The 56,790-nt window shown below is 59.5% G+C and carries 50 protein-coding genes and 2 pseudogenes; 27 read left to right on the top strand and 25 right to left on the bottom strand.

Going from position 1 to position 56,790, the window contains the following annotated elements; translation table 11 throughout:
- Positions 1 to 105 precede the first annotated feature (105 nt).
- On the top strand, positions 106 to 474 hold the full coding sequence (locus AACY52_RS22105) for a hypothetical protein (RefSeq protein ID WP_339418852.1): 369 nt from the start codon (positions 106 to 108) through the stop codon (positions 472 to 474).
- A gap of 130 nt (positions 475 to 604) precedes the next feature.
- Here the strand turns inward: AACY52_RS22105 and AACY52_RS22100 are convergent, their stop codons facing one another.
- From AACY52_RS22100 to AACY52_RS22090, 3 genes and pseudogenes are all read right to left on the bottom strand, one after another.
- On the bottom strand, positions 605 to 1,183 hold the full coding sequence (locus AACY52_RS22100; RefSeq protein WP_339438996.1) for a DUF4337 domain-containing protein: 579 nt from the start codon (positions 1,181 to 1,183) through the stop codon (positions 605 to 607).
- A 54-nt stretch (positions 1,184 to 1,237) separates the two neighbouring features.
- A pseudogene (locus AACY52_RS22095) lies at positions 1,238 to 1,468 on the bottom strand (DUF2784 domain-containing protein); the annotation flags it as partial.
- Between the two features lie 67 nt (positions 1,469 to 1,535).
- A complete protein-coding gene (locus AACY52_RS22090; RefSeq protein ID WP_339418849.1) occupies positions 1,536 to 1,862 on the bottom strand; it encodes a helix-turn-helix transcriptional regulator in 327 nt (108 codons plus the stop codon).
- Between the two features lie 242 nt (positions 1,863 to 2,104).
- On the opposite strand from AACY52_RS22090, the gene AACY52_RS22085 reads away from it, so the two are divergent.
- A complete protein-coding gene (locus tag AACY52_RS22085; RefSeq protein WP_339418847.1) occupies positions 2,105 to 2,794 on the top strand; it encodes an HAD-IA family hydrolase in 690 nt (229 codons plus the stop codon).
- Between the two features lie 76 nt (positions 2,795 to 2,870).
- On the opposite strand, the pseudogene AACY52_RS22080 reads toward AACY52_RS22085, so the two are convergent.
- The 4 genes and pseudogenes from AACY52_RS22080 to AACY52_RS22065 form a co-directional block, all read right to left on the bottom strand.
- Positions 2,871 to 3,023 (bottom strand): annotated as a pseudogene (locus AACY52_RS22080) (SDR family oxidoreductase); the annotation flags it as partial.
- Between the two features lie 14 nt (positions 3,024 to 3,037).
- A complete protein-coding gene (locus AACY52_RS22075) occupies positions 3,038 to 3,766 on the bottom strand; it encodes an aspartate/glutamate racemase family protein (protein ID WP_339560778.1) in 729 nt (242 codons plus the stop codon).
- Between the two features lie 13 nt (positions 3,767 to 3,779).
- Positions 3,780 to 5,306 carry an NCS1 family nucleobase:cation symporter-1 gene (locus tag AACY52_RS22070; RefSeq protein ID WP_339436459.1) on the bottom strand — a complete coding sequence of 509 codons (1,527 nt, stop codon included), beginning with the start codon at positions 5,304 to 5,306 and terminating at the stop codon, positions 3,780 to 3,782.
- A 376-nt stretch (positions 5,307 to 5,682) separates the two neighbouring features.
- Positions 5,683 to 6,417: a phosphoadenylyl-sulfate reductase gene (locus tag AACY52_RS22065; RefSeq protein WP_339418842.1), complete on the bottom strand. Its 735-nt coding sequence runs from the start codon at positions 6,415 to 6,417 to the stop codon at positions 5,683 to 5,685.
- Positions 6,418 to 6,570: 153 nt separating this feature from the next.
- Between AACY52_RS22065 and thrH the strand changes: the two genes are divergently transcribed.
- Entirely contained in the window at positions 6,571 to 7,188 is a 618-nt protein-coding gene (thrH, locus tag AACY52_RS22060) for a bifunctional phosphoserine phosphatase/homoserine phosphotransferase ThrH (RefSeq protein ID WP_339436457.1), read from the top strand.
- Between the two features lie 117 nt (positions 7,189 to 7,305).
- On the opposite strand, the gene pabB is transcribed toward thrH, so the two are convergent.
- The 4 genes from pabB to AACY52_RS22040 form a co-directional block, all read right to left on the bottom strand.
- On the bottom strand, positions 7,306 to 8,649 hold the full coding sequence (gene pabB, locus AACY52_RS22055; RefSeq protein ID WP_339560777.1) for an aminodeoxychorismate synthase component I: 1,344 nt from the start codon (positions 8,647 to 8,649) through the stop codon (positions 7,306 to 7,308).
- A 93-nt stretch (positions 8,650 to 8,742) separates the two neighbouring features.
- On the bottom strand, positions 8,743 to 9,729 hold the full coding sequence (locus AACY52_RS22050; protein WP_339418837.1) for an alpha-L-glutamate ligase-like protein: 987 nt from the start codon (positions 9,727 to 9,729) through the stop codon (positions 8,743 to 8,745).
- Positions 9,729 to 11,261: an inactive transglutaminase family protein gene (locus AACY52_RS22045; protein WP_339418836.1), complete on the bottom strand. Its 1,533-nt coding sequence runs from the start codon at positions 11,259 to 11,261 to the stop codon at positions 9,729 to 9,731. The genes AACY52_RS22050 and AACY52_RS22045 overlap by 1 nt, the downstream gene beginning before the upstream one ends.
- 5 nt (positions 11,262 to 11,266) lie before the next feature.
- On the bottom strand, positions 11,267 to 11,800 hold the full coding sequence (locus tag AACY52_RS22040) for an ATP-dependent zinc protease (RefSeq protein WP_339418834.1): 534 nt from the start codon (positions 11,798 to 11,800) through the stop codon (positions 11,267 to 11,269).
- Positions 11,801 to 12,072: 272 nt separating this feature from the next.
- On the opposite strand from AACY52_RS22040, the gene AACY52_RS22035 reads away from it, so the two are divergent.
- From AACY52_RS22035 to prpD, 6 genes are all read left to right on the top strand, one after another.
- Entirely contained in the window at positions 12,073 to 12,783 is a 711-nt protein-coding gene (locus tag AACY52_RS22035; RefSeq protein ID WP_370468044.1) for a GntR family transcriptional regulator, read from the top strand.
- Positions 12,780 to 13,673, top strand: coding sequence for a methylisocitrate lyase (gene prpB / locus AACY52_RS22030; protein ID WP_025854214.1), 894 nt, complete (start codon positions 12,780 to 12,782; stop codon positions 13,671 to 13,673). The genes AACY52_RS22035 and prpB overlap by 4 nt, the downstream gene beginning before the upstream one ends.
- Positions 13,674 to 13,713: 40 nt before the next feature.
- Positions 13,714 to 14,841, top strand: coding sequence for a 2-methylcitrate synthase (gene prpC / locus AACY52_RS22025; protein ID WP_339427930.1), 1,128 nt, complete (start codon positions 13,714 to 13,716; stop codon positions 14,839 to 14,841).
- Positions 14,842 to 14,977: 136 nt separating this feature from the next.
- Positions 14,978 to 17,572 carry a Fe/S-dependent 2-methylisocitrate dehydratase AcnD gene (gene acnD, locus AACY52_RS22020; protein WP_339418832.1) on the top strand — a complete coding sequence of 865 codons (2,595 nt, stop codon included), beginning with the start codon at positions 14,978 to 14,980 and terminating at the stop codon, positions 17,570 to 17,572.
- Positions 17,573 to 17,581: 9 nt separating this feature from the next.
- Positions 17,582 to 18,772 (top strand): 2-methylaconitate cis-trans isomerase PrpF, encoded by a 1,191-nt coding sequence (gene prpF / locus AACY52_RS22015; RefSeq protein ID WP_339418831.1) that lies wholly within the window; start codon positions 17,582 to 17,584, stop codon positions 18,770 to 18,772.
- Positions 18,773 to 18,896: 124 nt separating this feature from the next.
- Entirely contained in the window at positions 18,897 to 20,381 is a 1,485-nt protein-coding gene (gene prpD, locus AACY52_RS22010) for a 2-methylcitrate dehydratase (RefSeq protein ID WP_339436455.1), read from the top strand.
- 75 nt (positions 20,382 to 20,456) lie between these two features.
- Here the strand turns inward: prpD and AACY52_RS22005 are convergent, their stop codons facing one another.
- Genes AACY52_RS22005 through AACY52_RS21985 form a run of 5 tightly spaced genes read right to left on the bottom strand, consistent with a single transcriptional unit; the run spans position 20,457 to position 25,942 of the window.
- The gene (locus tag AACY52_RS22005; RefSeq protein ID WP_339418828.1) at positions 20,457 to 21,185 is read right to left on the bottom strand and encodes an alanyl-tRNA editing protein; all 729 of its coding nucleotides are present in this window, start codon (positions 21,183 to 21,185) and stop codon (positions 20,457 to 20,459) included.
- Between the two features lie 2 nt (positions 21,186 to 21,187).
- On the bottom strand, positions 21,188 to 22,180 hold the full coding sequence (locus AACY52_RS22000) for a serine O-acetyltransferase (RefSeq protein WP_339560776.1): 993 nt from the start codon (positions 22,178 to 22,180) through the stop codon (positions 21,188 to 21,190).
- Between the two features lie 37 nt (positions 22,181 to 22,217).
- Positions 22,218 to 23,132 carry a cysteine synthase family protein gene (locus AACY52_RS21995; protein WP_339418826.1) on the bottom strand — a complete coding sequence of 305 codons (915 nt, stop codon included), beginning with the start codon at positions 23,130 to 23,132 and terminating at the stop codon, positions 22,218 to 22,220.
- 15 nt (positions 23,133 to 23,147) lie between these two features.
- Complete coding sequence (gene moeB / locus AACY52_RS21990; protein ID WP_339493475.1) at positions 23,148 to 25,010, bottom strand: molybdopterin-synthase adenylyltransferase MoeB; 1,863 nt, start codon at positions 25,008 to 25,010, stop codon at positions 23,148 to 23,150.
- 38 nt (positions 25,011 to 25,048) lie between these two features.
- The gene (locus tag AACY52_RS21985; RefSeq protein ID WP_175403055.1) at positions 25,049 to 25,942 is read right to left on the bottom strand and encodes a DMT family transporter; all 894 of its coding nucleotides are present in this window, start codon (positions 25,940 to 25,942) and stop codon (positions 25,049 to 25,051) included.
- A 160-nt stretch (positions 25,943 to 26,102) separates the two neighbouring features.
- Between AACY52_RS21985 and AACY52_RS21980 the strand changes: the two genes are divergently transcribed.
- Positions 26,103 to 27,527 (top strand): PLP-dependent aminotransferase family protein, encoded by a 1,425-nt coding sequence (locus tag AACY52_RS21980; protein ID WP_339418822.1) that lies wholly within the window; start codon positions 26,103 to 26,105, stop codon positions 27,525 to 27,527.
- A gap of 107 nt (positions 27,528 to 27,634) precedes the next feature.
- Here the strand turns inward: AACY52_RS21980 and AACY52_RS21975 are convergent, their stop codons facing one another.
- The gene (locus tag AACY52_RS21975; protein ID WP_027603681.1) at positions 27,635 to 28,453 is read right to left on the bottom strand and encodes a pyruvate, water dikinase regulatory protein; all 819 of its coding nucleotides are present in this window, start codon (positions 28,451 to 28,453) and stop codon (positions 27,635 to 27,637) included.
- Between the two features lie 178 nt (positions 28,454 to 28,631).
- On the opposite strand from AACY52_RS21975, the gene ppsA reads away from it, so the two are divergent.
- From ppsA to AACY52_RS21935, 8 genes are all read left to right on the top strand, one after another.
- On the top strand, positions 28,632 to 31,007 hold the full coding sequence (gene ppsA / locus AACY52_RS21970) for a phosphoenolpyruvate synthase (RefSeq protein ID WP_339560775.1): 2,376 nt from the start codon (positions 28,632 to 28,634) through the stop codon (positions 31,005 to 31,007).
- A gap of 106 nt (positions 31,008 to 31,113) precedes the next feature.
- Positions 31,114 to 32,103, top strand: coding sequence for an alpha/beta fold hydrolase (locus tag AACY52_RS21965; RefSeq protein ID WP_339418817.1), 990 nt, complete (start codon positions 31,114 to 31,116; stop codon positions 32,101 to 32,103).
- Between the two features lie 188 nt (positions 32,104 to 32,291).
- Positions 32,292 to 32,783, top strand: a complete 492-nt coding sequence (gene rraA / locus AACY52_RS21960) for a ribonuclease E activity regulator RraA (RefSeq protein ID WP_339418815.1) — start codon at positions 32,292 to 32,294, stop codon at positions 32,781 to 32,783.
- A gap of 13 nt (positions 32,784 to 32,796) precedes the next feature.
- Complete coding sequence (locus tag AACY52_RS21955; protein WP_339418813.1) at positions 32,797 to 33,792, top strand: zinc transporter ZntB; 996 nt, start codon at positions 32,797 to 32,799, stop codon at positions 33,790 to 33,792.
- A gap of 86 nt (positions 33,793 to 33,878) precedes the next feature.
- Positions 33,879 to 34,124, top strand: a complete 246-nt coding sequence (locus AACY52_RS21950; protein ID WP_025854229.1) for a hypothetical protein — start codon at positions 33,879 to 33,881, stop codon at positions 34,122 to 34,124.
- Positions 34,125 to 34,126: 2 nt separating this feature from the next.
- On the top strand, positions 34,127 to 34,951 hold the full coding sequence (locus tag AACY52_RS21945) for a mechanosensitive ion channel domain-containing protein (RefSeq protein WP_131699687.1): 825 nt from the start codon (positions 34,127 to 34,129) through the stop codon (positions 34,949 to 34,951).
- An 87-nt stretch (positions 34,952 to 35,038) separates the two neighbouring features.
- Entirely contained in the window at positions 35,039 to 35,629 is a 591-nt protein-coding gene (sigX, locus tag AACY52_RS21940; RefSeq protein ID WP_259193740.1) for an RNA polymerase sigma factor SigX, read from the top strand.
- Between the two features lie 107 nt (positions 35,630 to 35,736).
- Positions 35,737 to 36,717: an OmpA family protein gene (locus AACY52_RS21935; RefSeq protein WP_339418808.1), complete on the top strand. Its 981-nt coding sequence runs from the start codon at positions 35,737 to 35,739 to the stop codon at positions 36,715 to 36,717.
- A gap of 60 nt (positions 36,718 to 36,777) precedes the next feature.
- Here the strand turns inward: AACY52_RS21935 and cobA are convergent, their stop codons facing one another.
- The 5 genes from cobA to AACY52_RS21910 form a co-directional block, all read right to left on the bottom strand.
- On the bottom strand, positions 36,778 to 37,521 hold the full coding sequence (gene cobA / locus AACY52_RS21930) for a uroporphyrinogen-III C-methyltransferase (protein ID WP_339418806.1): 744 nt from the start codon (positions 37,519 to 37,521) through the stop codon (positions 36,778 to 36,780).
- Between the two features lie 26 nt (positions 37,522 to 37,547).
- The gene (locus AACY52_RS21925; protein WP_339418804.1) at positions 37,548 to 39,218 is read right to left on the bottom strand and encodes a bifunctional protein-serine/threonine kinase/phosphatase; all 1,671 of its coding nucleotides are present in this window, start codon (positions 39,216 to 39,218) and stop codon (positions 37,548 to 37,550) included.
- Positions 39,218 to 40,429, bottom strand: coding sequence for a nitrate/nitrite transporter (locus AACY52_RS21920; RefSeq protein ID WP_339418802.1), 1,212 nt, complete (start codon positions 40,427 to 40,429; stop codon positions 39,218 to 39,220). The genes AACY52_RS21925 and AACY52_RS21920 overlap by 1 nt, the downstream gene beginning before the upstream one ends.
- 210 nt (positions 40,430 to 40,639) lie before the next feature.
- Positions 40,640 to 41,215 carry an ANTAR domain-containing protein gene (locus tag AACY52_RS21915; protein ID WP_339418800.1) on the bottom strand — a complete coding sequence of 192 codons (576 nt, stop codon included), beginning with the start codon at positions 41,213 to 41,215 and terminating at the stop codon, positions 40,640 to 40,642.
- A gap of 13 nt (positions 41,216 to 41,228) precedes the next feature.
- On the bottom strand, positions 41,229 to 42,455 hold the full coding sequence (locus AACY52_RS21910; protein WP_339427941.1) for a CmpA/NrtA family ABC transporter substrate-binding protein: 1,227 nt from the start codon (positions 42,453 to 42,455) through the stop codon (positions 41,229 to 41,231).
- A gap of 274 nt (positions 42,456 to 42,729) precedes the next feature.
- Between AACY52_RS21910 and sctC the strand changes: the two genes are divergently transcribed.
- The 5 genes from sctC to AACY52_RS21885 all read left to right on the top strand — a co-directional run bounded on the left by sctC (position 42,730) and on the right by AACY52_RS21885 (position 46,530).
- Complete coding sequence (gene sctC, locus AACY52_RS21905; RefSeq protein ID WP_339436498.1) at positions 42,730 to 44,169, top strand: type III secretion system outer membrane ring subunit SctC; 1,440 nt, start codon at positions 42,730 to 42,732, stop codon at positions 44,167 to 44,169.
- 15 nt (positions 44,170 to 44,184) lie between these two features.
- A complete protein-coding gene (locus AACY52_RS21900) occupies positions 44,185 to 44,409 on the top strand; it encodes a FliM/FliN family flagellar motor switch protein (RefSeq protein WP_339418798.1) in 225 nt (74 codons plus the stop codon).
- A 156-nt stretch (positions 44,410 to 44,565) separates the two neighbouring features.
- Positions 44,566 to 44,970: a winged helix-turn-helix domain-containing protein gene (locus tag AACY52_RS21895; RefSeq protein WP_339418889.1), complete on the top strand. Its 405-nt coding sequence runs from the start codon at positions 44,566 to 44,568 to the stop codon at positions 44,968 to 44,970.
- Positions 44,963 to 45,421, top strand: coding sequence for a transglycosylase SLT domain-containing protein (locus AACY52_RS21890; protein WP_339418796.1), 459 nt, complete (start codon positions 44,963 to 44,965; stop codon positions 45,419 to 45,421). The genes AACY52_RS21895 and AACY52_RS21890 overlap by 8 nt, the downstream gene beginning before the upstream one ends.
- A gap of 89 nt (positions 45,422 to 45,510) precedes the next feature.
- Positions 45,511 to 46,530 (top strand): quinone-dependent dihydroorotate dehydrogenase, encoded by a 1,020-nt coding sequence (locus AACY52_RS21885; protein ID WP_339418794.1) that lies wholly within the window; start codon positions 45,511 to 45,513, stop codon positions 46,528 to 46,530.
- 144 nt (positions 46,531 to 46,674) lie between these two features.
- Here AACY52_RS21885 and rmf read toward each other — a convergent pair whose 3' ends face one another.
- The gene (gene rmf / locus AACY52_RS21880) at positions 46,675 to 46,890 is read right to left on the bottom strand and encodes a ribosome modulation factor (protein ID WP_002553055.1); all 216 of its coding nucleotides are present in this window, start codon (positions 46,888 to 46,890) and stop codon (positions 46,675 to 46,677) included.
- A 543-nt stretch (positions 46,891 to 47,433) separates the two neighbouring features.
- Here rmf and rlmKL point away from each other — a divergent pair.
- Both rlmKL and AACY52_RS21870 read left to right on the top strand, forming a co-directional pair.
- Positions 47,434 to 49,698 (top strand): bifunctional 23S rRNA (guanine(2069)-N(7))-methyltransferase RlmK/23S rRNA (guanine(2445)-N(2))-methyltransferase RlmL, encoded by a 2,265-nt coding sequence (rlmKL, locus tag AACY52_RS21875; RefSeq protein ID WP_339418792.1) that lies wholly within the window; start codon positions 47,434 to 47,436, stop codon positions 49,696 to 49,698.
- 139 nt (positions 49,699 to 49,837) lie between these two features.
- Complete coding sequence (locus tag AACY52_RS21870) at positions 49,838 to 52,237, top strand: diguanylate cyclase (RefSeq protein WP_339418790.1); 2,400 nt, start codon at positions 49,838 to 49,840, stop codon at positions 52,235 to 52,237.
- 120 nt (positions 52,238 to 52,357) lie between these two features.
- Here AACY52_RS21870 and dacB read toward each other — a convergent pair whose 3' ends face one another.
- Positions 52,358 to 53,815, bottom strand: coding sequence for a D-alanyl-D-alanine carboxypeptidase/D-alanyl-D-alanine-endopeptidase (gene dacB / locus AACY52_RS21865; RefSeq protein WP_339418788.1), 1,458 nt, complete (start codon positions 53,813 to 53,815; stop codon positions 52,358 to 52,360).
- A gap of 238 nt (positions 53,816 to 54,053) precedes the next feature.
- On the opposite strand from dacB, the gene AACY52_RS21860 reads away from it, so the two are divergent.
- A complete protein-coding gene (locus tag AACY52_RS21860; RefSeq protein WP_339418787.1) occupies positions 54,054 to 54,398 on the top strand; it encodes a YggL family protein in 345 nt (114 codons plus the stop codon).
- A 60-nt stretch (positions 54,399 to 54,458) separates the two neighbouring features.
- Here AACY52_RS21860 and AACY52_RS21855 read toward each other — a convergent pair whose 3' ends face one another.
- Positions 54,459 to 55,649: a benzoate/H(+) symporter BenE family transporter gene (locus AACY52_RS21855; protein WP_339418786.1), complete on the bottom strand. Its 1,191-nt coding sequence runs from the start codon at positions 55,647 to 55,649 to the stop codon at positions 54,459 to 54,461.
- A 226-nt stretch (positions 55,650 to 55,875) separates the two neighbouring features.
- Here AACY52_RS21855 and AACY52_RS21850 point away from each other — a divergent pair, with 226 nt between their 5' ends.
- Positions 55,876 to 56,640 (top strand): GntR family transcriptional regulator, encoded by a 765-nt coding sequence (locus AACY52_RS21850; protein ID WP_339418784.1) that lies wholly within the window; start codon positions 55,876 to 55,878, stop codon positions 56,638 to 56,640.
- Positions 56,641 to 56,790 lie beyond the last annotated feature (150 nt).

Here is a 56,790-nt window from a genome sequence, read left to right as displayed (position 1 = left end):
TACGCTATCGCGGTGTGATGGCAAAGGGCATTACAAATGCTGGTCATGAATTCCAGGACTTGCTAAGGTCGCCGCCTTTCCAACACGCCATTCAGAGGGATCTAAATGCATCCGGTGCTTCGCAAGACATTCGGCGGGCTTTCTGCCCAGTACTACATTCGCAATTTTCTGTTCGGGCTGATTTTTCCCGTGCTGATCTATACCGCGCTTACCCACTCGAAAACCGGAGTGTTCACAATGGGTGCTCTGTTTTATTGCGTGGTCAACAGCGTGCTTTACCCCTACGCACGCTTCGTTTACGAAAGCATCATGGATTACATCTTTGGCAACAACGTGTTCTTCGTGAATGCGATTCTGATGCTGACCGTCAAGGTGTTCACCATGGCGATCTGCTGGAGCATGGCTATTTTCATTGCGCCAGTTGGGCTGGCTTACTTGTACTTCCACCACAGCAGAGCGGCGAATCGGGCCTGATTCAGTTCAGCGCAAGTCAGTAGATCTGGTAGTTGGCCAGACTGCGATTACGGTGTGACAGTCAACGATGATGTTGAGTGATGGTCCGTCATCGCAGGCAAGCCAGCTCCCACATTTAGCCTGCGCCGTGTCAGATATGCAGCCATGCCAAGCTACCCAACAGCACGGCCACACCCGCTGCCGCGTAGGACACACGCTTCAACCACTCCTTCCTCGTCAGCAACGTAATCGCCGCCAACGAAATCGCGATCTGAATCGCGGTCATCGCCTGGGCCCAGCGATGATGCTGGTGCAGCGCCTGCTCCGACTTCTCATCCCACTGCGTTGACGTGGCTTCAAGCTTTTCGGCCTGCTTGCGCACGTCTTCCTTCTGGCCCTTGTAGCGCTCGATCTCTTCCTTGTAATGCACCGCGTCCACACCTGGAATGTGCGTGGCGAGTTCCGCGAGGTTTTGTCGGCTGGATTTGGCCTGGTAGTAATTCCACTGGTTGGCGGCTTCGGTCTTGAAAATGGCGGCGTTGTTTTTGTCCATCGCCGCTTCGCTTTCCGTGGAGCCGGCCTGGTAGCTGAGCATGGCGCCGAGGGTGGCCATGAGGGCGGTCATCACGGCGATACGACTGGCGAAATTGTCCCCGCGGCCGTGGGCATGTTCGGTGGTGTGTTCGACGTGTTTTTCGTGGGGGCTGGGGACTTCGAAGGCTTCGGACATGGCGGCGTCTGTGAAGGGAATGAGGGCGTCTGATTCTTCACCAGCGAAGCTGTCTCAAGCCTGTACGTAACGCCGGATCAACCGCGCATACACCGCGATATTAATCATCAGCACCAGCGCGCCTAAGCCCCATTGGATCTGTGGGGTCAGCCCGGCGGGGTAGATGAGTGTGAGGATGTAATGCTCGATGAACCCACCGCCATAGACGTCCTGCCCGGCGAGATGACGAAACAGGTTTTCCCAACGGGTCAATGGGCAAGGCAGGTGAAACACCTCGACTGCAATGGTCGCGTGAGACTGCAACGTCGCAGGCGTGAAAGGAAGGGGTGTGGATGATGACTTGCCATAGATCCTAAAGCTTCAACGGGTTCGGATGGATGCCGAACGCTTTGGCTATCTTCTCTCGTGTGATCTTACGAGGCTTGTTCACCGTTTCTTGCTGAGCAAATGCCGATTGGGAGATGCCCAGGCGGTTGGCTGCTTCTTTTTGCGTTGGATTCAGGTGCTCGCGCCAGGCGCGGATGGGAGTAAAGCCATCGACAATCAGGCCGACGACTTGATGCGGGATAAGGTGGTCCCGTCCCAGCTGTGAAAAGTACTGCCAGTATGGGATGACCACAAACGCAGGCTCGCCTTTGGTATCGTTGATGATCTGTATGTGGGGAGATGTATTAACCATTTTTTCCTGTTTAGCCTTATATAAATCTTATATTTTTATAAGGATTTAATAAGTGTTTTGAGGTTTTTTCGGGAATACCTTACACCCGGTGCCTCCCAACGTTAGCTTGTCCCGCTGAAGTCAGGCGATCAGAGCTGTTGCTGTATGTGATTGTTGCTTGGCAACTGCACAGGTTGCTTGCAAGCCGCGCGGGCCGGTATTGTGCTGAATCCTTTTAGTCCTTCCTCCAGGGTTCTGTAGTGATGAATGCACCGCATACCGCAGTCGGTCCGATCAAGGCCGTGATTTTCGACATGGACGGGTTGTTGCTGGACACTGAAGGCATCTACACCGAAGTCACGCAGATCATCGCCGAACGCTACGACCGTACCTATGACTGGAGCATTAAGCAGCACATCATCGGGCGTGGCGCTCAGGATTTGGCCGACTACGTGGTCAAGGCGCTGGATTTGCCGATCACACCGGCCGAGTTTCTCGAAATCCGTGAACCGCTGATGAGCGAGCGCTTCCCCAAGGCGTTGGGCATGCCCGGCGCCGAAGCATTGGTGCGGCACCTGAAAGCGCACAATATTCCGATTGCTGTGGGCACCAGTTCGTCGCGCAATTCGTTTGGTCACAAGACCACGTTGCACCGCGAATGGTTTGCCCTGTTCGACACCATCGTCACCGCTGACGACCCGGAAGTCGGCGCCGCCAAACCTGCGCCGGACATTTTCCTCACCGCCGCGCGCCGCCTGGGCGTTGCGCCCGAGGATTGCCTGGTGTTCGAAGATTCGCCCTTCGGCGTGACCGCCGCGAAGGCTGCCCACATGACCGCCATCGCCGTGCCGGATGAAGCAATGGCCGACAGCAAATACCACCACGCCGACCAGATCATCCGCAAACTCGCGGATTTCGACCTGGCCGCCTACGGCCTGCCGCCGCTCTCCTGACCAAAACGCGGTCAAAAAAATGTGGGAGCTGGCTTGCCTGCGATAGCGGAGTATCAGTCGCTGGATAAATTGGCTGATACACCGCCACCGCCATCAACCCAATTAAACTCTCGGCAAAATCACTGTTCGCCGGGTTCATATCAGTATCTACCGGCCCAGGCTGCACGTTATTGATGGTAATCCCGCGAGGCCCCAGATCCCGCGCCAACCCTTTGGTCAAGCCAAGGATGACCACACCTCGGTCTACCGGCCGAACTGGCCCGGCCAGCCAATGATTTTCTTCGGCCGCGGCGTCGCATACGTCCTGATCTTCGACGTCGACAACCGCAACCGTACCAAGGACTCAGCAATGGTCACCGCCGCCGTCACGCCATCCACCACCGGCACCCCGGTGCGCTGGCGAATCTGCTCATCCAGCCCGGCCATGCCACCACACCCCAGGCAGATCACCTCAGCTTTGTCCTCGCGGATGGCCAGTTCGGCCTGACGCACGATAGCCTCCATCGCCGCCAACGGGTCTTCTTCCAGCTCCAGCACCGCCATGCCACTGGCCCGCACCGAGGCGCAACGCTGGTACAGGCCGGCGAGTTTCAGGCGGTCTTCGATCAGCGGCACAGTGCGGTCCAGGGTGGTCACCACTGAGTACGCATGGCCCAGGAACATCGCGGTGCTGGCGGCGGCTTCGGTGATGTCCACCACCGGCACGTTGAGCAATTCTTGCAAGCCTTCGCGACCGTGTTCGCCGTAGCCGGCCTGGATCACCGCGTCGAACGGCTGGTCGTAGGCCATCACCCGGTCCATCACCGCGAGGGCCGCCAGGTAGCTTTCAAAATTGCCCTCTACCGACTCCGCGCCGAAGTAGGGCGTGAGCCCGACAATCTCGGTGCCCGGCGCGGCCACGGCCCGTGCCTGCTGGGAGATGGTTTCAGTGATGGATTCGGTGGTGTTGACGTTGACCACGAGGATACGCATGGAATGTCCTTGATTAGTGACTGACGTTATCGACTGCAATGCTTTCGCCGCTGACATCGGCGTAGAACGGCTGGCGCTTGGCGATCAGCCCATACAGCAGCGCTGCAATACCGGCGCCAAACATCCAGGAAAACGGTGAGACGCTGGCGAAACCGGGCAGCAGGGCCAGGAGAATGGCGATCACTGCCGCAGGAACAAACGCCGCCACTGCACGTAAATTGACCCCGCGGCTGTAGTAATAAACACCACGGGGGTCTTCGCTATACAACTGTGGCACGTCCACCTGGGTTTTACGGATCAACCAGTAATCGACCATGATCACCCCGTACAACGGCCCCAGCAGTGCGCCCAGGCCAGACAGGAAATACACGATCACTAGCGGGCTGTTGTAGAGGTTCCACGGCAGGATCAATACGGCCACGGTCGCGCTGATCAACCCGGCGCGACGGAAGTTCAGGTACTTGGGCGCCAGGTTGCTCAGCACAAAGGCCGGCGCGACAAAGTTGGCCATGATGTTCACCGCCACGGTGACGATCAGGAACGCCAGGCAACCCAGTACCAGAAACACGGTATCAGGGATGGCTGCGATGATCTCGGTCGGGCTTTCGATCACCCGGCCATTGAGCTGGAACTGCCCGCCGCACAGCAGTACCGTGATCGCAGCGAACACCAGAATATTCACCGGCAGGCCCCAGAAGTTGCCGACCTGAATGGTCTTGCGGCACGGCGAAGAGCGGGCGAAGTCGCAGAAGTTGAGAATCAACGTGCCGTAGATCGACAGCCACAGCGCGCCGCCGGCAAAGATATTGCGCCACATCTCGCCACCACTCAGCGGTTCACGGATCGACCAGGCTATATTGCCGCCGACCTGGAAGTACATCCAACCGGCCAACGAGGCTACCGTCAGCAGAATCACCGGCCCGGCGAAGCCTTCATAGCGGCGCACCATTTCCATGCCGTAGGCCAGGATCACCAGTTGCACCAGCCAGATCGCCACAAAACAGGCCCAGCCGAGGGATGACAGACCGAGGATGGAGTTGTGGTCGTAGTCGGCGAAGCCTGGATGAATGGCTGTCAGCAATACGCGGAAAACCACCGAGGCCAGGTAGGTCTGGATACCGAACCAGGCAATCGCAATCACCGCGCGGATCAACGCCGGAATCTGTGCGCCATGAATGCCGAAACTGATGCGGCTGATCACCGGAAACGGTACGCCGGTCTTCTGCCCCATATAGCCCGACAAGTTCATGAAGAAGTACACCAGCGCCGCACCGATGCCGAGGGACAACAAGATCTGCCAGCCGCCCAGGCCCAATGCATACAAGCCAATGGCGAACGAGTAGTTGGCGATGTTGTGTACGTCGTTGGTCCATAACGCAAAGATGCTGTAGCGCCCCCAACGCCGGCCTTCGACCTTGGTGGGCGCCAGGTCCTTGTTATGTAGGCGCGGGCTGAGTACCAGCGGGCCCGGACGTGTCGCCTCGGGGTTCAGGGAGGAGGGCAGATCCAGTGCGATGTCATTCGAGAGGCTAGTACGCATTCCGGCAGGCTCCGGCACATCAGCAGCCGGGCCGCAGATGGCAAAGTGTATGTAGGTTTTGTATTTATTGTATACAAAGCGTATTTCACCTTAAGCCACATGCGTGCCAGTTTTCGATCTATGAAAACGACGGATAATTTCCTTTTCGTAGGTTTTATAAATAACTCGCTGAATTAAAAGCGATATAAGTTGACCGTTTGAACAGCTATTTATTTTTCTATGGGAGAGGGATAGATCACGACGGAAAACAGAGGGCGAGTAGAGGTGTTACGTTATGGTGCGGATCGAGGAGGATTGCACACATAAATGGCACCTATGGTTACATCTATGTGTACATTCTAGAGGTCAACACAAAACAGATGTGGGCGCTAAGGACTTAGGCCTTACTGATGATATTCCCCGCATGCAACCCACATTCCTTCTGTGTAGCCTCTTCCCACCACCAACGCCCCTCGCGTTCATGCTGGTTCGGCAACACCGGACGCGTGCAAGGTTCGCAACCAATGCTGATGAAACCACGCTCATGCAAGCTGTTATACGGCAGCTCCAGCATGCGGATGTAACCCCAGACTTCCTCACTGGTCATCTGCGCCAGCGGGTTGAACTTGTACAAAGTGCGCTCAGGCGTAGAGAACGCCGTGTCGATTTCCAGTGCAGCCACCTGGCTCCGTGTACCCGGGCTCTGGTCGCGGCGCTGGCCGGTGGCCCAGGCATTTACGCCGGAAAGCTTGCGGCGCAGCGGCTCGATCTTGCGCACGCCGCAGCATTCGCCATGGCCGTCCTTGTAAAAGCTGAACAGGCCCTTCTCTTTGACGAAGGGCTCCAGCTCGCGCTGGTCTGGTGAGATCAACTCGATGTCTATCTTGTAGAAGTCGCGCACCTGCTCGATAAACCGGTAGGTCTGCGGGTGCAGGCGGCCGGTGTCGAGGCTGAACACTTTGACGTTCTTGTTCAGCTTCCAGGCCATGTCTACCAGCACCACGTCCTCGGCGCCGCTGAAGGAAATCCACAGATCATCACCGAACTGGCTGAACGCCAGCTTGAGAATGTCCTGCGCAGACTTGTTGGCGTAAGTCGCGGCGAGTTCAACGACGTCGAAGGCTTGGTTCATCAGGACGGTTTCCTACAGGTCAGTGGCGCTGAGCGCTCTATAGGGGAGTGATGGTATCAAAATCCGCCCTGCGTTGCGGCGGCGAGCGTGAGTCGCTAGAGTTCGGCAGTCCTTTTGCCCGCTCAATCAACAACATCTAAATGGGAGTGTCTTGTGGAAATTGCCTGTCTTGACCTGGAAGGGGTACTGGTTCCGGAAATCTGGATCGCCTTCGCCGAAAAAACCGGTATTGAATCCCTGCGGGCCACCACCCGGGACATTCCCGACTACGACGTGCTGATGAAGCAACGCCTGCGCATCCTCGATGAACACGGGCTCAAGCTCGCCGACATCCAGGAAGTGATCGCCACCCTCAAGCCGCTGGACGGCGCTATCGAGTTCGTCAACTGGCTGCGTGAGCGCTTTCAGGTGGTGATCCTGTCAGACACCTTCTACGAATTCTCCCAGCCGCTGATGCGCCAACTGGGTTTCCCTACCCTGCTCTGCCACCGTCTGATCACCGACGAAACCGACCGCGTGGTGAGTTATCAACTGCGTCAGAAAGACCCAAAGCGCCAGTCGGTATTGGCCTTCAAGAGCCTGTACTACCGCGTGATCGCCGCAGGCGATTCCTACAACGACACCACCATGCTGGGCGAAGCCGACCGTGGGATTCTGTTCCATGCGCCGGAGAATGTGATCCGCGAGTTCCCGCAGTTCCCGGCGGTGCATACGTTTGAGGATTTGAAGAACGAGTTCATCAAGGCGTCGAATCGCCCGTTGAGCCTGTAAGTCCTTCGGCGCGGCTGGTGGCCTCTTCGCAGGCAAGCCAGCTCCCACATTTGAATGATGTGAACCCGATCAAATGTGGGAGAGTAAATTCCCACCTGGAACTCGGGGGCGCTGACGCTACAAGCCTTCCAAAGTGCGTAACAATACCCGCACCTTCGTCAGCGACTCCTGATACTCCGCCTCCCATTGCGAGTCCGCCACAATCCCGCCGCCGCCCCAGCAGCAGACCTGCCCCTCCTTGACCAGCAAGCTACGGATGGCGATGGAGCTGTCCATCTCCCCCCGAACATCCAGATACACCAAAGAACCGCAGTACAGCCCGCGTCGAGTAGGCTCCAGCTCGTCGATGATCTGCATCGCACGGATCTTCGGTGCGCCGGTGATGGAGCCGCCGGGAAAGCTGCCCGCGATCAGGTCGAGAGCGTCTTTGTCGTCGGCCAACTCGCCGATAACGCTGCTCACCAAATGGTGGACGTTAGGGTAGCTTTCCAGGCTGAACAGCTCCGGCACGCTCACCGAGCCGGTGCGGCAGGTACGGCCGAGGTCGTTGCGCAACAGGTCGACGATCATCAGGTTTTCGGCGCGGTCCTTGGGGCTGGCCAGCAGTTCGGCAGCGTTGGCAGCGTCTTCTTCGGGCGTCAGGCCACGTGGGCGGGTGCCTTTGATGGGGCGGGTTTCGACGCGACGCTTGCTGATGTGCACGAAGCGCTCTGGCGACAGGCTCAGTACCGCGCCGTCCTCCGGAAGGCTTTGGAACCCGGAGAACGGTGTCGGGCAGGCTTTACGCAATGCGCAGTAGGCGACCCATGGATCGCCAATGCACGGTGCACGGAAGCGTTGAGCAAAGTTGACCTGGTAACAGTCGCCGGCCTGAATGTAATCCTGGATGCGCGCGATGGCCTGGCGGTAAGCCTCGGCGGTGAGGTCCGGGGCCATGGGGCCTTGAAGTTTGAAGGACGCGGGCGCGTCGATAGCGCCAGTGCTGAATAGCGCAATCAACCGTTGCTGCTCGCTGTCGGCCAGTGCCGGATGAAACACCAACTGGCTGGTCTGCGTGTGGTGATCGCTGATCAGCGCCCAGTCATACAGCCCAAAGCGCGCATCCGGCAGGTGCAGGTCGTCTGTTGCAAGGTGTGGCATCTGCTCAAGGTGCCGACCAAAGTCATAGCTCAGGTAGCCGATCAGGCCTCCGGCAAATGGCAGCTCATACCCGACAGGCAAATCCGCCTCACCCAGCTGCGTGAGATTTTCCCGCAACCGTTGCAGGAAATCGCCACCGCTTTCGTCAGGCGATACCGTCAGCGTCGCTTGCGGCCAAGCGCTGAGAAGGTCATACCGCCCGCGTTCAGCCGCTGGCCGGCCGCTGTCCAGCAGCACGGCACCAGGCGCGTGGCGAATGACCGCGAAATACTCGGCGGGGTTGGCCCGGTAGGGCAGCGGGTGTATGGAACAGGTTGACATGAGGGGCCTTAAAGGCAGTTGCAAGTTTTGAGCTTCAAGCTGCAAGTGTAACAAACACGAGGGCTGTGTCTTGAAGCTTATAGCTTGCAGCTTTTAGCTGGCGAAAGCCCCAATATGCCCAAACATTTCCTGCACGAACTTCACCCGCTCTTCCGGGGTTTCCGTCACGCCGGCTGCTTTCAGTTCTTCCAGTCGCGCTTCCACCGCATGCGTACGCAAGGTTAAACCGCAGTCGTTGGCAATCTGAATATTCAACCCAGGCCGCGCATTCAGTTCCAGGATCAGCGGGCCTTTCTCCTGGTCCAGCACCATGTCCACGCCGATGTAACCCAGCCCGCACAGCTCATAGCAGCCGGCTGCGAGCTTCATGAAACCGTCCCAGTTGGGCAGTTGCACGCCATCCACCGCGTTGGTGGTATCGGGGTGTTTGGTGATGATGGTGTTCAGCCAGGTGCCGCGCAGGGTCAAGCCGGTGGCGAGATCGACGCCGACGCCAATCGCGCCCTGGTGCAGGTTGGCCTTGCCGCCCGACTGGCGGGTCGGCAAGCGCAGCATGGCCATCACCGGGTAACCCATCAATACGATGATGCGAATGTCCGGCACACCTTCATAGCTGATGCTCTTGAAGATCTGGTCAGGCACCACGCGGTATTCGATCAGCGCGCGATCACGGTGGCCGCCCAATGAGTACAGGCCGGTGAGGATGCTGGAAATCTGATGTTCGATCTCCTCATGGCTGATGATCTTGCCGGACACCGTTCGATAGCGCCCTTCAAAGCGGTCCGCCACCACCAGGATGCCGTCGCCGCCGGCGCCCTGGGCCGGCTTGATCACGAAGTCGCTGCGCCCGCCGATGATCTCGTTGAGCTTGTCGATTTCCTTCTCGGTGGAGATCACCCCGTACATTTCCGGCACATGGATGCCGGCCGCCAGCGCGCGTTCCTTGGTGATGATCTTGTCATCCACAATCGGGTACAGGCTGCGCTTGTTGTACTTGAGCACGTAGTCGGCGTTACGCCGGTTGATGCCCATGATCCCCCGCGCTTCCAGCGCCTTCCAGGTCTTCCAGAATCCGAACATTACTGATCTGCCTTCAAGAAGGCCTTGAATCGCACCAGCTCGGTCAAGCGGTAGCCGCGATACCGACCCATGGCCAGCATGAAGCCCACCAAAATCAGCAGGATGGCTGGGAAGGTGAACACAAAGTAGATCAGCTCCGGCACGCTCATGATCAAGTGCGCGAGGGATGCGGCGAACAGCGTACCAATCGCCACTTTCAACGCATGGTTGGCGCCGCGTTCTTCCCAGGTGATGGACAGGCGTTCGATGGTCATGGTCAAAATCACCATCGGGAACAGCGCCACCGACAGCCCACGCTCCAGCCCCAGTTTATGGCTGAACAGGCTGATGGCCGCGATCAGCACCACCACAAAGGTCAACACCACCGACAACCTCGGCAGCATCTGCAGCTTCAAGTGCTCCAGGTACGATCTGAGCGACAAACCCAGCGCCGTGATAATCGTAAACAGCACAATCCCGAAGCCCAGCTGCGTCTCGCGGAACGCGAGGGCGATCAGCACCGGGGTGAACGTTCCCAGGGTCTGCAGGCCGATCAGGTTGCGCAGGATCAAAATCACCAACACGCCGATCGGGATCATCACCATGATCATGAAGGTCTGCTGGGTTTGCAGCGGCAGGCCGTACAGCGAGTATTCGAGGAAGTTGGCGTCGGTGTTCTCGTCGGTCAGCTTGGCCAGGCGAATCGCGTTCATTTCGCTGTTGTTCAGGCTGAAGGTCACCATGGCCTTCTTGCCGCCATCGACGGTGATCAGGTTTTCATCGCCGGTCCACCACTGCAAGCGGTCGGCGGGCAGGCCTTGTTCGCCGGTCTCCGGGTTGAAGTACAACCATTCATTGCCGTTGAAGCTGCGCAGCCACAGTTCCGGGCTTTGCGGCTGGTCGGCGACCAGGCGGATGGTGTGGACTTTTTCCACCGGCACGTGGGCAATGGACAGCAGCAATTCGACGATCTTGGCTTTGTGCGGCGTCGACGGATCGCCCGCGAGCAGCAGTTTCACATTGTCGTCGTTGAGGTTGTTGGTGCGCTTGATGGCTTCAGTAATAAAGGTCTCGACGTCGGCCGAGTGCTGGCGGATCGGCGCAAGCAGGGCTTCGGCGGCGATCTTCTCCGGGCCTTCCACCGCGATGCTGTCGCGGAAGGTGGGGCCCTTGACCTTGACCTTTTCGCCGCTGTAGCGCTTGGTCAGGACCAGGCGGTAATACAGGGTCTGGTTGCCCTTGGCGCGGCGTGCCGACCAGGTGACCTTGCGGTTGCCGTCGGTGCGGTTGACGCTCACGCCGTAATTATTCGAGATGAAGCTCTCGTTGAGGCTGACGAAGTCGCGGCTCAAGGGCGGTACGAACATCTGGATTTTCACGGGATCTTTCGGGTTGGCGACGAACTCGACCTTGGCGTCGATGTTCCACAAGTCGTCGGTGGCGTCCTCGGTAACGGGGATCCCCAGCACGAAGATCTGATAGGTGGTGACCGAAATACCCAACACCACCAGGATGGCGATCAGGAATTTCAGGTGCAGGGTCAGAGAGCGCATTCGTTTTACTCGGCGGTATGAGCGTCGGCGGCGCAAGCGGGCTTGCCCGCTGCGTATTTAAGACTGGGGTCGACCAGCGCATCAAAGCGTTTCAGCGCTTCGGAGCCAATCAGCAGCGGGTATTGGAATGCGCTGCGGTCAGTCAAGTTCACTTCGATGCTGCGTAAAGCAGTGCCCATGCAGATGTCTAGGGCAATCACCGGACGGGCGGTGTAGTTTTTGTCCTCATCGGGGTCGTAGTCACCGGCACGGCGCTTGATCTTGCTGACGCGCGCCAGGGGGCGTTCGATGGGGTGGGAATGGGCGGTGTCGATGGCCAGGTAGAAGCGAACCCAGGATTCGCCATTGCGCTTGAAGCGCTTGATGTCGCGGGCGCTGAGGGAGGCGGTCTTGGCACCGGTGTCCAGTTTGGCGGCGACTTCCAGATTGATGCCGGCCAATTGGGCGTATTCGTTGAGGCCATACACGGTCTTCTCGGCAGCGACGCCAAGGCCTGGCATGAACAATAGGCAGAACAGGGGTAAGGGCTTGAGTCTCATAAATCCTGAGGCGGTGCAGTGCGATGTTTGATTCAAGGCGACTGGCATTACTGCGCAAGCTCCCTCGTGCGCCGTTTCATCTAGCGATGTCAGGCAAATACCGCGAGCATTCTAACATGATGCTGTTTTGGCGCCAGCGCTGGCAGGCGGCCATGCCGTGCACGCGTTCAGAGGTAGTTATTAGACGATTGTCGACAATGTAGTTTTATTCTTTGACTATATTGGTCTGATTGGCTAGTTTTTAATGCATTGTTTTTAAAGGTGTCGACAATATGCTGGATCAGCTGGAACCCCCAGTGATGGTGCAAGACGATTCCCAGACCATGTCCGAGAACGTCTTCCGGCGTATCCAGGCCGCCATCGTCAAGGGTGAGATCGCCCCGGGCAGCAAGATCTCCGAGCCGGAACTGGCTCGCACCTACGGCATCAGCCGTGGCCCGTTGCGTGAGGCGATCCATCGCTTGGAAGGCCAGCGCCTGCTGGTGCGTGTGCCTCACGTCGGCGCGAGGGTGGTGTCGTTGAGCCATGCCGAGCTGATCGAACTCTATGAAATCCGCGAATCTCTCGAAGGCATGGCCTGTCGCCTGGCCGCCGAGCGCATGACCGATGCTGAAATCGAAGAGCTGCGCCAAGTGCTGCACACCCACGAACGCGATGAAGCGTTCCAGGCCGGCCTCGGTTATTACCAGCAGGAAGGCGACTTCGACTTTCATTACCGGATCATTCAAGGCGCTGGCAACCGCACCCTGACCCAAATGCTCTGCGGCGAGCTGTACCAACTGGTGCGCATGTACCGAATCCAGTTTTCCGCCACCCCCAATCGTCCACGCCAGGCCTTTGCCGAGCACCACCGCATTCTTGACGCGATTGCCGATCGCGACGGTGAATTGGCCGAACTGTTGATGCGCCGGCACATCGGCGCGTCCAAACGCAACATTGCCCGTCACTTCCCAGGCGGTGCTACTGATAGAGGTGAGTCATGAGTTCTAACAATAAAAGCACCCCCGGCCAGCGTTTCCGTGACGCCGTCGCCAGTGAGCACCCCTTGCAGGTGGTCGGCGCGATCAACGCCAACCACGCGCTGCTGGCCAAGCGCGCCGGTTTCAAGGCGATCTACCTGTCGGGTGGCGGGGTGGCTGCCGGCTCCCTCGGCGTGCCGGACCTGGGCATCACCGGCCTGGATGACGTACTCACCGACGTACGCCGCATTACGGATGTGTGCGACCTGCCGCTGCTGGTGGACGTGGACACCGGTTTCGGCTCCTCGGCATTCAACGTGGCGCGTACCGTCAAGTCGATGATCAAGTTTGGCGCGGCTGCCATCCATATCGAAGACCAGGTCGGCGCCAAGCGCTGCGGCCATCGCCCGAACAAAGAAATTGTGTCGCAGCAGGAAATGGTCGACCGCATCAAGGCCGCCGTGGATGCGCGCACCGATGACAGCTTCGTGATCATGGCGCGCACCGATGCCCTGGCCGTCGAGGGTTTGGAATCCGCCCTGGAACGCGCCGCCGCCTGCATCGAAGCTGGCGCCGACATGGTGTTTCCGGAGGCCATTACCGAATTGGAGATGTACAAGCTGTTCGCCTCCCGCGTGAAAGCGCCGATCCTGGCCAACATCACCGAGTTTGGCGCCACACCGCTGTACACCACCGAACAGTTGAAATCTGCTGATGTTTCCATCGTGCTGTACCCGCTCTCGGCGTTCCGCGCCATGAACAAGGCCGCCGAAAACGTCTACACCGCGATCCGTCGCGACGGCACCCAACAGAATGTGATCGACACCATGCAAACCCGCATGGAGCTTTACGATCGCATCGACTACCACACCTTCGAGCAGAAGCTCGACGCGCTGTTCGCAGCCAAGAAGTAACGAATGGCCTCCCTAATAAATTCAAGATTGGAGAAAGAACATGGCTGAAGCAAAAGTACTCAGTGGCGCCGGCCTGCGTGGCCAGGTGGCCGGGCAGACCGCACTGTCCACCGTCGGCCAAGCGGGCGCCGGCCTGACCTATCGCGGCTACGACGTGCGTGAACTGGCCGCCGATGCGCAGTTTGAAGAAGTCGCCTACCTGCTGCTGTACGGCGAACTGCCGACCCAGGCCGAGCTGGCGGACTACCGCAAAAAGCTGGGCAAGCTGCGCGACCTGCCCCAAGCGCTCAAGGAAGTGCTGGAACGCATTCCTGCCGACGCCCACCCGATGGACGTGATGCGCACCGGTTGCTCGTTCCTTGGCAATATCGAGCCGGAGAAAGACTTCAGCGTGCAGCGCGACGTCACCGATCGTCTGTTGGCGGCCTTCCCGGCGATCATGTGCTACTGGTATCGCTTCAGCCACGACGGCAAGCGTATCGACTGCGTGACCGACGAGCCGACCATCGGCGGCCATTTCCTGCATCTGTTGCACGGCGAAAAACCGAGCGAGTTGCACGAGAAAGTCATGAACGTGTCGCTGATTCTCTACGCCGAGCACGAATTCAACGCTTCGACCTTCACCGCCCGCGTGTGTGCGTCGACCCTGTCCGATCTCTATTCCTGCGTTACCGCCGCCATCGGCTCCCTGCGCGGGCCGCTGCATGGCGGCGCCAACGAAGCGGCGATGGAGATGATCGAGCGATTCTCTTCGGCTGAAGAAGCTGTCGAAGGCACGCTCGGCATGCTGGCGCGCAAGGACAAGATCATGGGCTTTGGCCACGCGATCTACAAAGACAACGACCCGCGCAATGAAGTGATCAAGGGCTGGTCGAAAAAACTTGCTGACGAGGTGGGTGACAAGGTGTTGTTTCCGGTCTCCGAAGCCATCGACAAAACCATGTGGGAACAGAAGAAGCTGTTTCCCAACGCCGATTTCTACCATGCCTCGGCGTATCACTTCATGGGCATCCCGACCAAGCTGTTCACCCCGATCTTCGTGTGCTCGCGCCTGACTGGCTGGGCCGCGCATGTCTTCGAGCAGCGCGCCAACAACCGCATCATCCGTCCAAGCGCCGAATACACCGGCGTTGAGCAGCGCAAGTTCGTGCCAATCGAACGTCGCTGAATGAAGAGACCGGCGTCTTGAAGTGGTCACCGAATCCAATGTGGGAGCGGGCTTGCTCGCTCCTACATTGGATCGCATTTCACATCAAATCCGCGTCGTCTTTTCCTTTTGTATCTACCGTGACCGAGCCCTGACGATGAACACTGAATTCCGCAAACCACTCCCCGGCAGCCGCCTGGATTTCTTCGACGCCCGCGCGGCTGTCGAGGCAATCACCCCCGGCGCCTACGCCACCTTGCCCTACACCTCCCGCGTCCTCGCAGAAAACCTGGTGCGTCGTTGCGACCCGGCCACCCTCAACGCGTCCCTGAGCCAACTGATCGAACGCAAGCGCGACCTCGACTTTCCGTGGTTCCCGGCGCGCGTGGTGTGCCACGACATTCTCGGCCAGACCGCCTTGGTCGACCTCGCCGGCTTGCGCGATGCCATCGCCCTGCAAGGCGGTGACCCGGCGCAGGTCAATCCGGTGGTGCCGACCCAACTGATCGTCGACCATTCCCTGGCCGTCGAAGCCGGCGGTTTTGACCCGGACGCGTTCGAGAAAAACCGCGCCATCGAAGACCGTCGCAACGAAGACCGTTTCCACTTTATCGAGTGGACCAAGAAGGCCTTCAAGAACGTCGACGTGATCCCGCCAGGCAACGGCATCATGCACCAGATCAACCTGGAGAAAATGTCCCCGGTGATTCAGGTGCGTGACGGTGTTGCATTCCCCGACACCTGCGTTGGCACCGACAGCCACACCCCGCACGTAGACGCACTGGGTGTGATCGCCATCGGCGTCGGTGGTCTGGAAGCCGAAAGCGTGATGCTCGGTCGCGCCTCGTGGATGCGCCTGCCGGAAAGTGTCGGCGTGGAGCTGACGGGCAAGCTGCAACCCGGCATCACCGCCACCGATATGGTGCTGGCGCTGACCGAGTTCCTGCGTAAGCAAAAAGTGGTCGGCGCGTGGCTGGAGTTTTTCGGCGAGGGCGCTTCAAACCTCACCCTCGGCGACCGTGCGACCATCTCCAACATGGCACCGGAATACGGCGCCACCGCGGCGATGTTCTACATCGATCAACAGACCATCGCTTACCTCAAGCTTACTGGCCGCGAAGACGAACAAGTCACCTTGGTTGAGCAATACGCCCGCCACACAGGCCTGTGGGCCGATGACCTCAAAGGCGCGCAATACGAGCGTGGCCTCACCTTCGACCTGTCCAGCGTTGTGCGCAACATGGCCGGCCCGAGCAACCCGCACGCTCGCGTCGCTACCCGTGACCTGGCGGCCAAAGGTATCTCTGGCCAGTGGGAAGAAGTGCCGGGGCAAATGCCCGACGGCGCGGTAATCATCGCCGCCATCACCAGTTGCACCAACACCAGCAACCCGCGCAACGTCATCGCCGCAGGCCTCTTGGCGCGCAACGCCAACAAACTGGGGCTGGTGCGCAAACCTTGGGTCAAATCCTCCCTGGCTCCCGGTTCGAAAACCGTGGCGATGTACCTCGACGAAGCCGGCTTGACCACTGAATTGGAGCAGCTTGGTTTTGGTGTCGTGGCCTTCGCCTGCACCACCTGCAACGGTATGTCCGGCGCACTCGACCCGGTCATCCAGCAGGAAATCATCGACCGCGACTTGTACGCGACCGCCGTGCTCTCGGGCAACCGCAACTTCGACGGGCGTATTCACCCGTACGCCAAGCAAGCGTTCCTGGCCTCGCCGCCGCTGGTGGTGGCTTACGCGATTGCCGGCACTATCCGTTTCGATATCGAGAAGGACGTGCTCGGCCTCGACGCCAACGGCAAGGACATCCGCCTGCAGGACATCTGGCCGAGCGACGAAGAGATCGACGCGGTGGTCAAGGCCTCGGTCAAGCCGGAGCAGTTCCGCAAGGTCTACATTCCGATGTTCGCGATCCACGAAGACACCGGCCCGAAAGTCGCGCCGCTGTATGACTGGCGCCCGCAGAGCACCTATATCCGCCGTCCGCCGTATTGGGAAGGCGCGCTGGCCGGCGCGCGGCCGCTCAAGGGCATGCGCCCGCTGGCGGTGCTGCCGGACAACATCACCACTGACCACCTGTCGCCGTCCAACGCAATCATGCTCGACAGCGCCGCCGGCGAATACCTGGCGAAAATGGGCTTGCCGGAAGTCGACTTCAACTCTTACGCGACGCATCGTGGCGACCACTTGACTGCGCAGCGCGCGACTTTTGCCAACCCGAAACTGTTCAACGAAATGGTTGTTGAAAACGGCAAGGTCAAGCAGGGATCTCTGGCGCGCATCGAGCCGGAAGGCCAGGTCACGCGGATGTGGGAAGCCATCGAAACCTACATGGAGCGCAAGCAGCCGCTGATCATCATCGCCGGCGCCGACTACGGCCAGGGCTCGTCCCGCGACTGGGCGGCCAAGGGCGTGCGACTGGCCGGTGTGGAAGCGATTGCCGCCGAGGGCTTCGAGCGTATCCACCGCACCAACCTGGTGGGCATGGGCGTGTTGCCGCTGGAGTTCCTGCCGGGCACGGATCGCCATACGCTGAAGATCGACGGCAGCGAGACCTACGACGTGGTCGGCGCGCGCACCCCGCGTGCCACGCTGGCATTGGTGATCAACCGCAAGAATGGCGAACGTGTCGAAGTGCCGGTGACCTGCCGCCTGGACACCGCCGAAGAAGTGTCGATCTACGAGGCGGGCGGCGTGTTGCAGCGTTTTGCCCAGGACTTCCTGGAATCGGCGGCGACCGCCTGAGGGGTAACCATGGCACACGTAGCGCAAATCAAGATCCCCGCCACCTACATGCGTGGCGGCACCAGCAAGGGTGTATTTTTCAGCCTCCAGGACCTGCCCGAAGCGGCGCAGGTACCGGGCGCTGCGCGGGATGCCCTGTTGCTGCGGGTGATCGGCAGTCCCGATCCCTATGACAAGCAGATCGACGGTATGGGCGGTGCCACGTCGAGCACCAGCAAAACCGTGATCCTGGCCAAAAGCACCCGCGCTGAGCATGACGTGGACTACCTGTTCGGCCAGGTATCCATCGATAAACCCTTCGTCGACTGGAGCGGCAACTGCGGCAACCTGTCGGCGGCAGTCGGCGCCTTCGCCATCAGCGCCGGTTTGGTTGACCCCGCCCGCGTGCCCCGTAACGGCGTGGCCGTGGTGCGCGTGTGGCAGGCGAATATCGGCAAGACCATCATCGCCCACGTGCCGATCACCGACGGCGCTGTGCAGGAAACCGGCGATTTCGAACTGGATGGCGTGACCTTCCCGGCAGCCGAAGTGCAGTTGGAGTTCATGGACCCGGCGGCGGAAGAGGAGGGCGGTGGTGGCTCGATGTTCCCCACTGGCAACCTGGTGGATGACCTGGAAGTACCCGGTGTCGGCACCTTCAAGGCGACGCTGATCAATGCCGGCATCCCGACGATTTTCATCAACGCTGAAGACCTCGGCTACACCGGTACCGAACTGCAAGGCGCAATCAACAGCGATCCGAAAGCGTTGGCCATGTTCGAAACCGTGCGGGCCTACGGCGCGTTGCGCATGGGCCTGATCAAACACCTGGACGAAGCCGCGCAGCGCCAGCACACGCCGAAGCTGGCGTTTGTGGCCAAGCCTGCGGATTACGTGGCCTCCAGCGCAAAGACGATCAAGGCCGACGATGTGGACTTGCTGGTGCGTGCGCTGTCCATGGGCAAGCTGCACCACGCGATGATGGGCACGGCGGCGGTGGCGATTGGCACCGCGGCGGCCATTTCCGGGACCTTGGTCAACCTCGCAGCCGGTGGTATCGAGCGTAACGCCGTGCGGTTTGGGCATCCGTCCGGCACCTTGCGTGTCGGGGCCGAAGCCACTCAAGTGAACGGCGAATGGATTGTTAAGAAAGCCATCATGAGCCGCAGCGCACGGGTGCTGATGGAAGGCTTTGTACGCGTGCCCGGCGACGCGTTCTAACCCCCAACACAGACCCCACAGGGTAAGTAGTGCATTACGCATATAGGCAGGTAACCAGACCGGCCGCAACCCGATCAACCGTGACCCCGAGGACTACCCCCCAACCATTTTTTGGAGCACTGCCATGAGCGCCAACGTCGACCAGAACAACCGCCCCGACTACGACCAGGTCCTGCAGGACATCGCCGACTATGTCCTCAACTACCGGATCGACTCGCAGGACGCATTGGACACCGCCCGCCACTGCTTGATGGACACATTAGGTTGCGGCCTGCTGGCCTTGCGCTTCCCCGAGTGCACCAAGCACCTGGGGCCGATCGTCGAGGGCACGGTGGTGCCGTTTGGCGCGCGGGTGCCGGGGACGTCGTTCCGGCTGGACCCGGTCAAGGCGGCGTGGGACATCGGTTGCATCGTGCGTTGGCTCGACTACAACGACACCTGGCTCGCCGCCGAATGGGGTCACCCTTCGGATAACCTCGGCGGCATCCTCGCCGTCGCCGATCACCTGTCGCAAAAGCGCGTGGCCAATGGCGACGCACCGCTGACAGTTCGCACCGTGCTGGAAGCGATGATCATGGCCCACGAAATCCAGGGCGTGATTGCCCTGGAAAACTCGTTCAACCGCGTCGGCCTAGACCATGTGCTGTTGGTAAAAGTCGCCTCCACGGCCGTCACCGCCAAGCTGATGGGCGCCAACCGGGAGCAGTTGCTTGCGGCGTTGTCCCATGCGTTTGTCGATGGGCAGGCGTTGCGCACTTATCGGCATGCGCCGAACGCCGGGTCGCGCAAATCCTGGGCGGCAGGGGATGCGTCGAGTCGGGGTGTGCGGCTGGCGCATATCGCGTTGCGTGGCGAGATGGGTATTCCCAGCGTATTGAGCGCGCCGCAGTGGGGGTTCTACGACGTGCTGTTCAGCCACACCAACAAGGACCTGATGCTCAAGCCGGAGGACAACCGCGCGTTCAGCCTGTCCCAGCCCTACGGCACTTATGTGATGGAGAACGTGCTGTTCAAGATCAGCTTCCCGGCAGAGTTCCACGCGCAAACGGCCTGTGAAGCGGCGGTGACCTTGCATCCATTGGTAAAAGATCGCCTGCATGAAATCGAGCGTATCGTTATTACCACCCATGAGTCGGCGATTCGCATTATCTCCAAGGTCGGCCAACTGGCGAATGCAGCGGACCGTGACCATTGCCTGCAATACATGACTGCGGTGCCGCTGGCCTTCGGCAATCTGGTGGCCGAGCAGTACGAAGATGAATTCCACGCCGCGCATCCAATTATCGATCAGTTGCGGGAAAAAATGGTCATTGTCGAAAACCCGCGCTACAGCCGTGAATACCTGGAGGCCGACAAGCGTTCCATCGCCAACGCCGTTCAGGTGTTCTTCACGGATGGCAGCAGCACTGAGCAGGTGGCGGTTGAGTACCCGATTGGGCATCGCCGGCGCCGAGTGGATGGCATTCCCTTGCTGGAAGACAAGTTCAAGGCCAACCTGGCTACGCGGTTTACTGCACAGCGCTGTGGCGAGATTGTTGCGTTGTGCAAGGACCAGGCGCGGCTTGAGGCGATGCCCGTGAATCGGTTCGTGGACCTGTTCGTGATCTGATTGGCACTACGTATTCATCGGTGGAAACCCTATCAATGATCTTTATTGTCAGTGCTATCAAGTCAGGGCCAGAGGTCATTCGAACCGTAAAATAACTCGGCGGTTGTGCTTGCTCTTCTTCTCGATCTTCTCGCAAAACACCCGGCCGATTTCTTCGGTGTTGGTCACATGCGTGCCCCCACACGGCTGGATATCGATACCGGCAATTTCAATCACCCGGACCGAGCCCTGAATCACCGGCGGAGCCACCGCCTGGGTGCGGGTGATCTGCAGCAAGGTGGCGTACTCCGAGGCCGGCATCGACAGGGTCTTCACCGCGTGAGCCTGTTCAATCAGCGCATTGAGGTCGCGGGTGATGGTGTCTTTATCGAGGGTCATTTCCGGCAGGTCGAAATCCAGGCGCCCCTTGTCCGCGCTGATGCTGCATCCCGTTACCGGTGCGTTGATGATCGAGCACAACAGGTGCAGGCAGGTGTGCATTTTCATGTGCTGGTAACGGCGATCCCAATCGAGTCCGGCGTCCACCTGCACCCCGGCGACCAGTTGCTCGGGGCAGTATTCCACCTGATGCCAGATGATCGAGCGCAGCACCGGGTCGCGCACCGTGCCCGTCACTTCGACCCGCGTACCGTCCGCCAGTGTGAGGTGGCCGGCGTCGCCTGGCTGCCCGCCACCCGTGGGATAGAACAGCGTGTGCTCCAGGGCAATGCCGTGTTCGCTGACGGCAATCACCCGTGCGCTGAAAGCATTCTGGTAGGGCGCGCTGTCGAACAGCGCCAGGGTTTCCATGGTGTGCACAGACATGTTCAACCTCGCACGATCAGTGGGCTGGCTTGCAGCAGGGAACGCACCATTGCACTCAAGCCAGGAGGTGAGAGCAGGGTGATTTCAAATTCGGGGCCGCAGACCTTCAGGTTCAGTGGCAAGCGCGGCAATGGGTTGCCCGACTCCACCCGGTGCAACCGGAACTGCACTTGGTGACGCTCTTTTACCGTGGGCTCCAGCATCAGGCCCTGCAAGGGGTGAAAGTCGGCGTCCAGCACCGTCACCTTGTGGCTGGCATTGATCTCGCCAACCACATGTAACCGCTCATCCAGGGCGAAGGCGCCGAGGTAGTTGCTGTGGTCCGACTCATCGTTCTTTTGCAGTTGGATCTGGTTCACCACCTTCACTTTGGTGCCAGCGGGAACGTCCTGCGTGATCACGCAGGATGGGCTGATAAATACGTTGTCGCCGATCAGTACATAGCCCAGCACGCGGGCGCCGGAGCCGACTTCGACGTTATTGCCCAGGCGCGGGTGGCGCTTGCCGTCGGGGTTGTTGGCGATGCCACGGGCGCCCAGGGTGACGCCGCAGAGGATGTAGCAGTCGTTGCCAATCTCGCAGGTTTCGCCGATCACCGTGCCGTAGCCGTGGTCCAGCACGAAGCGTCGGCCGATCCGCGCTGCCGGGTGAATCTCGGCGCCGGAGAGCACTTTGCCCTGGTTACTGAGCTTGAGCGCGATGCGGGAAAACATCCCGTTGGTCTGGTCGGGAAAGTTCCACACCAAGTGCGCCAGCCGGTAATACAGCACCGCCTTGAACGAAGCGTAGGACTCCAGGATCAGCTCGCCACGCCCACGTGATGCCGGATCGCGGTAGGCGTAGGCGATCAGGTCCTCGGCCACTGCCTGGGCGGCATTCTGGATCAACGGTGCCAGGTGCGGTTCCAGCTGTTTCATTTGCACGGGTGTGAGGGTCTTGATGAGGTGAGTGATCAACTCATCGTGCAACTGTTGCATGTCGATAAAGCCGCCCATAGAGGCACCCCCGCGTTCTGGATGGTTGGAAAACCGATTATTCGAAACTCGGCAGGTAGCTGTCGGCATTGTCGTAGACCATGGTCAACACCACCGTTTCGGGCGGCAGTTCGGGGGCAAGCTTGGCGATGGCCACCATGCTGGCGGCGGAAGACAGGCCCAGGCTGATGGCGTCGGTGCGCATGATGCGTTTCATCATGTCGATGCATTCCTGGCGCGAGACCTTGAGCATGCCGTCGATCACGCTCAGGTTGAGGATGCTTGGTATCAGGCCAATCGACAGGCCCTGGATGTGGTGCGGCGCGTGCTGGTTTTTCAGCAGGTCACATTCTTCCGGTTCCACGCCCATGACGCGAAGGGCTGGCCAGGCAGCTTTCAGGGTTTCGCCGATGCCGGTGATATGCCCACCGGTGCCGATGCCGCTGACGAAATAGTCTGCGCGTTGCTCGCCAAAGGCGCGGAGGATTTCTGGTGCAGTGGTGTCGCGATGAGTCTGTGGGTTAGCGCCGTTGCGCTGCTGGTTGAGCATCACATAGCTGGGGTTTTCCAGCTGCAGCTCCATGCACTTTTCGCCGTGGGAGTTGTTACCCAGGCGACTGTCCGACAGCACCACCTTGGCTCCGTACAAACGCAGCAACTTCTGTTTTTCGGGGCTGTAGTTGTCGGGGATCACCAGCACTACTTTGTAGCCCAGCACATTGCCGGCCATTACCAGGCCAATGCCGGTATTGCCGCCGCTGGGCTCGATGATGGTTTGCCCGGAGTCGCGGATCAGCACACCCCGGCGCTCGGCGTCGAGGATCATGCCCAACGCGATGCGCGCCTTGTGGCTGCCGCCCGGGTTTAGGGATTCCAGCTTGGCGTAGACCTCGACGCCGAGGTCTTCGGAAAACTGCGCCAGGCGCACGATTGGCGTATGGCCGATCACGTCGAGAATGGAGTTATGCAACATCAGTCAGCCCCCGGCTCAGTACAAAGGCATGTCGGGTTCGACGTCGCGAACCCAGTGTTTCATGCCGCCTTGCAGGACTTTGGTGTTAGCGAAGCCGGCTGCCAGCAAGGTACTGGCGGCTTGTTCGGCCCGGGTTCCGGCGTAGCAGATCAAATAGTGGGTGTTGTCCCGACTGAGGCTGTCGAGGTGCCCGTCCAGTTCGGCGAGGGGGATATGCACCACGCCCGGCAATTTGCACACTTCCAGTTCGCTGGCGTCACGCACGTCCACCAGTACGTCGGCGCTGCGCGGGTGGTCGAGCAGTTGCTTGAGCACGCGGGGCTTGATATAGCGCTCTTCGGCCAGTGAAGGCTTGTTCGGCACTGCGTCGGCGCAGACCGTTGGAGTGTGGGCCTGGCTGTGGCGCAGTTCCGAGCAGCACGGGCAATCAGCGCGGCGCTTGAAGCGGATCTCGCTGAACTTCATCGCCAGCGCATCAAAACGCATCAAGCGCCCGGACAAAGGCTCGCCAATGCCGATCAATAGCTTGATGGCCTCGGTCGCCTGGATCATCCCAACCACGCCGGGCAGTACGCCGATCACGCCCCCGGCGCTGCAATTGGGGGCCAGTTCGGCCGGCGGCGCGCTGGGAAACAGGCAGCGGTAGCACGGGCCGCCTTTGTAGTTGAGCACGCTGATCTGCCCGTCGAAGCGGTAGATGGCGCCGTACACCAAGGGCTTGCCGAGTTGCACGCAGGCGTCGTTGACCAAATAGCGGGTGTCGAAATTGTCGGTGCCGTCGATCACCAGGTCGTAGGCGCCCACCAGTTCCAGGGCGTTGTCGGCATTCAGGGCGGTGTCGTGGGCATTGATCTGGATATGACTGTTGAGGTCTTGCAGGCGCTGCTTGGCGGATTCGACCTTTGGCATACCCAATGTGCTGTTGCCGTGGACGATCTGGCGTTGCAGGTTGCTGCTTTCCACCACATCGAAGTCCACCAGCCCCAGGGTGCCGATGCCGGCGGCTGCCAGGTACAGACTGATCGGCGAACCCAGGCCACCGGTGCCGATGATCAGCACCTTGGCTTTCTTGAGGTTCAACTGACCTCCGCGACCGACACCCGGTAGGGTGATGTGGCGCACATAGCGCTGTACTTCCTCGTTGCTCAAAGCGTCAACGTCGATGCCGCCCGACGTGGCGAGCAGTACTTCGATTCTGGCTTTTTCAGGCAGCCGTTCATCGGCACCAATCAGCTCCTCCTCAGCGGTAAACAGGAAGTGTTCCTTGAGCTGGTTGTTCTTCTCGTGAAACAGGTGCGGACGCAATAGCGGGTGGCTGCCGCAGAGGTTTTCAATGACTTCGCGCAATGTCGATCCGGTGCCCTTGAGGGTCGATTCCGGCAGCTTGGCCACGCGAACCAGAATGTCAGGGAAAGAGACAGCGTTCATGGACAACTCCGTGTGCAGGTCGTTGAAAGGTTTAAGGGCGAAATGCTTGCCATCCCAGGCAAACAGCTTGGAGCCCAGGGCCTGGCCCTGGCGAACGTCTACCACCAGGTAGCTGACGGGGTAGATCGGCTCGCCCATGAACAGCGCCTTGTCCTGGTCTTCGTCGCTGAAATAGGCACCCACATCCGGATGGGAGTGGTAGATCACCACCACCGGGTTGTCGCTGCGAAACGCCTTGTTCATCAGCAGGGTGTCGGCCACCGAAAACGTGTAGCCATTGGCGGCGCTGCGCGGGTACATCTCGGGGTTCTTGCGGTGCAGCTCATTTTGGATATTGCTGCCCAGGTACACGCTGCCGTCGGCGAAGACAAAACCACAGCATTCCTCGGGGTAGCTGCGGCTGGCGTGGGCGTAAATCTGTTCCAGGGCTTTTGGGCGGAGTACGTCCATGTTTCTCTCGCGTTGCTCATGTTGATGGGAAAGGAGGGTCAATTTTTCTTGGCCATGAGTTTCTCGATGGGCAATTTGGTAATCGCAAAGCCGGCCAGCAGAATGGCCGAATACAGCATCAGGTCGCGGGAAATCGCCAAGCCTTCGTACCAGGCGCCGATGATCACCGCGAACACCGGAAAGATGATGAACACGAACGACAGGATGATCGGGCTCAAGCGCTTGAGCAGCATGAAGTACACGATGAACCCACCCACTGAAGCCACCAGCCCCAGGTAGAACAGGGCACTCCAGGAGCGCAGGGTGATGTCTTCGAATGTCGGTGTTTCAAACCACAGCCCGGCGACGAACAGCATCATCCCGGCAATGCCGATGGGCAGAGTGTTGTAGGTGATAACGCTGATGGCGCTGCCTTTTTGCTTGGTAATCACGTAGCACAAGGCATGCATGATTGCGGCGGTCAGGATCGCCAGAACGCCAAAGAACTCCGCGTGGTCCAGGTGCAGGCCCTGGCTCTTGATGATCATGTAGAGGCTGCCGAAGCCGATACCGATGCCGACCACCTGGGAAAAGTAGATACGTTCGCGCAGGAACAGCGCGGAGAAAATCAGGATGAATACCGGCATGCAGCTGAATAACAAAGCGGTGAGGCCGGACGAGACATGCATCTCGCCGTAGTTGAGCAGGTAGTAGGGCACGCTGAAGTAGGACAAGGTCACGAACACGAAGAACCAGCGGCTCTCACGGGGAAACAGGATCGGCTCGCGACGCACCATGGCAAAACACAGGAACAGCGGGAAGGCGATGAGGAAGCGCAAACCGGCGGAGGTCAGTGGCGGAACGCTCTCCACGGCAATCTTGATCCCCAGCCAGGTTGTGCCCCAGCTCAGGCACACGATCAGGAACATCACGCTGGTGACCAAGCCGGCCAACCACTGTTTTTGGGGTTTTGTCTTGGCAGTGTTTTCGAGAACGGCGGACATTGGCATCGTTTATTGCTTCCCTGAGCCGGAATTGAACTCTATATTGAGCGTGTAATGAGTTGTAAAATTCGGCGATTGAACCCGTAAAAGCACACTATTAGGGCGAAAGATGGCTGTCAAAACAAATATTGACATGGTGTCAATTATGCGTGAGGGGTTGTCCAGCGGGCAGGGCGTGAAGTACAAGCGCCTGTCCGATGTCATGGAGCGGGGCATCCTCGAAGGCTTGATTGAGCCGGGACGAAAACTGCCGCCCCATCGGGTGCTTTCCGACAATCTTGGCGTCACCATCGGCACTATCAGCCGCGCTTACGGCGAGCTGGAACGTCTGGGGTTGGTTGTCGCGCGGGTCGGTGACGGCACGTTCGTGCGCAAGCGTGGGATGGAGCGCCAGCGCGATGAAGGTTTTCGCAACTTCAGCGAAGAGCCGCGCCAGTTTTTCGACATGAGCCGCAACATGCACATCCCAGGGCAGGAAACGCTGTTTCTGGCCCAGAGCTTCCAAACCCTGTCGACCAATGCCAAGTTTCTCCAAGATATCAGTGCCTACACCCCGGACGCCGGCCTGCCGCGCTACCGCGAAGCCGGTGCGCAGTGGCTGGTGCAGCGTGATTTTCATCCGATCCCCGAGCAAGTCATCTGCGTCAACGGCGGCCAGCATGGCTTGCTGTGCTCGCTGATGGCGCTGTTGCGGGCCGGCGATACGGTGGTCACCGAACAGCTGACTTACCCCGGTTTGATCACCGCCGCGCGCATGCTGGGTATCCGGTTGATCGGCCTGGAAATGGATGAAGAAGGTGTGCTGCCGAGCGCGCTGGATGAAGTCTGTCGTAATCACCGGGTCTCAGCGCTGTATTGCACGCCGACCATCCAGAACCCGACCACCGCGGTGCTCTCGGTGGCGCGTCGCGAAGCCTTGGTCAGGGTGTGTCGGGAACACAACCTGCTGATTCTTGAGGATGAAGCCCACGGTGTGCTGGTCGAAGACCGACCACCGCCCCTCAGCTATTTCGCCCCCGAGCGTACGATTTTGATCAGTAGTCTGAGCAAGGCGGTGTCGGCCGGGCTACGTGTGGGCTATGTGCATGCGCCGCCGGCGTTGGTCAGCCGTATTTCGGCGGCGCTGCGTTCGACCTGCTGGATGGCCACGCCTGTCACCCTTGAGTTGGCCACCCAGTGGATCGAAAACGGCACGGCGCAATACCTGTTGCGCCAGCAGATCAATGAGATCAGCCGCCGTAAGGCGCTGGTACGTGATCTTCTGGCGGGCCTGGAATACCGCACCCACCTCAACAGCCCGCATTTCTGGATTGAAGTACCGGAGCCGTGGCGGGCGTCGGAAATCGAGGCGGAGCTCAGGCAGAACAACTACTTGATTGCTACGGCCGAGGCGTTTGCCGTGGGGCAGACGGCGGTGCCGCAGTTTATTCGGGCGAGTATCTGTAATACGTCGGGGGATGATCAGTTGTTGCGGGCGGGGTTTGATGCGTTGGCCACCGCGCTGGGGCAGGGGGGAGGAAGGTTTCAGCTATAAGCTATAAGCTATAAGCGCCAAGCCACAAGCCACAAGCCACAAGCTGCAAGCTGCAAGACTAGAAGAGCCGATTGGTTCTTTCTTGTAGCTTGTAGCTTGCAACTGCTTCACTTGAACCTGCGCTCCACACCTTTCTCCACCAGAATCTTCGCCGAAATCTCTTCCACCGAAAAATGCGTGGAATTGATATGCGCAATATTTTCGCGCCGGAACAGATTTTCTACCTCGCGCACCTCGAACTCGCACTGGGCATAGCTAGAGTAGCGGCTATTAGGCTTGCGCTCATTGCGGATCGCAGTCAGGCGGTCCGGATCGATTGTCAGGCCAAACAGCTTATGCGAATGCGCCCGCAGGGCGGCCGGCAGCGTCAGGTGCTCCATGTCATCTTCGGTCAGCGGGTAGTTGGCCGCACGAATGCCGAATTGCATAGCCATGTACAGACAGGTCGGGGTCTTGCCGCAGCGCGACACGCCCACCAGGATCAGGTCGGCTTTATCGTAATAGTGAGTGCGGGCGCCGTCATCGTTGTCGAGGGCGAAGTTGACGGCCTCGATACGCTCCATATAGTTGGAGTTATGACCAATGGAATGGGACTTTCCTACTGAATAGGAGGAGTGTTCACTCAACTCCTGCTCCAGTGGCGCCAGGAACGTCGAGAAGATGTCGATCATGAAACCATTGGAGGTTGCGAGTATCTCACGGATGTCTTGATTGACGATGGTGTCAAAAATGATCGGCCGAAAGCCGTCTTTTTCAGCTGCCAGATTGATTTGTTGTACCATGGCCCGCGCTTTATCCACGCTGTCGATATAGGGCCGCGTGAATTTGGCGAAGGTATTGTTTTCGAACTGCGCGAGCAGGCTTTGACCCAATGTTTCGGCTGTGATGCCGGTGCCGTCGGAGATAAAGAAAGCAGATCGTTTCATTTGAGCCCTGGGCCTTAAGCTGATGGCGAATCTTGGATATGATAGGCGCGATTTTGCCGTCCCGCAGTGGGCCGCATTCTCACTTATTTTCCAGGTCCAGGCCACAAGCGCTGGCGAATGCTCCTACTGAGCTGCCGGCGTCCTGAGCTTTTCCAACACAGTTAGTGGAGAGATCACCTTGGTAGAGTACGTAGTTTCCCTCGATAAGCTCGGCGTCCATGATGTAGAGCACGTGGGGGGCAAGAACGCATCCCTCGGCGAGATGATCAGTAATCTTGCAGGCGCTGGTGTGTCGGTGCCTGGTGGTTTCGCCACCACGGCCCAGGCTTACCGGGATTTCCTCGAACTGAGCGGCCTCAACGCTCAGATCCACGCCGCGCTGGACGCTCTGGACGTCGATGACGTCAACGCCCTGTCCAAGACCGGCGCCCAGATCCGCCAGTGGATCATGGACGCCGAGTTCCCTGAGAAGCTCAACGAAGAAATCCGCGTCGCCTTCGCTGCCCTGTCGGCTGGCAACCCGGACATGGCCGTCGCCGTGCGCTCGTCGGCCACCGCCGAAGACCTGCCAGACGCCTCCTTTGCCGGCCAGCAAGAGACCTTCCTGAACATCCGCGGCATGGAAAACGTGATCCGCGCGGCCAAGGAAGTGTTCGCCTCGCTGTTCAATGATCGCGCGATTTCCTACCGTGTGCACCAAGGTTTCGACCACAAGCTGGTGGCCTTGTCCGCCGGTGTACAGCGTATGGTGCGTTCGGAAACCGGCACCGCCGGCGTGATGTTCACCCTCGATACCGAATCGGGCTTCCGTGACGTGGTGTTCATCACCGGCGCCTACGGCCTGGGCGAAACCGTTGTACAGGGCGCGGTCAACCCAGACGAATTCTACGTACACAAGCACACCCTTGAAGCCGGCCGTCCGGCCATCTTGCGCCGCAACCTGGGCAGCAAGGCCATCAAGATGATCTACGGCGACGAGGCCAAGGCCGGTCGCTCGGTTAAAACCGTTGATGTCGACAAGGCCGAGCGCGCGCGTTTCTGCCTGACCGACGCTGAAGTCAGCGAATTGGCTAAACAAGCGATGATCATCGAAAAGCACTACAAGTGCCCGATGGACATCGAGTGGGCCAAAGACGGTGACGACGGCAAGCTTTACATCGTGCAGGCCCGTCCGGAAACCGTGAAGAGCCGCACTTCGGCCAATGTCATGGAACGCTACCTGCTGAAAGAAACCGGTACTGTACTGGTGGAAGGCCGTGCCATCGGCCAGCGCATCGGCGCCGGCAAGGTGCGGATCATCAAGGACGTGTCCGAAATGGACAAAGTCCAGCCAGGTGACGTACTGGTTTCCGACATGACCGACCCGGACTGGGAACCGGTGATGAAACGCGCCAGCGCCATCGTCACCAACCGGGGCGGGCGTACCTGCCACGCGGCGATCATCGCCCGTGAGCTGGGCATTCCTGCGGTAGTGGGTTGCGGTAACGCCACCCAACTGCTCAAGGACGGCCAGGGCGTGACGGTTTCCTGCGCCGAAGGTGACACCGGCTTTATCTTTGAAGGCGAACTGGGCTTCGATATCAAGCAGAACTCCATCGACGCCATGCCCGACCTGCCGTTCAAGATCATGATGAACGTCGGCAACCCGGACCGTGCCTTTGACTTCGCGCAGTTGCCGAACGCCGGTGTTGGCCTGGCCCGCCTGGAGTTCATCATCAACCGCATGATCGGCGTGCACCCCAAGGCCCTGTTGAACTATGACGGCCTGCCGCTGGATATTAAAGAAAGCGTCGACAAGCGCATCGCTGGCTATAACGATCCGGTGGGCTTCTACGTCGAGAAGCTGGTGGAAGGCATCAGCACCCTGGCGGCGGCGTTCTACCCGAAAAAGGTCATCGTGCGCCTGTCGGACTTCAAGTCCAACGAGTACGCCAACCTGATCGGCGGAAAACTCTACGAGCCGGAAGAAGAAAACCCGATGCTGGGTTTCCGTGGCGCCTCGCGTTACATCAGCGAAGCGTTCCGTGACTGCTTCGAACTCGAATGCCGCGCCCTCAAGCGCGTGCGCAACGAGATGGGCCTGACCAACGTCGAGATCATGGTGCCGTTTGTGCGCACCCTGGGCGAAGCGAGCCAAGTGGTTGACCTGCTGGCGGAAAACGGCCTGTCCCGTGGCGAAAACGGCCTGCGCATCATCATGATGTGCGAACTGCCGTCCAACGCCATCCTGGCTGAAGAGTTCCTGGAATTCTTCGACGGTTTCTCCATCGGCTCCAACGACCTGACCCAGCTGACCCTGGGCCTGGATCGCGACTCCGGGATCATCGCTCACCTGTTCGACGAGCGTAACCCTGCCGTCAAGAAGCTGTTGGCCAATGCTATCCAGGCTTGTAACAAGGCCGGCAAGTACATCGGTATCTGCGGCCAAGGCCCTTCCGATCACCCGGACCTGGCCAAATGGCTGATGGAGCAGGGCATCGAAAGTGTCTCGCTGAACCCTGATTCCGTGCTGGAAACCTGGTTCTTCCTGGCGGAAGGCCAAGCGTCGGCCTAAGGTCGTCACGTCAAAAGTGCCGGTCACCCGCTGAGGGTGACCGGCATTCTTATCTGTGCAGGGCGGAAATCCTTCCGGACGCCGCCCTTTTTTGTGCAAGAGCATTATGCAAAGCAGCAGCAACCTGTTTCCCGTCGCCCTGATCAGCGCTGAACGTCGTGGCGACCTGAGTGAAGATGTATACCGCCTTAAACCTGGCAACAGCCCCGACGGCACCGTGGAGTTGGCGGTTACCCGTTTGGGCTTGGCCGATGCCTCGGAAAACCGCGGTATTCCGGTAATTTTGTTGCATGGCAGTTTTTCCAATCGGCGCTTCTGGTATTCGCCCAAGGGGATCGGCCTGGGCGCTTATCTGGCGCGCCAGGGCTTTGATGTGTGGATCCCGGAAATGCGTGGCCACGGCTTGTCCAAGCGCAATCATCACTACGCTCGCAACCGCGTCGCGGACTACGCACGCTATGACTTACCGGCCATTGGCGCATTTGTGCGTGAGCAAAGCCGACAGGTTCCACACTGGATCGGCCACTCCCTGGGCGGGACAAGCTTGGCGGCGGCCTTGGGCGGGCAGCACCTTGGCGCGCCGGCAGTGGCTTCAGTGGCACTGTTTGGCTGTCAGGTCAGTCGCACCCACTGGCCGTTGAAACTCCCCCCGGTGGAATGGACGGGCCGCTTGCTCTTGAAGCGCTTCGGCGAGCTGTCTGGCTCGCGCTTCAAGCGCGGCCCGGAGGACGAGCCTGCGGGCGTGTTGATCGAAGCTATGCGCTGGAATGGCCTGTTCGGGCGGTTTGGTGAAGGTAAACACGACTGGTGGAAAGGCTTGGCAAGCGTCGATGTGCCGCTGCTGGCTGTCAGTGCTGCCGGGGATCATCAAGACCCCGACTGGGCCTGCCGCAAGTTGTTTGAGCAAGTCGGCTCCGAGCACCGCCAATACTTGTGCCTGGGCCGCCAGCGGGGGTTTAGCGGGGATTTCGGGCATGTGGAAATGCTCGTCAGCAAAGCCGCGCAGGTCGAAGTGTGGCCATTGGTGGCGCAGTGGCTGAAAGATCCGCTCACACCCTTGTCTGGCGCGCAAGCCGAGGTATTGGCCGAGGCTTGAAGGAGCGCTCTGCCAAGGGCGTTTCACTCGTGTGTGGTTGCGGCTAAGATATGACGCGTCAAACGCTTCTGGTCATATTCAGTCGCGCAGTGGCTGTTGCGTTGCGGCGAAGCGGATGGGATGTTTCGCACCTGCTTGGCCTGGCGCTTCTTTCGAAAGACACCTCTTTGACTTAAAGGAATTTTTCAATGAACCATTACGTGACTCCCGACCTGTGCGACGCCTACCCGGATCGGGTGCAAGTGCTTGAGCCGATGTTCAGCAATTTCGGCGGACGAGATTCGTTTGGCGGCGAGATTGTCACCATCAAATGCTTCGAAGATAACTCCCTGGTCAAGGAACAAGCCGACCAGCCTGGCGCTGGCAAGGTGCTGGTGGTCGACGGGGGTGGTTCGCTGCGCCGCGCGCTGCTGGGCGACATGATTGCCGAGAAAGCCGCGAAAAACGGCTGGGAAGGCCTGGTGATCTACGGCTGCATCCGTGACGTCGATGTGATCGCCCAGACTGACCTGGGTGTTCAGGCTCTGGCCAGCCATCCGATGAAGACCGACAAACGCGGTATCGGTGACCTGAACGTAGTGGTCACGTTTGCAGGCGTGACGTTTCGCCCGGGTGAATACGTATACGCCGATAACAACGGCGTGATCGTTTCACCCAGTCCGCTGAAAATGCCTGAATAAGACAGGAGTGAGGATGTTCGAGGAAGAAAACGCGCAATGGGGGCTGGTGCATGCCCTGGTGCTGGACGGTAAAGGCGGTGCGCGTTCGATTGCCCGGACTGAACTCGATGATTTGCAACTGCAGCCCCAGGAAAGCCTCTGGCTGCATTGGGATCGCAGCCACCCGCAAACCCAGACCTGGCTACGTAAATCCAGTGGGTTGAGTGAATTCGCCTGTGACCTGTTGCTGGAGGAAAATACCCGGCCGCGCCTGTTGCCGCTGCCGGACTCGGAATTGCTGTTGTTCCTGCGTGGGGTCAACCTCAACCCGGGCGCAGAACCGGAAGATATGGTTTCGGTGCGTATTTTCGCGGCGGCCAGTCGTGTGATTTCCCTGCGATTGCGCCCGTTGCGCGCCACTGATGAGTTGCTAGTGCAATTGGCGGACGGTAAGGGGCCTAGAACCGCGTCGGAACTCATCCTTTATATGGCGCAGTACTTGACCCATAAAGTGCAGGATTTGGTCGCCGACCTGTCGGAAGTCGTCGACGCTGAGGAAGAAAAACTCGATACCGACGAACGGTATACCCCGGAACATGGCAGCGTTTTACAGATCCGTCGGCGAGCGGCCGGGCTGAAGCGATTCCTCGCGCCGCAGCGGGATATTTTTGCCCAGCTCACACGCATCAAATTACCCTGGTTCTGCGATGACGATGCCGACTACTGGAACGAATTGAACAACAGCCTGACCCGTTACTTGGAAGAGCTCGAATTGACCCGAGAGCGCGTGGGGCTTGTGCTTGAGGCCGAAGATCGGCGCTTGAGCGTGCGTATGAACCGCACCATGTACCGCTTCGGGATCATTACCGGGATCTTCCTGCCGATGAGTTTTCTCACCGGTCTGCTGGGTATAAATGTGGGGGGTATTCCGTTCTCCGCCAGCCCCTATGGATTCATGATTGCGTGCCTGTTGATGGCCTCGGTTGCGCTCGGCCAGTGGTGGCTTTTTCGACGGTTGCGCTGGGTTTGAGCTGAATATGAGCTGAACGTAGGAAAGGTCGTATGTGACCCCGAGAATTTTACCCTCGTCTTTTAAAACACTTGCGAGAGGTCTTTATGCACGATCCGTTCGAACAGTCTTTGCGTGACATGCTCAATGCCTCGCCGTCCAACCGCGACGACGATGCTTGCCTGGGCCGCGTGTTGAAAACCGCCAACCGTCAGGTGGGTGCGGGTGACCTGTTCGGTCTGCTCGGTCGCTGGGTTCCGGCATTGATGATGGCCCTGAACAACGGTTCGGCCCACGTATCGCCGGTTTCCCGTCGTAAACCTCTTGCTCGCACTGCTGATAAGGCTGATTGAATATGGAACTTGATCTCTGGACCCAGAGCCTGGTCACCGCGATGACCGCATTGTGGACTAAGGTGGCGAACTTCATTCCCAACCTGTTTGGTGCACTGGTACTGGTACTGCTGGGCTTTGTCGTGGCCAAGTTGCTCGACACTCTGCTGTCCAAATTGCTTGCAAAACTGGGCCTCGACCGCTTGATGGCAGGCACTGGCCTGACTAAGCTGCTGGGCCGCGCGGGGCTGCAGGTGCCGATCTCCACATTGATCGGCAAAATCGTTTATTGGTTTGTTTTGTTGATTTTCCTGGTTTCTGCGGCTCAATCCCTTGGGCTTGAGCGAGTATCAGCTACGCTCGACATGCTGGCGCTGTATTTGCCGAAAGTTTTCGGCGGCGCGCTGGTATTGCTGGTAGGCGTTTTGCTGGCGCAATTGGCCAATGGGCTGGTGCGTGGCGCCGCTGAAGGTGTGGGGCTGGACTATGCCGCCGGTCTTGGGCGAATCGCTCAGGGACTGGTAATCATCATCAGTATTTCGGTCGCGATCAGCCAGTTGGAGGTCAAGACTGACCTGCTCAACCACGTGATTGTGATCGTTTTGATTACCGTTGGTCTGGCCGTTGCGCTGGCCATGGGCTTGGGAAGCCGGGAAATTGCCAGTCAGATTCTTGCGGGAATCTATGTGCGTGAGCTGTATCAGGTAGGGCAACAGGTGCGTGTGGGCGAGGTCGAAGGGCAAATCGAAGAGATCGGCACAGTCAAGACGACAGTACTCACCGATGACGGCGACCTGGTGTCGTTGTCCAATCGGATTCTCCTCGAGCAGCAGGTCAGTAGCCGCTAATCCGGAAAACCCTGCTAATGTACGCCGCCGCGAGCCCGGCTGACCGGGCAGTGGCGGACATTGACCTGACTGTCGGCACGACTTGTTTTGAATAAAGCCCAAACGCTGTCCACGCGCTATGACCCCCGTGAGCTCTCTGATGAGGAACTGGTCGCGCGCGCGCACACGGAGCTGTTTCACATAACTCGTGCGTATGAAGAATTGATGCGCAGATATCAACGCACTCTGTTCAACGTTTGTTCAAGGTATTTAGGGAACGATAGAGATGCGGATGATGTCTGTCAGGAAGTGATGCTCAAGGTGCTGTACGGCCTGAAGAACTTCGAGGGCAAATCGAAGTTCAAAACGTGGCTGTACAGCATCACCTACAACGAGTGCATCACGCAGTATCGGAAGGAACGGCGAAAGCGTCGCTTGATGGACGCCTTGAGTCTTGACCCCCTTGAGGAGGCGTCTGAAGAAAAGGCGCCGGCACCCGAGGAGAAGGGCGGACTTGATCGCTGGTTGGTGTATGTGAACCCGATTGACCGCGAAATTCTGGTGCTACGATTTGTCGCAGAGCTGGAATTTCAGGAAATCGCTGACATCATGCACATGGGTTTGAGTGCTACAAAAATGCGTTACAAACGTGCTCTTGATAAATTACGTGAGAAATTTGCGGGCGAGACTGAAACTTAGTGCGTGGCAAATATCTCTTACGTGTAGGCAAGTTCTGTTAGACTTGTCGCCGAGTTGTCCCCCGGTTTGTGGGACTGCTTTACAATCACCAGATGGGGATTTAACGGATGAAACTGAAAAACACCTTGGGCTTGGCCATTGGTTCTCTTATTGCCGCTACTTCTTTCGGCGTTCTGGCACAAGGCCAAGGCGCAGTTGAAGGCGAGCTGTTCTACAAGAAGCAGTACAACGATAGCGTCAAGCACATCGAAGACGGCTTCAATCCTGGCGCTCGCATCGGTTATTTCCTGACCGACGACCTGTCCTTGAACCTGTCGTACGACAAGACCAACCACACCCGTTCGAACGACGGTACTGGTAACCAGAAGATCAAAGGCGATACCGGCAGCTTGGTTGCCCAGTATCACTTCGGTCAAGCTGGCGTAGACAGCCTGCGTCCGTACGTAGAAGGCGGTTTCGGCCACCAGAGCCGTACCAACGTTCTGGCTGACGGCCACAGCGGTCGCGACCACACTACTTTCGCTACCGTTGGTACTGGCGTGAAGTACTACTTCACCAACAACCTGTACGCTCGTGCCGGTGTTGAAGCTGACTACGGTCTGGACAACGGCAAGTGGGACTACTCCGCACTGGTCGGCCTGGGCGTGAACTTCGGCGGTAACGCTGGTGCAGCAGCTCCAGCCCCTACCCCAGCACCAGCTCCAGAGCCAACTCCAGAGCCAGAAGCTCCAGTTGCTCAGGTTGTTCGTGTTGAGCTGGACGTTAAGTTCGACTTCGACAAGGCCGTTGTTAAGCCTAACAGCTACAGCGACGTTAAAAACCTGGCCGACTTCATGGCTCAGTACCCAGCTACCAACGTAGAAGTTGCTGGTCACACTGACTCCGTAGGTCCAGACGCTTACAACCAGAAGCTGTCCCAGCGTCGTGCTGACGCTGTTAAGCAAGTCCTGGTTAAAGACGGCGTTGCTCCAAGCCGTGTAACCGCAGTAGGTTACGGCGAATCCCGCCCAGTTGCTGACAACGCAACTGAAGCTGGTCGCGCTGTTAACCGTCGCGTAGAAGCGTCGGTTGAAGCTACCGCTCAGTAATTACTGAGTTGTAGAAAAAAGCCCGGCTTAGGCCGGGCTTTTTTTCGCCTGTGATTTGCCTCAGGCGCTGGCTGTATCTGCCAGGCAAACAGCCTGTTCGGTGGCGGCAACGCGGCCGATCACCAAGATTGCCGGGCTCTTCAGGGCAAACGCACGGGCGTCCTCATGCATATGGGACAGATCGCTGCGGCACTCCCTTTGTTGCGGCAACGATGCATTTTCGATCATCGCCACCGGCATATCCGGCATCATCCCGCCATCCAGTAATTGCTGGCGAATCTCCTCCAGTTTCGCCACGCCCATATACACCACCAAGGTTGTCCCGCCCTCTGCCAGGGCACGCCAATTCAGGCTGCTGTCGTCCTGAGTATGTGCCGTGACCAGGGTCACGCCACGGCTTACCCCGCGCAACGTCAACGGAACCGCGCAATTCGTAGCGCCGGCCAGGCCCGCGGTAATCCCGTTGACCAATTCCACCTCGATGCCTCGCTCACGCAACCACACCGCTTCTTCACCGCCGCGCCCGAAAATGCACGGGTCGCCACCCTTGAGCCGCACTACGCATTTGCCCTGGCGCGCATAACGCAGCATCAGGCGGTGGATAAAAGCCTGCGGAGTCGAGCGGCAGCCACCGCGTTTCCCCACGATAATCACCCGCGCTTCGGCACAGTGTTCCAGCACCGCCGGGTTTACCAGATCATCGACCAGTACCACATCGGCTTCGCGCATGGCCCGAACGGCCTTGAGTGTCAACAGCTCCGGGTCACCGGGACCTGCGCCTACCAGCCAGACTTTTGCGTTCATAGGTTTTTCCTCGTCCAGGGATGACGTCAGCTGTGAAAGAGTGAGTACAACAGCACCAGGTTGATCAGCATTGAGATCAACCCCAGCGCGCGCCAGACCTTCAAGGGTTCACGCTCCAGCAACGGCCTGGGGCGGATGCTCAGTTCCTGCCGGTCAGCCTGGTCCAGCACCCGCAACCACTCTTCGGCGGTTTCATAGCGGTGTGACGGATTCGCAGCCACGGCCCGTTCCAGGCTGAGGGGCAACCAATCCGGCAGATCGGGGCGATAGCGGCTGGCGCTGACAGGGTGGGTGAACCTTGGCCGTTGGAAAGCTTCGATTTCACCGTAGGGGTAATGCCCAGTCAGCAAGTAATACAGGGTGACACCGACGCTGTATAAATCCTGTTGGGCTGTAGGACGGTCGCCATTAAATGCCTCCGGTGCGATGAAGCTTGGCGTGCCCGGCAGCACATGGGCATGGTCTTCCGACAGGCCTGGGCAGTACGCCAGGCCGAAATCCAGCACCCGCAGTTCGCCGTCGTCCCCCAGCAGGAGGTTTTCCGGCTTTATATCACGGTGCAGAATCTGACGCCGATGCAGCATGCCCACCGCACGCAGCAAGCGTTCGGCCATCGATTGCCATTGCGCCAGGGGCAATGGACCTTGGCGCTGGAACCGTTCAGCCAGGGTTTCGCCGGAATATTCACGCATCACGTAGTACAGATGCTGGCGCCCGCTGGCGACGTGGACTTCAGGAAACGCCCGCCCTGCAACCCGCCTTAAAAACCATTCCTCCGACAGCAACGCCTGGCCGGCGTCGCGATTATCGTCATGGCTCAACGGCAGTGTTTTCAGCAGCCAGGGTTGCTGCTGGGCGTCCCTTACCCGGTATAACAACGACTGGCGGCTTTGCGCCAGTACGGTTTCCACCTGCCAGCCTTCGAAGTGTTGCCCGTCTTTCAGCGGTGGTGGCAGGGGCCATTGCTGCAACTGTACCAAGGCATCGCCGAGCGTGGCTGCGCCGAGGCTGTCGATGCGCACCAGCAGGGCGCTGGCATTGTCCTGGCTACCGGCTAGGTGTGCGGCGCTCACCAGCGTATTGACTGCCAGATCCAGGTCCGTTTGCTCGCGCAAAATCGCGCGGATGCTCTGATCACCCAGGGTTGCCCACACGCCATCACTGAGCAGCAGGAAACACTCGCCTTCGCGCAGTTGGCCGTCGAGAAAGTCCAACACCAGGTGTTGATCCAGGCCGAGCGCGCGCTTGAGCACATGCTGCATGCCCGGTTGTTCCCACACGTGATCCTCGCTGATGCGCTGCAATTCGCCATCCAGCCAACGATAGGCCCGGCAATCGCCGACGTGCGCCAGGGTAAAGCGCTGGCCGCGAAACACCAGGGCGCTGAGGGTGGTCAACAAGGGCTGACCACCGCCATTCGCCTGCAGCCAGCGATTCTGTGCCAGCAGCAAACGTTCCAGGGCCTGGGCCACGCCCCAGGTTTGCGGCGTGGCGTAGTAATCCATCGCCAGCGCCTGCAGGGTCGAGCGCGCGGCCAAGCCACCGTCGGCGCACTGGCTTACGCCGTCGGCGATGGCACACAGGTAACCTTTGCTCGCCGCCAGTTCGGCCATAGGAGTCACCACCCGTAGCGCGTCCTGGTTTTCCGCCCGTGGGCCGATGGCACTGGCTTGGGCGACGCTCAGTTGCAGACTCATCAGACCCGCGCAGCCGTCACGGCAGCCGAGCCCCAGGTGGTCCTCCAGCGACGCTTCACGCCGTGCAGGCCAAACCAGGCCAACACGGCCAGGCTGGCGAACAGCCACAGGGCCAGTTGATAGCTGCCGGTACTTTGTTTGATCGCGCCCATGCCCGCCGCCAAAGCAAAACCGCCGATACCGCCGGCCATGCCGATCAGGCCGGTCATCACGCCGATCTCGCGACGGAAACGCTGTGGTACCAGTTGGAACACCGCGCCATTCCCGGCACCCAGGCCGAGCATAGTGCAGACGAAAAGTGCCAGTGCCGCGTAGGAACTCGGTAGGTTGAAACCCACCGCCGCGATACAAATCGCCGCCACGCTGTACATGCCCAATAGGGTACGAATCCCGCCGAAACGGTCCGCCAAGGCGCCACCTAGGGGGCGCATCAGGCTGCCGCCGAACACGCAGGCGGCGGTGTAGTAACCGGCGGTCACTGGGCTCAGGCCGTATTGGTCGTTGAAGTAGCCGGGCAGGGCGCTGGCCAGGCCGATAAACCCGCCGAAGGTCACGCTGTAGAAAAACATGAACCACCAGCTGTCACGGTCGCCCAGGGCCTTGAAGTAGTCAGCCATGGACTTGGCTTTCGGCCGTTCAGGGGCGTTGCGCGCCAGCCAGGCAAAGACGATCAGGGTCATCACCAGTGGAATCACGGCAAAGCCGAAGACGTTGTTCCAGCCAAAAGCGGCCGCCAACACAGGCGCCAGCAATGCGGCGAATACAGTGCCGGAGTTGCCCGCGCCAGCGATGCCCATGGCCTTGCCCTGGTGTTCTGCCGGGTACCATTGGGAGGCCAGTGGCAGCGCGACGGCAAACGATGCGCCGGCCATGCCCAGAAACACGCCCAGCAGCAAGGCTTGCTCATAGCTGTGGATTCCCAGCTTCCAGGCGCCGAACAGGGCGCAGATCACAATCACCTGGCCAATTAGCCCCGCGGTCTTCGGCGACAGCTTGTCAGCCAGCATCCCCATCAGAAAGCGCAAAATCGCACCGGCGAGGATGGGCGTTGCGACCATCAGGCCGCGTTGTTGAGTGGTCAAGTGCAAGTCGGCGGCAATTTGTATCGCCAGTGGGCCCAGCAGGTACCAGACCATGAAGCTCAGGTCGAAATACAGGAACGCGGCAAACAGGGTCGGGGTGTGCCCGGATTTCCAGAAGCTTGATTTCATCACGCACCTCAACGGTTGGGAGTCTTGTAAGAAGGCCTGGTGATGGAACAGCCGGTTAAGGCCGCCCCACCGGCCCCTTTAGCGGGGGCTAAAACAAAAAAACGCCGCCACCGGGTTCGCGAGGGCAAACCGGGTGAGCGACGTCTTTGTCGTGGAGGGGCAACCGCCGTTGGCTACCTGTGATGTTTACTTAGCAAGAGCTGCGCCAAATCAGCCGAGCAACTCACTCATGGCGATAATCTGCTCCGCCACCTGGATCAGTTTCTGCTGGCGGCTCATGGCCTGCCGGCGCATGAGGGTGTAGGCATCTTCCTCATTGCAGTCCTTCATTTTCATCAGCATGCCCTTGGCCAGCTCGATGCGCTTGCGTTCCGCCAGTTGCTGGTCCCGAGCGTGAAGCTGAGCGCGCAGGGCCTGGTCGCTCTCGAAGCGCGCCATGGCCACATCGAGGATCGGCTGCAGGCGCTCGGCCTGGATGCCTTCGACGATATAAGCGCTGACACCGGATTTGATTGCCTGGCGCATCACGCTCGGGTCGTGTTCGTCGGTGAACATCACTATCGGCCGGGGTTGGTCGCGGCTGACCAATACCACTTGCTCCATCACATCACGGCCCGGTGACTCGGTATCGATCAGGATCACGTCCGGGCGCACTGTTTCGACGCGTGCGGGCAGGTCGATGGTCAGGCCGGACTCGTCAATGACTTCAAAGCCGGCCTCGATCAGCGCCGTCCTCAGGCGGCCGACTTTGCGCGGGGTGTCGTTGATCAACAGGATTCGCAGCATGGAAGTCCTCCTGTCAGCGCAAGGCTTGGCGGTGGGTGGTGTTGGCCAGCGCATGCAGGCGGAAGCTGCGGGCATAGCCGGCGGGGTCGGAACCGTCCCAGATTTTGCCGTCGATCAGTTGGCTGCTGCGCATGTCCTGGTCTTTCACCTTGATACCCAGCGCGTCAGCCGCCTGGCGAAACAGCGGCAGCTGCTGCACTTGGCGCGCAACGCCGAGATAGTCCGGGTCTTCACGCAGAAGGCCCCAGCGCCGAAACTGGGTCATGAACCACATGCCGTCAGAGAGGTAGGGCAGGTTCACCTCGCCATCAGCAAAAAAGCGCAAGGCGTGGGGATCCTGCCATTGGTTGCCCAGGCCATCGTCATAGGCGCCGAGCAGGCGTGGTTCGATGCAGTCGAGCGGGGCGTCGAGGTACTCGCGGCCACTGAGCAATTGCGCGGTGGAACGGCGGTTTTCGGTGCTTTCTTCGATAAATCGACTGGCCTCCAGGATCGCCATTATCAGTACACGCGCGGTGTTGGGGTACTGGTCGACAAACGCCTGGGTACAGCCGAGCACCTTTTCTGGATGATCCGGCCAGATTGCCTGGGTTGTTGCCAGGGTAAACCCTTGGTTTTGCTTGACCGCGCTGGCGCACCAGGGTTCGCCGACGCAAAAACCATCGATGCGTCCGGCTTGCAGGTGCGCAACCATTTGCGGTGGCGGGACCACCACGCTGTCCACATCCTGCAAGGGATGAATGCCTTGGCTCGCCAGCCAGTAATACAACCACATAGCGTGGGTGCCTGTGGGAAACGTCTGGGCAAAGGTCAGTTTTGTTCGGCTTTGGTGCGCATGGCGCTCCAGTGCCTCAGGAGTGATCACCCCTTGTTGCTGCAACCCGTGGGACAGGTTGATGCTTTGCCCGTTCTGGTTAAGCCCCATCAGTACCGACATGTCGGTGGGCGCTACGCCGCCGATGCCCAGGTGCACGGCATAAATCAGCCCGTACAGGCTGTGGGCGGCGTCCAGTTCGCCGCTGACCAGTTTGTCGCGCAGGTTGGCCCAGGACGATTGGCGCTTTAGGTTCAGTGTCACGCCATAGGGTTGAGCGAAGCCCTGGGTGGCCGCCACTATCATTGATGCGCAGTCGCTCAAGGCCATGAAGCCCAGGTCGAGGCTGCTCTTTTCCGGGGCATCACTGCCGTTGACCCAAGCCAGCGGGTCGTTCACCGGGCTGTTGCCAACCGAATCGTTCATCAATACCTACCTTTTCTCTCAAAAAAAAGCGTCGTTCCCTCAGATGGCGATGTAAGCCAGTGCGGGTAACGACGCCTTTGTTCGTAAGCTCGCTCCGTCGTTGGCGCGTGCTCTGATGCAGAGTGTGTAGCAAGGCACATGCCACGGGGAGTGGGGCCCAGGCAGCCGTCAACTTTCCATCAAGATTGAAACCTGGCGGCCTTTCAGTATGGCCGCATTCTTAATGTCAGACCGCCCAGGAAACCCCACGGTGTACGCCGACTTCCTTGCAACGATGCCCCGCCCCTGGCTTTGCCGTCGGCTGTTTTTTGCTGCGCTGCTCGCCGTGCTGGTGTCCGAAAGTGCTGTTGCCTGGGCCGGACTTTACCAGGCACAGGATCAAAGCCTGTATACCGTGTTCACCGCACTGTCGGAGCCATTGGGCTTGCCCATTGTTGTCAGCCGTGAGGTGGCACGCAAACGCCTCAGTACAGCGCTGGATTTCGATGCACCGCAACAGGCCCTGGAGACACTTGCGTTGCAACAAGGATTGATCTGGTACAGCGACGGGCAAGCGCTGTATGTCTATGACGCGGGCGAGGCTAAAAGCTCTGCGGTGACCTTGCGGCATATTTCCGTCGACAGGCTGCGTAGCCTCATGCGCCGGTCGGGCCTCGATGAGTCGCGCTATCCTTTGCGTGAAAGTGCAGGGCGAACGTTCTATGTTTCCGGCCCACCGAATTATGTCGATCAGGTGCTGCGCCTGGCCCAGTTGATGGACCGGCAAAAAGCTGAGTTACGGGTGGGGGCGCAGGCCTTTGGCATTGTCCAGGTACTCAACACCGATGTGGCGGACCGTCAGTACGGCACAAGCGACAGACCGGTCACCGTTCCGGGGATGGCTTCGATGATCGAAACCCTGCTGGCCAGCGAGCACAAGGGGTTGCTGTCCGACAAGAGCCTTGGCGTGATCGCCTACCCGGATAGCAACAGCCTGCTTATCAAGGGTAAGCCAGCGCAGGTGAGTTTCATCCAGAAACTGGTAGCGGAACTCGACATACCTAAGCGCGCGATTGAGGTCTCGCTGTGGTGGGTGGATGTGGAGCGCGACGAACTGAAGAAGCTGGGCTTGGGCTGGGATACGCAAAGCAAGGCTTCGACATCGCGCGTTTTAGCGCCGTTGGATGATAGCCACCTGCTTGCGCAGATCAGCGCATTGGAGCGTCGTCGGCGCGCGAAGGTGACAACACTGCCGGCGATTCTCACCCAGGAGAACGTGCCGGCGGTTTTTCAGGACAACCACACGTTCTATCTGCCACCTGCCGAAAACGACAAAACCGACTGGAAACCGGTGCGTTACGGCACCCAAGTCAGTGTCTTGCCGCGTTTTGCCGAGGCCAACCAGATCGAGATGCGCCTTGAGGTCGAAGAGGGTCGCCAGATGACCGAGCCGAAACGGCGTGAAAAAAACGCGGCGGTGGGACGAGTGGGCGTCAACAGTGTGGTGCGTTTGCCCCAAGGCAGACGCCTATGGCTGGGCGCTTTTCAAAGGGAGTCAGAAGGACGGGGAGCTGGTCGCCCGGCTCTAGTGCGCCTGTTTGTGATCCAGGCCAGAGCGGTGGGCGGCGCGTTGAAGGGGCCGGACGAGGGCGTAGGGCCACCACCCTTGACAGCCGTGCAATATGAGCGTGTTCAACGTGCTTTTGTGCGGCCGGGGCGCGATGTCTCACCGTAACCAAGGTGGTAAGCCATGCATCTGGAAATTCTTCTACAGGAACAGCTGATCAGCCGCAGGCGCCTGGTAGCCTTCGCGCCGGGAAAGATATTGCCATTGACGCGGCAGATAACCCACTGCGTAGAAGTTCGGGTGAATGGGCAATTACTCGCCTTGGGTGAACTGGTGCAGTTGGAGGACCGGCTAGGGGTTGAGTTGCATGAGGTGTATCAGGCGTGGCTGCCTGGAGGTGGCGGATAGCGAAAGGTCTTACAGAGCAGTATCGAAAACCGCTGGATGATTGGGCTTTTTCCTAGCGTGAGTCGGGAGGCAGGTTTTTTATAGTCGTGACCTAGGTACATGAGTCAGTGATGCAAGTGAGGACTTCAATGTCAGTAGCCGGATGCCGAGGTAATGATGGCCGTCATGGATGATGCAGGGACGACGACTTCCCTGGTTTTTTCGCGCTGGACCCTGCATGACGACGGTCGCCTGACCGGCGAGGGTTCGGATGTTCAGTTACCGCCCAAGGAATGGCAGGTGTTGCGACTGCTGCTGGCATCCGGTGGCGCGTTGATGACCAAGGATCGCTTGCTGGAGCTGGCCTGGCCGCAGGGGGAGGTGGCTGAGGAGTCGTTGACGCGCTGCATTTACTCACTGCGCAAGTACCTTGGCGTCGACAAGGGGTTTATCAAGACGATCTACGGTCAAGGGTACCGCTTCACATGCCCGGTCACTGCAGAGGGCCATGCGCCGGGCTGCATGAGACATGTGTGCTCGGCCTGCGGCCAGGTCAGCCATGGTTCGATAAACCGTGGCTAGGTTCTGGAGCACAGGCTTGGTGTTGAGCATGGTGATGACCAGCCATCAAGCGGTGGCCTATTGTTGGCAGGAGGCCGCCAGGCACTACGATATCGAACCAGAGTTGCTGCAAGCGATCGCCGTCGTGGAGTCAGGTAATCGGGCGCAAGCGATGAATCTTGCCAACCGTAATGGCACTCGTGACATCGGCCTGATGCAGATCAACAGCATCCATCTGCCTCGCTTGCTCAAGCAGGGTATTACCGAGGAGCGTCTGATCAACGAGCCCTGTCTGTCGGTTGAGGTGGGCGCTTCGATTCTCGCCGAGTTCATCCAGCGCTTTGGCTACAACTGGACAGCGGTAGGTTCCTACAACGTTGGGACGGGCTCCGGGCCCGAGCGTGAGGCGTTGCGCATGCGGTATGCGCAGAAAATCTGGGCGTATTACGAGCAGTTGGTCGCGCATCGCTAATGACGATTGAGGTTCACGCCTCGCGCGCTCCCTGTCTCCCCAGCTATAATCGCCGTCACCTTTCGCCGCCATCCGAGTCTAGCCCGCCCATGTATACCCTGGCCCGCCAGCTGTTGTTCAAACTCTCCCCGGAAACCTCCCACGATCTGTCCCTGGACCTGATCGGTGCCGGTGGCCGCCTGGGGCTCAATGGCCTGGTATGCAAGGCGCCGGCAAAAATGCCGGTATCGGTGATGGGGCTCGATTTCCCCAATCCGGTCGGGCTGGCGGCTGGCCTGGATAAAAACGGTGCGGCCATTGATGGTTTTGCTCAGCTGGGTTTCGGTTTTGTCGAAATCGGCACGGTGACCCCAAGGCCACAACCGGGTAACCCCAAGCCGCGTATCTTCCGCCTGCCGGAAGCCGAGGCGATCATCAACCGCATGGGCTTCAACAACCTGGGGGTTGATCATCTGTTGTCGCGGGTTCAAGCGGCGAAGTACAACGGCATCCTAGGCATCAATATCGGCAAGAACTTCGATACCCCGGTTGAACGTGCCGTGGATGACTACCTGATCTGCCTGGACAAGGTCTACGCCCACGCCAGCTACGTCACGGTCAACGTCAGCTCGCCCAACACCCCGGGCCTGCGTAGCCTGCAGTTCGGCGACTCCCTCAAGCAACTGCTCGAAGCCTTGCGCCAGCGCCAGGAAGACCTGGCTGGGCGCCATGGCAAGCGCGTGCCGTTAGCGATCAAGATTGCCCCGGACATGAGCGACGAAGAAACCGTGCTGGTCGCCCAGGCCCTGGTGGACTCAGGGATGGACGCGGTGATCGCGACCAACACCACCCTCAGCCGCGTAGGCGTCGAAGGCCTGGCCCATGGCGATGAAGCGGGTGGCCTGTCGGGTGGCCCGGTGCGCGAGCAGAGCACGCATATCGTCAAGGTGTTGGCTGCCGAGTTGGCGGGGCGTTTGCCGATTATCGCGGCAGGTGGCATCACCGAAGGCAAGCACGCAGCCGAGAAGATCGCCGCGGGTGCCAGCCTGGTGCAGCTCTACTCCGGCTTCATCTATAAAGGCCCGGCGCTGATCCGCCAGTCGGTGGATGCAATCGCCGCACTGCGCTGATGCGCCCACAAGGTTTATTCACCAGCCATTAAAAAGGGCTCCATCAAGGAGCCCCCTGGGCCGAAGCCCGCCGCCCGGATAGGACGTGCGTGGTTAAATCGTTACACATTCAAAGGTGATGATGTCGGAAATAATTGCCCTTGATTAGCCGACGGCGTGAAGTTCGTTGAGTCTGTGGATTCCCGCAGTGCCAGTCATACCGTCCCAGTTGTCGCCGCGTCCTTCTCGCCAGCCGTTGATCCAGGCTTGGCGTACCGACGGTAGAGTAAATGGGCAAAGCTCACGGGATTTGCCATGAACGCCATATTGATATCCGCGTAAAAATGCTCTTTCCAACGGATCACGCTTAAGTCTTCTCATAGGGTGTTTCCCTCACTTGTTGACTGTCTTGATATCCTTTGGCCTCGTCTGGGGCCAGGCAGAGTTTTTCTGCCGTCGGTCGGCTCGCTGCCGGCGTGGCGAGCCTATTTGTCGGCGTCGTTACGGCACCAACCTGTGGTGAGTTCTAACCAATAGGTCACATGGATTCAATGATCGTTTTGTCATAAGCACGTAACGATAACGATGCTATAGCCATAAGCTGGGCTGGCTTTTTGCCCCATTTATCCGGCAAACCCAGCTATGATGTGCCCTGCAAAGAGGATGGGTTTAATCCTTTAGTGAGAATGCCCGTCCGTTGCGGTCGGTTATTATTCGACGAAAGGGCGGAATATTTCTTTCTATTACGCGTTTTGTTGTTAAACAGTTCTCTCTGCCTCGTCAATCAGGGCCCAAGGGCCAGACAGACGGGGTGGGACGGCACATTCGTGCCACGCGGGCACTCTTCAAGAAAAGTGCTTGATTGAAAACCGAGCTGGCGATGCGTCGCCCGTTCATTTATTGCTGAAAAGCCTGGAATGCCCCATGTCGGACCGTTTTGAACTCTTCCTCACCTGCCCCAAAGGCCTCGAAGGCCTGCTGATCGAGGAAGCCGTCGGGCTTGGCCTTGAGGAAGCCCGCGAGCACACCTCGGCCGTGCGCGGCATGGCCGACATGGAAACCGCCTACCGTCTGTGTCTCTGGTCACGCTTGGCCAACCGCGTACTGCTGGTGCTTAAGCGCTTCCCGATGAAGGACGCCGAAGACCTCTACCACGGTGTGCTGGATATCGAGTGGGCCGAGCACATGGTCTCCGATGGCTCCCTGGCGGTCGAATTCAGTGGCCACGGCTCGGGCATCGATAACACCCACTTCGGCGCGCTGAAGGTCAAGGATGCGATTGTCGACAAGCTGCGCACCCCGACCGGCGAACGCCCGTCTATCGACAAGATCAACCCGGACTTGCGCATCCACCTGCGCCTGGACCGCGGCGAAGCGATCCTGTCCCTCGACCTTTCCGGCCACAGCCTGCACCAGCGTGGCTACCGTCTGCAGCAGGGCGCGGCACCCCTGAAAGAAAACCTGGCGGCCGCGATCCTGATTCGTGCCGGCTGGCCGCGCATTGCTGCTGAAGGCGGCGCGCTGAGCGACCCAATGTGCGGCGTGGGTACCTTCCTGGTGGAGGGCGCGATGATCGCTGCCGATATGGCGCCCAACCTGAACCGCGAGCTGTGGGGTTTCACCACCTGGCTGGGTCACGTCCCGGCGCTGTGGAAAAAACTGCACACCGAGGCCACCGAACGTGCGGCCATCGGCATGAACAAGCCACCGCTGTGGATTCGTGGCTACGAAGCCGATCCGCGCCTGATCCAGCCCGCGCGCAACAACATCGAGCGTGCCGGCCTCAGCCACTGGATCAAGGTGTACCAGGGCGAAGTCGGCACTTTTGAGCCACGCCCGGACCAGAACCAGAAAGGCCTGGTCATCTGCAACCCGCCGTACGGCGAGCGTTTGGGTGACGAAGCCAGCTTGTTGTACCTCTACCAGAACCTTGGCGAGCGTCTGCGCCAAGCGTGCATGGGCTGGGAAGCGGCGGTATTCACTGGCGCGCCGGACCTGGGCAAGCGCATGGGTATCCGTAGCCACAAGCAGTACTCGTTCTGGAACGGCGCCCTGCCGTGCAAATTGTTGCTTATCAAGGTCAACCCGGACCAGTTCGTCACCGGTGAGCGTCGCACCCCAGAACAGCGTCAGGCCGAACGTGAGCAAGCCGCTTACGATCAAGCCCCGGCTGAGCCGCAAGAGCGTCAGTACAACAAGAACGGCAACCCGATCAAACCCGCTCCGGCGCCAGTGGTTGAGCAGCCGCGCCTGAGCGAAGGCGGGCAGATGTTCGCCAACCGCCTGCAGAAGAACCTCAAGCTGCTGGGCAAGTGGGCCAAGCGCGAAGGCGTGGACTGCTACCGGGTGTACGACGCCGACATGCCGGAATACTCCATGGCCATCGACCTGTATCACGATTGGGTCCACGTGCAGGAATATGTCGCGCCGAAGTCCATCGACCCGGAAAAAGCCTCCGCACGCATGTTCGATGCCCTGGCCGCGATTCCCCAGGCCCTGAATATCGACAAGAGCCGCGTGGTGGTCAAGCGCCGCGAGCGTCAGAGCGGCACCAAGCAGTACGAGCGTCAGAGCGCCCAAGGCAAGTTCACCGAAGTCAGCGAAGGCGGCGTGAAGTTGCTGGTCAACCTCACCGATTACCTGGACACCGGCCTGTTTCTCGACCACCGTCCGATGCGCATGCGCATCCAGAAAGAGGCCGCCGGCAAGCGCTTCCTCAATTTGTATTGCTACACCGCTACCGCCAGTGTGCACGCGGCCAAGGGCGGCGCGCGCAGCACCACCAGTGTCGACCTGTCCAAGACCTATCTGGACTGGGCGCGTCGCAACTTCTCGCTCAACGGTTTCTCCGACAAGAACCGCCTGGAGCAGGGTGATGTGATGGCGTGGCTGGAAGCCAGCCGCGATGAGTTCGACATGATCTTCATCGACCCGCCGACCTTCTCCAACTCCAAACGCATGGAAGGTATCTTCGACGTACAGCGTGACCACGTGCAGTTGCTCGACCTAGCCATGGCACGCCTGGCACCGGGCGGCGTGCTGTACTTCTCGAACAACTTCCGCAAGTTCGCGTTGGAGGACAACCTCAGCGAACGCTACGCGGTCGAGGAGATCAGCGACAAAACCATCGACCCGGATTTCGCACGTAATGCGAAGATCCACCGGGCGTGGAAAATCACTGCTCGCTGATCGCCGCTACTAAAAAGCCGCAAGCCTGGATTATTCCGGGCTTGCGGCTTTTTTACGCTGGTCAAACTCAAGGTCGATGGCTATAACTTAAGGTCCCGCCAAAGTGACACCCCGCACACTGGCGCTGTGAGTGTTGCTTATGCCGTTGCAAGCTGTTCGCCCGAAAATCCTAGGCCTTATCAGTGAGCAGGCGTCGGCTTGGCGGGTGGCATTGGTGGTGTTACTGGCGGGATTTGCCTTGACGGCGATTGTCGCCTGGGCCGCCTCCGACCTCTATCAGCAGCAACTGCGCCAGCGCTTTCAATTGCTGGTCAATGAACGCTATACCCACCTGCAGGAGCGCTTCGAAGACCAGGAGCAGCGCCTGGACAGCCTGCGGCGTTTCTTTGTCAATTCCGATGATGTGTCCCGCGAAGAATTCGACGGTTTTGCCCAGCCCTTGTTGTTGCGCACCCTCGCATACTCCTGGGCGCCCCGGGTGTATCGCGAGCAGCGCAGCCAGTTTGAGCAAGACGTGTCCGGCCGGGGAGGCGCGCCCTTTGTTATCCGTGAGTTGAATTCGGCGGGTGAGCTGGCCCCTGCGACCGAGCGCGATGAATACGTGCCGGTGGTGTATAGCCAGAGCCAAAGCCTACGGGGCGCACCACTCGGCTTTGATCTGCTGGCCCAGCCCCTGCGGCGTTCGGCCCTTGAGCGTGCGCAAAAGACCGGCAAGCTGGCGGTGTCCCAGCCCATGCAATTGGTGGGCGTAGAACCGGCCTATGCCACCGGCGTGTTACTGGTCGCGCCGGTGAGCCACTTGTCCATCTCCGGACAATCCCAGAACGAGCCCTACGGCTATGTGATGGCGGTGATCAGCATTCGCCAGTTGGTGGCCGACGGTTTGCCCAAGCCTGACCGGGATAACCTGATGATGCAAGTAGTCGACATCTCCGGCTTGCACAAGCGCGTGCTTTTCGAGTCCGGCACGTTCGGGGCCATCAGCGACCCTGTCGGCACGCGCCGCCTGACGCTGGGCGACCACATCTACGCCCTGAACCTGCGTCCGAGTCAGGTGTTCGAACAGGCCAACCACTCTTCGTTGTTCGCGATCCTGACCATGGGGAGCCTGCTCAGCCTGTTGCTCAGCGCCTTGCTCTATATACTGGTGAGCCAACGCCAGCGCGCGTTGAAACTGGTGGAGCAACGTACCGTGCAGCTGCGTATGCGTGAGCAGGAGTTGCGCTCGGCCCATGGCCAGTTGCGCAGCGTGCTCAATGCGGCCACGCAGGTCGCAATCATTGCCACCGACCTGCGCGGCGTCATCAACACCTTCAACGCCGGTGCGGAGCAGATGCTGGGGTTCGTGGCCGAGCAAGTGGTGGGCACACACACCCTGGAAAGCCTGCATCTGGCGGTGGAACTGGAGGCGCGCTCCGCCAGTTTGAGTGTGGCCTTGGGCAAGCGTATTCCCGCGAGCCAGGCGATGTTGGTGGAAGGCCCGGACAGCCTGCACGAAGCCCGCGAATGGACCTTGGTCCGCGAAGACGGCAGCCAGCTGACCGTGAACATGCTGGCCACTGTGCTGCTGGACGACCATGGTTTGTGGATCGGCCACCTGGCGATTTACCTGGACGTTACCGAACAAAAGCGTGCCTACGAGGCATTGGCGGCGCGGGACCGCCTGCTCAAGAAACTCAGCGCCCATGTCCCCGGCGGAATCTTCCAGTTCACCCTGGAGCCCCAGAACAACTGGACATTCATCTACGCCAGTGATGGCATGCACGACCTCTATGAAATCGAGCCCGGCGTATTGCAGCAAGACGCCAAGAAGGTTTTTGAGCGTATCCATCCGCTGGATGTGGAACGGGTGCGTGCATCAATCCGCTTGTCCGCGTTGCAGTTGAGCCATTGGCGCGAAGAGTACCGGGTGCAGTTGCCGCAACGCGGCCTGCGTTGGATTCGTGGGGAGGCCACCCCTGAAGAGTTACCGGGAGGCGGCACGTTGTGGCATGGCTATGTGTCGGATATTTCCGACTTGAAGCGGGTGGAAGAGGAACTGCGCGCGCTTTCTATCACCGACTCCCTGACCGGGATTCACAACCGCCGCTATTTTCAAGATCGCCTGAGGGCCGAGATGGTGAGGCTTAACCGCACCTCGGGGGCACTGTCGGTGATCATGCTGGATATCGATCACTTCAAGCGCATCAACGACAGGCATGGGCATGCCGTTGGCGATGGGGTATTGCAGGCGTTGTGCAAACGCATCAGCCAGCGCCTGCGCCGCACTGATGTGTTCTGCCGCCTGGGAGGCGAGGAATTCATGGTGCTGTGCCCCCATACCGATGGCGAGCAGGCCTACCGCCTGGCCATAGAGTTGTGGGAGTCACTGCGCAGTGCACCGATGGAGCCGGTCGGCACTGTCACCGCCAGCTTTGGCGTGGCCAGTTGGCGGGTGGATGAAGGTGTCGATGGCTTGCTGCTGCGCGCCGACTCAGCGGTGTACGTGGCCAAGCAGGCGGGCAGGGACCGGGTCGAGGCGGAGCGCTTGCGTACCTGAAGGCCGCCGCAGGGCCCAATGTGGGCTTGCTCTCGAATGCTGAGTGTCAGCGCCGAATTTTTAGACTGACCCAACGCATTCGCGAGCGAGCCCGCTCCCACAGGGGTATTACAGTACCTTTTAGAGTATCGGTGCAGCCGCCAATTTAGGCTGGCGATACAGGTCCAGCAGCACCTGGTCCAGCACCGACGACGCGCCCCATGGCTTCGGATCGTTGAGAATCGCCACCACTGCCCAGGTATTGCCGTTGTTGTCGCGGCTGAACCCGGCGATGGCGCGCACGGTGTTCAAGGTGCCGGTCTTGATGTGGGCTTCGCCGCGCATGGCAGTGGTCTTCAGACGTTTGCGCATGGTGCCGTCGGTGCCCGCAATCGGCATCGAGCTGATGTACTCCGCCGCGTAAGGGCTTTTCCACGCCGCTTGCAGCATCGCCGCCATCTCGCGGGCGCTGACGCGTTCAGCACGGGACAGACCGGAGCCGTTCTCCATCACCAAGTGCGGCGCGGTGATGCCTTTCTTCGCCAGCCACTGGCGCACGACGCGTTGCGCCGCCTTGGCATCGTCGCCATCGGCATCGTTGCGAAACTGTGCACCCAGGCTCAGGAACAACTGCTGGGCCATGGTGTTGTTACTGTATTTGTTGATGTCGCGGATGATTTCCGCCAGGTCCGGCGAGAACGCCCGGGCCAGCACTTTGGCATCCTTGGGCACAGGCGCCTGGACATTCCGGCCCTGGATAGTGCCGCCCAATTCCTTCCAGATCGCCCGCACGGCGCCGGCGGCGTAGGTGGCGTGGTCCAGCAGCGACAGATAGGTCTGCGAACTGCAGCCATCGGCCAATTGGCCGCTGACCGTTACTGTCACGCTGCCATCGGCGGCGGTGACTGGGTTGTAGCGCACATCGCCGGTGCATTGCTTGGCGTTGGAGGCCTTGACCTGGTTGTCGATGCGGATACTGGCAATCGGTGGCTCGACCGACACCAGCACCCGGCCGGAATCATTGCGAGTCACAAAACGTAGCGCCTTCAGGTTGACCAGCAGCGCGTCTGGCTTGACCAGGAACGGTTTGTTCTCGTCGTTGCCATCGTCATTGAACTCGGGCAATTGTGGTTGGATAAAGAAGCCACGGTCCAGCACCAGGTCACCGGTGACTTGCTGCACGCCGTTGGCGCGCAGGTCGCGCATCAGCAGCCAGAGTTTTTCCATGTTCAGCTTGGGGTCGCCGCCGCCCTTGAGGTACAGGTTGCCGTGCAACACACCACCGCTGAGGGTGCCGTCGGTGTAGAACTCGGTTTTCCACTGGTGGTTGGGACCGAGCATTTCCAAGGCCGCGTAAGTGGTGACCAGTTTCATGGTGGACGCTGGGTTCACCGAGACGTCGGCATTGAACACGGTAGGCGTACCCGGGCCGTTCAGAGGGATCATTACCAGGGACAACGCATTGTTCTGCAGTTTGGCTTTTGAAAGGGCCTGCTGAACATTCGGTGGCAGGGTGTTGTTGACGGGGGCAGCGGTGGCGGAAAAGGCCAGTGGCAGAATAAGACCGGCGAAAAACACTGAACGCAAAGATTTGATCATAAGAAGTAAAACCCTACTGCTGAGGAGGGTGAAAAAGGCGAGGGGTAAACAAGAAAAATCCCTCAATGGTCATGAAAGTGTCGGCATTATGCCCCAACGTAGGCTCACTTGTAGCTGAACGATAGCGGGTATTCAGCGTTTTTTTTGTCGGCATTGTGCCGCCTGTCCCAGAGAGTCGGGCAATCGTCGCCTTAAACTGCTAAAGTGCCGCCCGTTATTACTTATGAGGATTGTTCCAATGGCGACTAACCGTTCCCAGCGTCTGCGCAAAAAACTGTGCGTTGATGAATTTCAAGAGCTGGGTTTCGAACTGAACCTGGACTTCAAAGAAGACCTGAGTGAAGAAGCTACCGACGCTTTCCTCGAAGCATTCATCAAAGAAGCCATGGAAGCCAATGGTCTGGGCTATGTCGGCGGCGATGACTTCGGTCTGGTTTGCCTGCAGAAGCGTGGCTCGGTCAACGAAGAACAGCGCGTAGCTGTTGAAAGCTGGCTCAAAGGCCGCAGCGAACTGAAAAGCGCTGAAGTCAGCCCACTGCTGGACGTGTGGTATCCGGAAAAGCCGATCAATTCCAAGAATTGAAGCGGTAAGTTCCAAGCTTCAAGCCGCAAGCTCATGTGGCTTGAAGCTTGAAGCTTGAAGCTAATCCCTTCTCCAATTCAGAATCAGCAGCGTCAACACCCCCGCCACAATTCCCCAGAACGCCGAACCGATGGAAAACAGCGTCAAGCCAGACGCGGTGACCATAAAAGTGATCAGCGCCGCTTCCCGTTCCTTCGGCTCATTCATGGCGATACTCAAGCCATTGATGATCGAGCCAAACAACGCCAGGGCTGCAATCGACAGCACCAGTTCCTTGGGCAAGGCCGCGAACAAGGCCGCGAGGGTCGCGCCGAACACCCCGGCGATCCCGTAGAACACCCCACACCACACCGCTGCCGTGTAGCGCTTGTTACGATCCTCATGGGCATGCGGCCCGGTGCAGATGGCCGCGCTGATCGCTGCCAGATTGATGCCGTGGGAGCCGAACGGCGCCAGCACCAGGGAGGCCAGGCCGGTGGCGGTGATCAGGGGCGAGGCAGGCACGTTGTAACCGTCGGCCCTGAGTACCGCGACGCCGGGCATGTTCTGCGAGGTCATCGCGACCACGAACAGTGGAATGCCGATGCTGATGGTCGCCGCCAGCGAGAAGTGCGGCGTGGTCCACACCGGCGTCGCCACTTCCAGGTGAAAAGCGCTGAAGTCCAACAGCCCCATCAACCCGGACAATATGGTGCCGATCACCAACGCGGCCAGCACCGCGTAACGCGGCGACAGGCGTTTGATGATCAAGTAAGTGAAGAACATTCCCAGCACCAGCCCGGTACGATGCTGCGCGGCAACGAAGATCTCGCTGCCGATCTTGAACAGAATCCCCGCCAGCAGGGCGGCCGCGAGTGACGCCGGAATACGCCTGACCAGTTTTTCAAAGCTGCCGGTCAGCCCGCAAATCGTCACCAGCACGGCGCAGGTGATGTAGGCGCCGATGGCCTCGCCATAACTGACACCGCCAAGGCTGGTGATCAGCAGCGCCGCGCCCGGCGTCGACCAGGCAATGGTGATGGGCGTGCGATAACGCAAGGATAGGCCGATGCTGCACACCGCCATACCGATGGAAATCGCCCAGATCCATGAAGAAATCTGCGCCGTGGTCAAGCCGGCGGCCTGCCCGGCCTGGAACATCAGCACCAGGGAACTGGTGTAGCCGGTCATCATTGCGATGAAGCCGGCGACGACGGCCGACGCAGACGTGTCGGCCAGCGGGCGCAAAGGCGCTTGGGTGGCGTCGTTCATGAAGAGGTGTTCCTTTTACCTGTTTTTTTACCGTTGGCGGTACGGACTCAAGCCTAAACTCAAACGTAACGACTCATTGCAATACAGCCGACGCCGCAAACAGCCGTACAGTGTGTTGGCGCATCCGGTTGTGTACAATGTGCCCTGTTTTTAGGTGATACTTGCCAGCGACCCGCTGTTGACGTATTACCGTTAATTCGCCGCCGTTCTCCAAACCCGAGTGCCCATGAACGAACAGTTGCAACCTCTCAAGAAAACACCGCGAGCCGGCAAGGTCGGTCGCAGCGGAACCCAGGACGATATCGTCTACGCGCATATCTTCGAGGCGATCCTCGAACAACGCCTGGCACCCGGTACTAAATTGAGTGAAGAGGCACTGGGCGAAATCTTCGGCGTCAGCCGCACCATCATTCGCCGCGCCCTGTCGCGGCTGGCCCATGAAGGCGTGGTGCTGCTGCGGCCCAATCGCGGTGCTGTGGTGGCCAGCCCGAGCGTCGAGGAAGCGCGCCAGGTGTTCCTCGCGCGACGTCTGGTAGAGCGGGCGATCACTGAATTGGCGGTGCAACATGCCACCGCCGAACAACTGGCCGAGCTGCGCCAGATGGTCAACGACGAGCGCGACAGCTTCTCTCGTGGCGACCGCGGTGCGGGTATCCGCCTCTCCGGCGAGTTCCACCTCAAGCTGGCCGAAGCGGCGAAGAACGCGCCGCTGATCAGCTTCCAGCGCAGCCTGGTGTCGCAGACCTCATTGATCATCGCCCAGTACGAAAGCGGCAACCGCTCGCACTGTTCCTACGATGAACACACTCAGTTGATCGATGCGATCGAAGCGCGGGATGCGGCGTTGGCGGTGAATTTGATGATGCACCACATGGACCATATCGACAGCAAGCTCAACCTCGATGAGGAAAGCGCGTCGGATGATTTGCATGCGGTGTTTTCGCATTTGTTGCAGACCAAGAAGCCAGGGCGCTCTTCGATCAAACTGTAATTTCCCAGGCTCACCTGGGATTCTAAATGTGGGAGGCCCCACTACATCTTCGACGTAGCGCTGTCGCGCATCAAACTGGTTCATCGTAAGGTTATAGAACGCGTGCGGGGCAAAGGCCGTAGCCAGCACTGGTGTGTCAGCACCCGAGTG

The organism is Pseudomonas sp. EA_65y_Pfl1_P113, from assembly GCF_963970525.1.
Classification (GTDB): Bacteria; Pseudomonadota; Gammaproteobacteria; order Pseudomonadales; family Pseudomonadaceae; genus Aquipseudomonas; species Aquipseudomonas tritici.
Note: the sequence above shows the minus strand (reverse complement) of the source record. Positions and strands in the feature narration are given on the sequence as shown.

What these genes read in the sequence shown, in the direction of transcription:
- AACY52_RS22035 (WP_370468044.1), top strand. Translation starts at nt 12,073, where the DNA reads ATGCTGGATCAGCTGGAACCCCCAGTGATGGTGCAAGACGATTCCCAG.
- AACY52_RS21975 (WP_027603681.1), bottom strand. Translation starts at nt 28,453, where the DNA reads ATGAAACGATCTGCTTTCTTTATCTCCGACGGCACCGGCATCACAGCC.
- AACY52_RS21885 (WP_339418794.1), top strand. Translation starts at nt 45,511, where the DNA reads ATGTATACCCTGGCCCGCCAGCTGTTGTTCAAACTCTCCCCGGAAACC.
- AACY52_RS21910 (WP_339427941.1), bottom strand. Translation starts at nt 42,455, where the DNA reads ATGAACGATTCGGTTGGCAACAGCCCGGTGAACGACCCGCTGGCTTGG.
- prpB (WP_025854214.1), top strand. Translation starts at nt 12,780, where the DNA reads ATGAGTTCTAACAATAAAAGCACCCCCGGCCAGCGTTTCCGTGACGCC.
- AACY52_RS22045 (WP_339418836.1), bottom strand. Translation starts at nt 11,261, where the DNA reads ATGCGCTCTCTGACCCTGCACCTGAAATTCCTGATCGCCATCCTGGTG.
- rraA (WP_339418815.1), top strand. Translation starts at nt 32,292, where the DNA reads ATGAACCATTACGTGACTCCCGACCTGTGCGACGCCTACCCGGATCGG.
- moeB (WP_339493475.1), bottom strand. Translation starts at nt 25,010, where the DNA reads ATGGACGTACTCCGCCCAAAAGCCCTGGAACAGATTTACGCCCACGCC.
- AACY52_RS21925 (WP_339418804.1), bottom strand. Translation starts at nt 39,218, where the DNA reads ATGAGTCTGCAACTGAGCGTCGCCCAAGCCAGTGCCATCGGCCCACGG.
- AACY52_RS21945 (WP_131699687.1), top strand. Translation starts at nt 34,127, where the DNA reads ATGGAACTTGATCTCTGGACCCAGAGCCTGGTCACCGCGATGACCGCA.
- AACY52_RS21935 (WP_339418808.1), top strand. Translation starts at nt 35,737, where the DNA reads ATGAAACTGAAAAACACCTTGGGCTTGGCCATTGGTTCTCTTATTGCC.
- cobA (WP_339418806.1), bottom strand. Translation starts at nt 37,521, where the DNA reads ATGAACGCAAAAGTCTGGCTGGTAGGCGCAGGTCCCGGTGACCCGGAG.
- AACY52_RS21920 (WP_339418802.1), bottom strand. Translation starts at nt 40,429, where the DNA reads ATGAAATCAAGCTTCTGGAAATCCGGGCACACCCCGACCCTGTTTGCC.
- AACY52_RS22085 (WP_339418847.1), top strand. Translation starts at nt 2,105, where the DNA reads ATGAATGCACCGCATACCGCAGTCGGTCCGATCAAGGCCGTGATTTTC.
- AACY52_RS21895 (WP_339418889.1), top strand. Translation starts at nt 44,566, where the DNA reads ATGGCCGTCATGGATGATGCAGGGACGACGACTTCCCTGGTTTTTTCG.
- AACY52_RS22100 (WP_339438996.1), bottom strand. Translation starts at nt 1,183, where the DNA reads ATGTCCGAAGCCTTCGAAGTCCCCAGCCCCCACGAAAAACACGTCGAA.
- pabB (WP_339560777.1), bottom strand. Translation starts at nt 8,649, where the DNA reads ATGTCAACCTGTTCCATACACCCGCTGCCCTACCGGGCCAACCCCGCC.
- prpD (WP_339436455.1), top strand. Translation starts at nt 18,897, where the DNA reads ATGAGCGCCAACGTCGACCAGAACAACCGCCCCGACTACGACCAGGTC.
- AACY52_RS21850 (WP_339418784.1), top strand. Translation starts at nt 55,876, where the DNA reads ATGAACGAACAGTTGCAACCTCTCAAGAAAACACCGCGAGCCGGCAAG.
- AACY52_RS22050 (WP_339418837.1), bottom strand. Translation starts at nt 9,729, where the DNA reads ATGTTCGGATTCTGGAAGACCTGGAAGGCGCTGGAAGCGCGGGGGATC.
- rmf (WP_002553055.1), bottom strand. Translation starts at nt 46,890, where the DNA reads ATGAGAAGACTTAAGCGTGATCCGTTGGAAAGAGCATTTTTACGCGGA.
- AACY52_RS22075 (WP_339560778.1), bottom strand. Translation starts at nt 3,766, where the DNA reads ATGCGTATCCTCGTGGTCAACGTCAACACCACCGAATCCATCACTGAA.
- AACY52_RS22065 (WP_339418842.1), bottom strand. Translation starts at nt 6,417, where the DNA reads ATGAACCAAGCCTTCGACGTCGTTGAACTCGCCGCGACTTACGCCAAC.
- AACY52_RS21950 (WP_025854229.1), top strand. Translation starts at nt 33,879, where the DNA reads ATGCACGATCCGTTCGAACAGTCTTTGCGTGACATGCTCAATGCCTCG.
- AACY52_RS21855 (WP_339418786.1), bottom strand. Translation starts at nt 55,649, where the DNA reads ATGAACGACGCCACCCAAGCGCCTTTGCGCCCGCTGGCCGACACGTCT.
- AACY52_RS22070 (WP_339436459.1), bottom strand. Translation starts at nt 5,306, where the DNA reads ATGCGTACTAGCCTCTCGAATGACATCGCACTGGATCTGCCCTCCTCC.
- AACY52_RS21980 (WP_339418822.1), top strand. Translation starts at nt 26,103, where the DNA reads ATGGCTGTCAAAACAAATATTGACATGGTGTCAATTATGCGTGAGGGG.
- rlmKL (WP_339418792.1), top strand. Translation starts at nt 47,434, where the DNA reads ATGTCGGACCGTTTTGAACTCTTCCTCACCTGCCCCAAAGGCCTCGAA.
- AACY52_RS21995 (WP_339418826.1), bottom strand. Translation starts at nt 23,132, where the DNA reads ATGTTGCATAACTCCATTCTCGACGTGATCGGCCATACGCCAATCGTG.
- AACY52_RS22000 (WP_339560776.1), bottom strand. Translation starts at nt 22,180, where the DNA reads ATGGGCGGCTTTATCGACATGCAACAGTTGCACGATGAGTTGATCACT.
- acnD (WP_339418832.1), top strand. Translation starts at nt 14,978, where the DNA reads ATGAACACTGAATTCCGCAAACCACTCCCCGGCAGCCGCCTGGATTTC.
- AACY52_RS21915 (WP_339418800.1), bottom strand. Translation starts at nt 41,215, where the DNA reads ATGCTGCGAATCCTGTTGATCAACGACACCCCGCGCAAAGTCGGCCGC.
- AACY52_RS21965 (WP_339418817.1), top strand. Translation starts at nt 31,114, where the DNA reads ATGCAAAGCAGCAGCAACCTGTTTCCCGTCGCCCTGATCAGCGCTGAA.
- AACY52_RS22005 (WP_339418828.1), bottom strand. Translation starts at nt 21,185, where the DNA reads ATGTCTGTGCACACCATGGAAACCCTGGCGCTGTTCGACAGCGCGCCC.
- prpF (WP_339418831.1), top strand. Translation starts at nt 17,582, where the DNA reads ATGGCACACGTAGCGCAAATCAAGATCCCCGCCACCTACATGCGTGGC.
- AACY52_RS22090 (WP_339418849.1), bottom strand. Translation starts at nt 1,862, where the DNA reads ATGGTTAATACATCTCCCCACATACAGATCATCAACGATACCAAAGGC.
- AACY52_RS21860 (WP_339418787.1), top strand. Translation starts at nt 54,054, where the DNA reads ATGGCGACTAACCGTTCCCAGCGTCTGCGCAAAAAACTGTGCGTTGAT.
- dacB (WP_339418788.1), bottom strand. Translation starts at nt 53,815, where the DNA reads ATGATCAAATCTTTGCGTTCAGTGTTTTTCGCCGGTCTTATTCTGCCA.
- AACY52_RS21955 (WP_339418813.1), top strand. Translation starts at nt 32,797, where the DNA reads ATGTTCGAGGAAGAAAACGCGCAATGGGGGCTGGTGCATGCCCTGGTG.
- prpC (WP_339427930.1), top strand. Translation starts at nt 13,714, where the DNA reads ATGGCTGAAGCAAAAGTACTCAGTGGCGCCGGCCTGCGTGGCCAGGTG.
- AACY52_RS22105 (WP_339418852.1), top strand. Translation starts at nt 106, where the DNA reads ATGCATCCGGTGCTTCGCAAGACATTCGGCGGGCTTTCTGCCCAGTAC.
- AACY52_RS21900 (WP_339418798.1), top strand. Translation starts at nt 44,185, where the DNA reads ATGCATCTGGAAATTCTTCTACAGGAACAGCTGATCAGCCGCAGGCGC.
- AACY52_RS22040 (WP_339418834.1), bottom strand. Translation starts at nt 11,800, where the DNA reads ATGAGACTCAAGCCCTTACCCCTGTTCTGCCTATTGTTCATGCCAGGC.
- AACY52_RS21870 (WP_339418790.1), top strand. Translation starts at nt 49,838, where the DNA reads ATGCCGTTGCAAGCTGTTCGCCCGAAAATCCTAGGCCTTATCAGTGAG.
- sctC (WP_339436498.1), top strand. Translation starts at nt 42,730, where the DNA reads ATGCCCCGCCCCTGGCTTTGCCGTCGGCTGTTTTTTGCTGCGCTGCTC.